At 71.6% G+C, this 57,671-nt stretch carries 49 protein-coding genes and 2 pseudogenes (1 of these 51 running past the window's edge); 10 read left to right on the forward strand and 41 right to left on the reverse strand.

Going from position 1 to position 57,671, the window contains the following annotated elements; all coding sequences use genetic code 11:
- Window positions 1-145: 145 nt before the first annotated feature.
- From mihF to pyrR, 8 genes are all read right to left on the reverse strand, one after another.
- Window positions 146-466: an integration host factor, actinobacterial type gene (gene mihF, locus AB0M46_RS25550; protein WP_190253177.1), complete on the reverse strand. Its 321-nt coding sequence runs from the start codon at window positions 464-466 to the stop codon at window positions 146-148.
- Between the two features lie 119 nt (window positions 467-585).
- Window positions 586-1,428, reverse strand: coding sequence for an orotidine-5'-phosphate decarboxylase (gene pyrF, locus AB0M46_RS25555; protein WP_363339694.1), 843 nt, complete (start codon window positions 1,426-1,428; stop codon window positions 586-588).
- Window positions 1,428-2,423, reverse strand: coding sequence for a quinone-dependent dihydroorotate dehydrogenase (locus tag AB0M46_RS25560; protein WP_363339696.1), 996 nt, complete (start codon window positions 2,421-2,423; stop codon window positions 1,428-1,430). The genes pyrF and AB0M46_RS25560 overlap by 1 nt, the downstream gene beginning before the upstream one ends.
- Window positions 2,420-5,713: a carbamoyl-phosphate synthase large subunit gene (gene carB, locus AB0M46_RS25565; protein WP_363339698.1), complete on the reverse strand. Its 3,294-nt coding sequence runs from the start codon at window positions 5,711-5,713 to the stop codon at window positions 2,420-2,422. Before carB ends, AB0M46_RS25560 begins: the two co-directional genes overlap by 4 nt.
- Complete coding sequence (carA, locus tag AB0M46_RS25570; protein ID WP_363339700.1) at window positions 5,706-6,818, reverse strand: glutamine-hydrolyzing carbamoyl-phosphate synthase small subunit; 1,113 nt, start codon at window positions 6,816-6,818, stop codon at window positions 5,706-5,708. Before carA ends, carB begins: the two co-directional genes overlap by 8 nt.
- Window positions 6,815-8,011: a dihydroorotase gene (locus AB0M46_RS25575; RefSeq protein ID WP_363339817.1), complete on the reverse strand. Its 1,197-nt coding sequence runs from the start codon at window positions 8,009-8,011 to the stop codon at window positions 6,815-6,817. Before AB0M46_RS25575 ends, carA begins: the two co-directional genes overlap by 4 nt.
- A gap of 26 nt (window positions 8,012-8,037) precedes the next feature.
- A complete protein-coding gene (locus AB0M46_RS25580) occupies window positions 8,038-8,952 on the reverse strand; it encodes an aspartate carbamoyltransferase catalytic subunit (protein WP_363339702.1) in 915 nt (304 codons plus the stop codon).
- On the reverse strand, window positions 8,949-9,518 hold the full coding sequence (pyrR, locus tag AB0M46_RS25585; protein ID WP_363339704.1) for a bifunctional pyr operon transcriptional regulator/uracil phosphoribosyltransferase PyrR: 570 nt from the start codon (window positions 9,516-9,518) through the stop codon (window positions 8,949-8,951). The genes AB0M46_RS25580 and pyrR overlap by 4 nt, the downstream gene beginning before the upstream one ends.
- A gap of 191 nt (window positions 9,519-9,709) precedes the next feature.
- On the opposite strand from pyrR, the gene AB0M46_RS25590 reads away from it, so the two are divergent.
- Window positions 9,710-10,198 carry a transcriptional regulator gene (locus tag AB0M46_RS25590; RefSeq protein ID WP_033356835.1) on the forward strand — a complete coding sequence of 163 codons (489 nt, stop codon included), beginning with the start codon at window positions 9,710-9,712 and terminating at the stop codon, window positions 10,196-10,198.
- Between the two features lie 66 nt (window positions 10,199-10,264).
- Here the strand turns inward: AB0M46_RS25590 and nusB are convergent, their stop codons facing one another.
- Window positions 10,265-10,672, reverse strand: a complete 408-nt coding sequence (nusB, locus tag AB0M46_RS25595) for a transcription antitermination factor NusB (protein WP_344617082.1) — start codon at window positions 10,670-10,672, stop codon at window positions 10,265-10,267.
- 122 nt (window positions 10,673-10,794) lie between these two features.
- On the reverse strand, window positions 10,795-11,352 hold the full coding sequence (efp, locus tag AB0M46_RS25600) for an elongation factor P (protein ID WP_363339707.1): 558 nt from the start codon (window positions 11,350-11,352) through the stop codon (window positions 10,795-10,797).
- A gap of 216 nt (window positions 11,353-11,568) precedes the next feature.
- Here efp and mptB point away from each other — a divergent pair, with 216 nt between their 5' ends.
- Complete coding sequence (gene mptB, locus AB0M46_RS25605) at window positions 11,569-12,945, forward strand: polyprenol phosphomannose-dependent alpha 1,6 mannosyltransferase MptB (RefSeq protein ID WP_363339709.1); 1,377 nt, start codon at window positions 11,569-11,571, stop codon at window positions 12,943-12,945.
- 53 nt (window positions 12,946-12,998) lie between these two features.
- On the opposite strand, the gene aroB is transcribed toward mptB, so the two are convergent.
- The 10 genes from aroB to AB0M46_RS25655 all read right to left on the reverse strand — a co-directional run bounded on the left by aroB (window position 12,999) and on the right by AB0M46_RS25655 (window position 23,072).
- Entirely contained in the window at window positions 12,999-14,060 is a 1,062-nt protein-coding gene (gene aroB / locus AB0M46_RS25610; protein WP_363339711.1) for a 3-dehydroquinate synthase, read from the reverse strand.
- On the reverse strand, window positions 14,057-14,554 hold the full coding sequence (locus AB0M46_RS25615) for a shikimate kinase (protein ID WP_363339713.1): 498 nt from the start codon (window positions 14,552-14,554) through the stop codon (window positions 14,057-14,059). Before AB0M46_RS25615 ends, aroB begins: the two co-directional genes overlap by 4 nt.
- A complete protein-coding gene (aroC, locus tag AB0M46_RS25620; protein WP_363339715.1) occupies window positions 14,551-15,729 on the reverse strand; it encodes a chorismate synthase in 1,179 nt (392 codons plus the stop codon). Before aroC ends, AB0M46_RS25615 begins: the two co-directional genes overlap by 4 nt.
- 76 nt (window positions 15,730-15,805) lie before the next feature.
- Complete coding sequence (locus tag AB0M46_RS25625; protein ID WP_363339717.1) at window positions 15,806-16,594, reverse strand: shikimate dehydrogenase; 789 nt, start codon at window positions 16,592-16,594, stop codon at window positions 15,806-15,808.
- Window positions 16,595-16,597: 3 nt separating this feature from the next.
- Window positions 16,598-17,785, reverse strand: coding sequence for an endolytic transglycosylase MltG (gene mltG, locus AB0M46_RS25630; protein WP_363339719.1), 1,188 nt, complete (start codon window positions 17,783-17,785; stop codon window positions 16,598-16,600).
- A 21-nt stretch (window positions 17,786-17,806) separates the two neighbouring features.
- A complete protein-coding gene (ruvX, locus tag AB0M46_RS25635) occupies window positions 17,807-18,280 on the reverse strand; it encodes a Holliday junction resolvase RuvX (protein WP_363339721.1) in 474 nt (157 codons plus the stop codon).
- Window positions 18,281-18,631: 351 nt separating this feature from the next.
- A complete protein-coding gene (gene alaS, locus AB0M46_RS25640) occupies window positions 18,632-21,292 on the reverse strand; it encodes an alanine--tRNA ligase (protein WP_363339722.1) in 2,661 nt (886 codons plus the stop codon).
- Window positions 21,289-21,555, reverse strand: a complete 267-nt coding sequence (locus tag AB0M46_RS25645; RefSeq protein WP_363339723.1) for a hypothetical protein — start codon at window positions 21,553-21,555, stop codon at window positions 21,289-21,291. Before AB0M46_RS25645 ends, alaS begins: the two co-directional genes overlap by 4 nt.
- Window positions 21,556-21,594: 39 nt before the next feature.
- Window positions 21,595-22,041, reverse strand: coding sequence for a DUF948 domain-containing protein (locus tag AB0M46_RS25650; RefSeq protein ID WP_344617083.1), 447 nt, complete (start codon window positions 22,039-22,041; stop codon window positions 21,595-21,597).
- A 260-nt stretch (window positions 22,042-22,301) separates the two neighbouring features.
- Window positions 22,302-23,072 carry a hypothetical protein gene (locus AB0M46_RS25655; protein WP_363339724.1) on the reverse strand — a complete coding sequence of 257 codons (771 nt, stop codon included), beginning with the start codon at window positions 23,070-23,072 and terminating at the stop codon, window positions 22,302-22,304.
- A 666-nt stretch (window positions 23,073-23,738) separates the two neighbouring features.
- On the opposite strand from AB0M46_RS25655, the gene AB0M46_RS25660 reads away from it, so the two are divergent.
- Entirely contained in the window at window positions 23,739-24,419 is a 681-nt protein-coding gene (locus AB0M46_RS25660; RefSeq protein WP_363339726.1) for a hypothetical protein, read from the forward strand.
- Between the two features lie 1,202 nt (window positions 24,420-25,621).
- Here the strand turns inward: AB0M46_RS25660 and AB0M46_RS25665 are convergent.
- The 4 genes and pseudogenes from AB0M46_RS25665 to AB0M46_RS25680 all read right to left on the reverse strand — a co-directional run.
- A pseudogene (locus tag AB0M46_RS25665) lies at window positions 25,622-26,989 on the reverse strand (replication-associated recombination protein A); the annotation flags it as partial.
- Window positions 26,990-27,032: 43 nt separating this feature from the next.
- Complete coding sequence (gene aspS / locus AB0M46_RS25670; RefSeq protein ID WP_363339728.1) at window positions 27,033-28,862, reverse strand: aspartate--tRNA ligase; 1,830 nt, start codon at window positions 28,860-28,862, stop codon at window positions 27,033-27,035.
- A gap of 40 nt (window positions 28,863-28,902) precedes the next feature.
- Entirely contained in the window at window positions 28,903-30,231 is a 1,329-nt protein-coding gene (hisS, locus tag AB0M46_RS25675; RefSeq protein WP_363339729.1) for a histidine--tRNA ligase, read from the reverse strand.
- A 6-nt stretch (window positions 30,232-30,237) separates the two neighbouring features.
- Window positions 30,238-30,921: an MBL fold metallo-hydrolase gene (locus AB0M46_RS25680; protein WP_363339731.1), complete on the reverse strand. Its 684-nt coding sequence runs from the start codon at window positions 30,919-30,921 to the stop codon at window positions 30,238-30,240.
- Between the two features lie 202 nt (window positions 30,922-31,123).
- Between AB0M46_RS25680 and AB0M46_RS25685 the strand changes: the two genes are divergently transcribed.
- Window positions 31,124-32,035, forward strand: coding sequence for a peptidylprolyl isomerase (locus AB0M46_RS25685; RefSeq protein ID WP_363339733.1), 912 nt, complete (start codon window positions 31,124-31,126; stop codon window positions 32,033-32,035).
- 45 nt (window positions 32,036-32,080) lie between these two features.
- On the forward strand, window positions 32,081-32,959 hold the full coding sequence (locus AB0M46_RS25690) for a peptidylprolyl isomerase (RefSeq protein WP_363339735.1): 879 nt from the start codon (window positions 32,081-32,083) through the stop codon (window positions 32,957-32,959).
- A 58-nt stretch (window positions 32,960-33,017) separates the two neighbouring features.
- Here AB0M46_RS25690 and AB0M46_RS25695 read toward each other — a convergent pair whose 3' ends face one another.
- The 8 genes from AB0M46_RS25695 to ruvC all read right to left on the reverse strand — a co-directional run bounded on the left by AB0M46_RS25695 (window position 33,018) and on the right by ruvC (window position 42,024).
- On the reverse strand, window positions 33,018-35,564 hold the full coding sequence (locus AB0M46_RS25695; RefSeq protein WP_363339738.1) for a bifunctional (p)ppGpp synthetase/guanosine-3',5'-bis(diphosphate) 3'-pyrophosphohydrolase: 2,547 nt from the start codon (window positions 35,562-35,564) through the stop codon (window positions 33,018-33,020).
- Between the two features lie 112 nt (window positions 35,565-35,676).
- On the reverse strand, window positions 35,677-36,201 hold the full coding sequence (locus AB0M46_RS25700) for an adenine phosphoribosyltransferase (RefSeq protein WP_363339740.1): 525 nt from the start codon (window positions 36,199-36,201) through the stop codon (window positions 35,677-35,679).
- Window positions 36,202-36,285: 84 nt separating this feature from the next.
- Window positions 36,286-37,446 carry a protein translocase subunit SecF gene (gene secF / locus AB0M46_RS25705; RefSeq protein ID WP_363339742.1) on the reverse strand — a complete coding sequence of 387 codons (1,161 nt, stop codon included), beginning with the start codon at window positions 37,444-37,446 and terminating at the stop codon, window positions 36,286-36,288.
- Window positions 37,447-37,448: 2 nt separating this feature from the next.
- Window positions 37,449-39,284, reverse strand: a complete 1,836-nt coding sequence (gene secD / locus AB0M46_RS25710; RefSeq protein WP_363339744.1) for a protein translocase subunit SecD — start codon at window positions 39,282-39,284, stop codon at window positions 37,449-37,451.
- Between the two features lie 81 nt (window positions 39,285-39,365).
- Window positions 39,366-39,722, reverse strand: coding sequence for a preprotein translocase subunit YajC (gene yajC / locus AB0M46_RS25715; RefSeq protein ID WP_363339747.1), 357 nt, complete (start codon window positions 39,720-39,722; stop codon window positions 39,366-39,368).
- Between the two features lie 123 nt (window positions 39,723-39,845).
- Window positions 39,846-40,910, reverse strand: coding sequence for a Holliday junction branch migration DNA helicase RuvB (ruvB, locus tag AB0M46_RS25720; protein WP_363339750.1), 1,065 nt, complete (start codon window positions 40,908-40,910; stop codon window positions 39,846-39,848).
- Complete coding sequence (gene ruvA, locus AB0M46_RS25725; RefSeq protein WP_363339752.1) at window positions 40,907-41,515, reverse strand: Holliday junction branch migration protein RuvA; 609 nt, start codon at window positions 41,513-41,515, stop codon at window positions 40,907-40,909. The genes ruvB and ruvA overlap by 4 nt, the downstream gene beginning before the upstream one ends.
- Window positions 41,512-42,024, reverse strand: coding sequence for a crossover junction endodeoxyribonuclease RuvC (ruvC, locus tag AB0M46_RS25730; RefSeq protein ID WP_363339754.1), 513 nt, complete (start codon window positions 42,022-42,024; stop codon window positions 41,512-41,514). Before ruvC ends, ruvA begins: the two co-directional genes overlap by 4 nt.
- Window positions 42,025-42,166: 142 nt before the next feature.
- Here ruvC and AB0M46_RS25735 point away from each other — a divergent pair, with 142 nt between their 5' ends.
- Together AB0M46_RS25735 and AB0M46_RS25740 are read left to right on the forward strand one after the other, a co-directional pair.
- Entirely contained in the window at window positions 42,167-42,961 is a 795-nt protein-coding gene (locus tag AB0M46_RS25735; RefSeq protein WP_363339757.1) for a 3-hydroxybutyrate dehydrogenase, read from the forward strand.
- A gap of 11 nt (window positions 42,962-42,972) precedes the next feature.
- Complete coding sequence (locus AB0M46_RS25740) at window positions 42,973-44,862, forward strand: helix-turn-helix domain-containing protein (protein WP_363339819.1); 1,890 nt, start codon at window positions 42,973-42,975, stop codon at window positions 44,860-44,862.
- 526 nt (window positions 44,863-45,388) lie between these two features.
- Here the strand turns inward: AB0M46_RS25740 and AB0M46_RS25745 are convergent.
- The 9 genes and pseudogenes from AB0M46_RS25745 to AB0M46_RS25785 all read right to left on the reverse strand — a co-directional run.
- Window positions 45,389-46,000: a TetR/AcrR family transcriptional regulator gene (locus AB0M46_RS25745; RefSeq protein ID WP_363339759.1), complete on the reverse strand. Its 612-nt coding sequence runs from the start codon at window positions 45,998-46,000 to the stop codon at window positions 45,389-45,391.
- A gap of 57 nt (window positions 46,001-46,057) precedes the next feature.
- A complete protein-coding gene (locus AB0M46_RS25750; protein WP_363339761.1) occupies window positions 46,058-47,659 on the reverse strand; it encodes an MFS transporter in 1,602 nt (533 codons plus the stop codon).
- A gap of 225 nt (window positions 47,660-47,884) precedes the next feature.
- A complete protein-coding gene (locus tag AB0M46_RS25755) occupies window positions 47,885-49,108 on the reverse strand; it encodes a glycoside hydrolase family 5 protein (protein WP_363339763.1) in 1,224 nt (407 codons plus the stop codon).
- Window positions 49,109-49,237: 129 nt separating this feature from the next.
- Window positions 49,238-49,909, reverse strand: a complete 672-nt coding sequence (locus AB0M46_RS25760; protein WP_363339766.1) for a response regulator transcription factor — start codon at window positions 49,907-49,909, stop codon at window positions 49,238-49,240.
- A complete protein-coding gene (locus AB0M46_RS25765) occupies window positions 49,906-50,925 on the reverse strand; it encodes an ATP-binding protein (protein WP_363339768.1) in 1,020 nt (339 codons plus the stop codon). Before AB0M46_RS25765 ends, AB0M46_RS25760 begins: the two co-directional genes overlap by 4 nt.
- A 5-nt stretch (window positions 50,926-50,930) precedes the next feature.
- Window positions 50,931-52,406: a hypothetical protein gene (locus AB0M46_RS25770; protein WP_363339770.1), complete on the reverse strand. Its 1,476-nt coding sequence runs from the start codon at window positions 52,404-52,406 to the stop codon at window positions 50,931-50,933.
- 8 nt (window positions 52,407-52,414) lie between these two features.
- Entirely contained in the window at window positions 52,415-54,022 is a 1,608-nt protein-coding gene (locus tag AB0M46_RS25775) for a glycosyltransferase family 39 protein (RefSeq protein WP_363339772.1), read from the reverse strand.
- Complete coding sequence (locus tag AB0M46_RS25780) at window positions 54,012-55,280, reverse strand: glycosyltransferase (RefSeq protein ID WP_363339775.1); 1,269 nt, start codon at window positions 55,278-55,280, stop codon at window positions 54,012-54,014. Before AB0M46_RS25780 ends, AB0M46_RS25775 begins: the two co-directional genes overlap by 11 nt.
- Before the next feature lie 94 nt (window positions 55,281-55,374).
- Window positions 55,375-55,683, reverse strand: a pseudogene (locus AB0M46_RS25785) (GtrA family protein); the annotation flags it as partial.
- A gap of 147 nt (window positions 55,684-55,830) precedes the next feature.
- On the opposite strand from AB0M46_RS25785, the gene AB0M46_RS25790 reads away from it, so the two are divergent.
- The 3 genes in view from AB0M46_RS25790 to AB0M46_RS25800 are tightly spaced (at most 35 nt apart) and all read left to right on the forward strand, a layout consistent with a single transcriptional unit that may run on beyond the window.
- Window positions 55,831-56,478: a response regulator transcription factor gene (locus tag AB0M46_RS25790; protein ID WP_363339778.1), complete on the forward strand. Its 648-nt coding sequence runs from the start codon at window positions 55,831-55,833 to the stop codon at window positions 56,476-56,478.
- On the forward strand, window positions 56,475-57,353 hold the full coding sequence (locus AB0M46_RS25795) for a sensor histidine kinase (protein ID WP_363339780.1): 879 nt from the start codon (window positions 56,475-56,477) through the stop codon (window positions 57,351-57,353). The genes AB0M46_RS25790 and AB0M46_RS25795 overlap by 4 nt, the downstream gene beginning before the upstream one ends.
- 35 nt (window positions 57,354-57,388) lie before the next feature.
- On the forward strand, window positions 57,389-57,671 hold the beginning of the coding sequence (locus tag AB0M46_RS25800; protein WP_363339782.1) for an FAD-dependent oxidoreductase. 1,295 nt of this gene lie beyond the right edge of the window; only the first 283 of its 1,578 coding nucleotides appear in the window; it begins with the start codon at window positions 57,389-57,391; its stop codon lies beyond the right edge, outside the window.

Here is a 57,671-nt window from a genome sequence, read left to right on the forward strand (position 1 = left end):
GTGCTCGCCTCGCCCAACGCCGACGTGGGCAAGGTGTCGTACGAGATGACGGAACTGGCCAACCGCATCGGCGACGCCCTGACTCCCGCTGTGCCGGGCGCGTCGAGGTCGTGTTGCAACCGGTCCGGGGGGACCGCAGGCGGAGTCACTTGCCGCCGGCGAACTCCCCGAGCAGGGCCTTGCGCTGCTGGTCACCCAGGCCGCGCAGGCGACGGCTCTCGGCGATCTTCAGCTTCTCCATGATCTGCGTTGCCCGGATCTTGCCGATGCCAGGCATCGCCTGGAGGACGGCAGAGACCTTCAGCTTGCCGACGACATCGTCGGACTCCGCGCGGTCGATCACGGCAGCAAGGGTCGTCTTGCCCTGCTTGAGTTGCTCCTTCAGCTCAGCGCGAGCCTTGCGGATCTCAGCCGCCTTTTCCAAAGCGGCCGCGCGCTGTTCCGGGCTCAGTGACGGGAGCGGCACCAGGTCTCCTCAGGTCCCTTGAAAAAAGTGTTGATGGTCTAGCGCCGGGAAAACTAGCGGTCAGAAGCCATTTCGGCAACGTCGGAAGACAAGATCGACGCCTTGTGAAGATTCGATGATCACGCAGTGACCACAATTGCCGACGCACAGGATTCACGCGCGCGCTGCGCCGCGGCCCGCAGCGCCGCCACTTCCGGGCCCGCGGAGAGCACCTCGCGGGACCACGAAGGAAGGACATTGGCGACCGCCGAGCCGAACACCGCGCGCAGATCCTCGGGCCGCCCGCCCTGCGCGCCGAGGCCCGGCGCGAGGATCGGTCCATTGAGATCGGTCAGCTCGTGCCCGGTCTCCCCGACGGTCGCGCCGATGACCACGCCGACGTCGCCCAGCGGCCGCACACCCGCGTTGACCTGCGAAATCTCGTCGATGACGGTCTGCGCAACGGTCCGTCCGTCGGCCGCGCGGGCCCGCTGGACGGACGCGCCCTCGGGATTGGACGTGAGCGCCAGAACGAATACGCCGAGGCCGTTCTGCTGGGCTTTGTCGATGATCGGACGCAGCGAGCCGAAGCCGAGGTAGGGACTGACGGTGATGGCGTCGGCGCACAGCGGGGAGGCCGGGTCGAGGTACGCATCGGCGTAGGCGGCGGCCGTCGAGCCGATGTCGCCCCGCTTGACGTCGAGGATCACGAGGCTCCCGGAGCCGCGCAACTGTCGGATAACCGACTCTAGAACCACTATGCCTTTGGAGCCGAAACGCTCGAAGAAGGCGGACTGCGGCTTGATGGCCGCGACCCGTCCAGCCAGGGCCTCCCCGACCGTCCGGGCGAACGCCTCCAGGCCCTTGACATCGTCGGAGAGGCCCCAGGAGGCCAGCAGGGAGGGGTGGGGGTCGATCCCCACGCACAGCGGCCCCAGGGCGTCCACGGCGGCCCGCAGCCGGGCGCCGAACCGTTCGGTCATCACATGCTCCTCGTCGCCGCGACGGCGCCCCGGACCAGCCCGGGGCCGTGGTAGATGAAACCGGTGTAGAGCTGCACGAGCGCGGCGCCGGCGTCGAGCATCCGCTGGGCGTCCACGGGACGCGTGATCCCGCCCACGCCGATGACCGGCAGTCCGCTCTCCTTGGCCACGAACCGCACGACCTCCAGCGCCCGCGGGGCGAGGGGCCGGCCGCTGAGCCCGCCGGCCTCGGCCGTGCTGACGCCGGGCCGCTCGATGGTGGTGTTGGTGGCGATGAGCCCGGCCACGCCCAGCCCGAGGCACACGTCGAGCAGATCGCCCAGGGCCGCGTCGGTGAGGTCGGGGGCGACCTTGACCAGGATCGGCACCGGGCCGCCGAGCGCCTGGGACTCGGAGCGCAGCGCGCCCAGCAGCGCCGAGAGGTGCGCCTTGTCCTGCAGCTCGCGCAGGCCGGGGGTGTTCGGGGAGCTGACGTTCACGGCGAAGTAGGAGCCCAGGCCGTACAGCTGCCGGAAACTGTGGACGTAATCCTCCACGGCGCCGGTGAGCGGGGTCACCTTCGACTTGCCGAGGCTGATGCCCAGCGGCACCGGCAACGGGCCCAGGGCGCGCAGCCGCGCGGCGAGGGCCTCGGCGCCGGCGTTGTTGAACCCCATCCGGTTGACGATCGCCTCCTGCGCGGGGAAGCGGAACAGCCGCGGCCGCTCGTTGCCCGGCTGGGCGTGCCGGGTCACGGTGCCGACCTCGATGAAGCCGAACCCGAGCCGGGGCCAGGCGCCCAGCGCCCGGCCGTCCTTGTCCATGCCGGCGGCCAGCCCGACCGGGTTGGGGAAGTCGATCCCGAACACGGTGCGCCGCGCCCCGGACGGGCTGTGGGCCCGCCGCGCCCGGGGCAGTCGGGCCAGCGCGCGCAGGGTCCGCTCGTGCGCCGTCTCGGCGTCGCCGCCGCCGAGCCGGAACAGCACCGGGCGGACCGCTCGCGTGTAGAGGGTCACCTGGCTTCCCGCAGGGCCGCGTGCAGCTCCTGCAGCGGCCGGACCGACATCTCGCCGCGGATGAGCGCCTCGACGCCCATCACGGCGGCCGCCGCGCCCGGCAGGGTGGTGATGCAGGGGATGTCGCTGACCACGGCCGCGCTGCGGATCTCGTAGCCGTCCTGCCGGCCGCTGGAGCCCTGCGGGGTGTTGATGACCAGGTCGACCTCGCCGCCGGCGATCATGGACACCGCGTTGCGCCCGCCGCCCTCCTCGAAGTGCTTCGGCACGATCTCGCAGGCCACCCCGTAGCGGCGCAGCACGTCGCCGGTGCCGGCCGTGGCCACGATCGCGAAGCCGAGGTCGGCCAGGCGCTTGACCGGGAAGACGATCCCGCGCTTGTCCCGGTTGGCCACGGTCACCAGCACGGTGCCGGAGGTCGGCAGGGAGCCGTAGGCGGCCGCCTGGGACTTGGCGAAGGCGTGGCCGAAGGACGGGTCGATGCCCATCACCTCACCGGTCGACTTCATCTCCGGGCCGAGCAGGTTGTCCACGCCCTTGCCCTCGGTGGTGCGGAACCGCTTGAAGGGCAGCACCGCCTCCTTGACCGCGATCGGGGCGCCCTCGGGCAGCGAGCCGCCGTCGCCCTCGGCCGGCAGCAGCCCCTCGGCCCGCAGCTGCGCCACCGTCGCGCCGAGCGCGATGCGGGCCGCGGCCTTGGCCAGCGGTACCGCCGTCGCCTTGGACACGAACGGCACCGTGCGCGACGCCCGCGGGTTGGCCTCCAGCACGTAGAGCACGTCGTCCTTGAGCGCGTACTGCACGTTGAGCAGCCCCCGCACCCCGATCCCCCGGGCGATGGCCACCGTGTAGCGGCGCACCTCGGCCAGGTGCACGGCGGCGAGGGTGATCGGCGGCAGCGCGCAGGAGGAGTCGCCGGAGTGGATGCCGGCCTCCTCGATGTGCTCCATGACCCCGCCGAGGTACACCTCGCCGGTGGCGTCGCACAGCGCGTCCACGTCGATCTCGATGGCGTCGTCGAGGAAGCGGTCGACGAGCACCGGGTGGGCCGGGGAGATCTCGGTGGCCCGGCCGATGTAGTCGCGCAGCGTCGGCTCGTCGTAGACGATCTCCATGCCGCGGCCGCCGAGCACGTACGACGGGCGCACGAGCACCGGGTAGCCGATCTCGTCGGCGATCCGCTTGGCCTCCGGGAAGGTGGTCGCGGTGCCGTGCGCGGGCGAGCGCAGGCCGGACTCGGTGAGCAGCTGGCCGAACTGGCCGCGGTCCTCGGCCAGGTCGATGGCGGCCGGCGAGGTGCCGACGATCGGCACGCCGGCCCGCTCCAGGCGCTCGGCCAGGCCGAGCGGGGTCTGCCCGCCCAGCTGCACGATCACGCCCACCACGCCGGGGCCGCCGGCCGCGCGCCCGGAGCTGTCCTCGGCGTGCACGACCTCGAGCACGTCCTCGAAGGTGAGCGGCTCGAAGTACAGCCGGTCGGCGGTGTCGTAGTCGGTGGAGACGGTCTCCGGGTTGCAGTTGACCATGACGGTCTCGTAGCCCTTGGCCCGCAGCGCCATGACCGCGTGCACGCACGAGTAGTCGAACTCGATGCCCTGGCCGATCCGGTTCGGCCCGGAGCCCAGGATGATCACCTTCGGCCGGTCGGACGGGGTGACCTCGGTCTCCTCCTCGTAGGTGCTGTAGTGGTACGGCGTGCCGGCGGCGAACTCGGCCGCGCACGTGTCCACGGTCTTGTACACGGGTCGCAGCCCGAGGCGGTGGCGCAGCGTGCGCACCCCGTCCTCGCCGGCGAACTCGGGGCGCAGCGCGGCGATCTGCCGGTCGGAGAGCCCGGCCCGCTTGGCCCGGCGCAGCAGCGGCAGGTCCAGCACGGCCGCCTCGATGATCTCGGCCCGCAGCTCGACCAGCGCGGCGAGCTGGTCCACGAACCACGGGTCGTAGCCGGACACCGCGGCGACCTCTTCGACGGTCTGGCCCTGACGCAGGGCCAGCTCCGCGGTGTAGAGACGGCCGTCGTGCGGCACGCGCAGGTCACCCAGCAGCGACTCGTCCGGAGTCGTCCAGAACCCCGCGGCCTTGGTCTCCAGCGAGCGCATCGCCTTGCCGAGGGCCTCGGCGAACGTGCGGCCCATCGACATCGCCTCGCCGACCGACTTCATCGTCGTGGTCAGCTCGGGGTCGGCGCCGGGGAACTTCTCGAAGGCGAACCGCGGGATCTTCACCACGACGTAGTCCAGCGACGGCTCGAAGGCGGCCGGCGTCTTGAGGGTGATGTCGTTGGGGATCTCGTCCAGGGTGTAGCCGATGGCCAGCTTCGCCGCGATCTTGGCGATCGGGAAGCCGGTCGCCTTGGACGCCAGGGCGCTGGAGCGCGACACCCGCGGGTTCATCTCGATGACGACCAGCCGGCCGGTGCCCGGGTGCACGGCGAACTGGATGTTGCAGCCGCCCGTGTCGACCCCGACCTCGCGCAGCACGGCGATGCCGAGGTCGCGCAGCCGCTGGTACTCCACGTCGGTGAGCGTCATCGCCGGCGCCACGGTCACCGAGTCGCCGGTGTGCACCCCCATCGCGTCGACGTTCTCGATCGAGCACACGACCACGACGTTGTCGTGCTTGTCGCGCATGAGCTCGAGCTCGTACTCCTTCCAGCCGAGCACGCTCTCCTCGATGAGCACCTCGTGCACCGGCGAGGCGGCGAGGCCTCCCCCGGCGAGGCGGTCGAGGTCCGCGGGGGTGTGCGCCATGCCCGAGCCGAGCCCGCCCATGGTGAAGGAGGGGCGGATGACGACCGGCAGGCCGAGCTCGGCGACGGTCGCGTGCACCTCCTCCATGGAGTGGCAGACCCGGGAGCGGGGCGTCTCGCCGCCGGCCCGGGCCACGATGTCCTTGAACAGCTGGCGGTCCTCGCCCCGGCGGATGGCGTCGATGTCGGCGCCGATGAGCTCGACGCCGTACTTCTCCAGCACCCCCGCCTCGTGCAGCGCCATGGCGGTGTTGAGCGCGGTCTGCCCGCCGAGCGTGGCCAGCAGCGCGTCGGGGCGCTCCTTGGCGATGACCTGCTCGACGAACTCGGGCGTGATCGGCTCGACGTAGGTCGCGTCGGCGAACTCGGGGTCGGTCATGATGGTCGCCGGGTTGCTGTTGACCAGGCTGACCCGCAGGCCCTCGGCCCGCAGCACGCGGCACGCCTGGGTGCCGGAGTAGTCGAACTCGCACGCCTGGCCGATGACGATCGGGCCGGAGCCGATGACGAGAACGTGCCGGAGATCGGTGCGCTTAGGCATTGGTCTGCATCAGCTCCGCGAATCGATCGAACAGGTAATCCGCGTCGTGCGGCCCCGCTGCCGCCTCCGGGTGGTACTGCACGGTGAAGGCCGGCACGTCGAGGCAGCGCAGGCCCTCCACGACGTTGTCGTTGAGGCAGACGTGGCTGACCTCCACGGCGCCGAACTCGGTCTGCACCCGCTCGTCGAGCGGGGCGTCGACCGCGAAGCCGTGGTTGTGACTGGTCACCTCGACCTTGCCGGTGGTCCGGTCGAGCACGGGCTGGTTGATGCCCCGGTGCCCGTACCCGAGCTTGTAGGTGCCGAACCCGAGGGCCCGGCCCAGGATCTGGCTGCCGAAGCAGATGCCGAACAGCGGGATGCGCTCGCGAAGGACGGCCTGGGCCAGCGCGACCGGCCCGTCCGCGGTGGCCGGGTCGCCCGGGCCGGGCGAGAAGAACACGGCGTCGGCGCCGAGCGCCTTGATGTCCGACAGCGTCGCCGAGGCCGGCAGGACGTGGGTGGTCACCCCGCGGGCGGCGAGCCGGCGCGGCACGTTGCGCTTGATGCCGAGGTCGATCGCCGCCACCGTGAGCCGGTGCTCGCCGAGGGCTTCCACGGTGTACCGCTGCGGCGTGCTCACCTCCGCGGACAGATCGGCGCCGAGCATCTGCGGCTGCTGGCGGACCCGCTCGAGCAGCGCCTCGGGGTCGTCCTCCACGCTGGACACCCCGACCCGCATGGCCCCGCGCTCGCGCAGGTGCCGGGTGAGGGCCCGGGTGTCGATGCCGCTGATGCCGACGACGTTCTCCGCGGCGAGGCGGTCCTGCAGGCTGCCGGTGGCGCGCCAGTTGGAGTAGGCGCGGGAGGGGTCCCGCAGGACGTATCCGGCCACCCAGATCCGCGAGGACTCGTCGTCCTCGTCGTTGACGCCGGTGTTGCCGATCTGCGGGGCGGTCTGCACGACGACCTGGCGGTGGTAGGACGGGTCGGTGAGCGTCTCCTGGTAGCCGGTCATGCCGGTGTTGAAGACCGCCTCGCCGAAGGTCTCGCCGATCCCGCCGAAGGCCTCACCTCGAAACGTGCGCCCGTCCTCCAGGACGAGCAGAGCCTCTCTGCGCCTCACCGTGTCGCCTTTCCGTTCAGTACCGTCGGCTCGCCGCGCAGGTAGGTCGCCTCGATGCGGCCGCGCAGTTCCATTCCGGCGTAGGGGGTGTTCCTCGATCGGCTGGCCAGCGCCGTGGGGTCGACGCTCCAGCGCACGTCAGGGTCGAACAGGGCGATGTTGGCCGGGGCGCCGACCTCCAGCGGGCGGCCCTGCCCGGCGAGCCCGGCGATGCGGGCCGGGGCGAAGGACATCCACTCGGCGATGCGGTCCCAGCGCGGCCCCATGGTCTGCACCACGATCGCCAGCGCCGTCTCCAGCCCGAGCATGCCGGGCCGGGCGTACGCCCACTCGCACTCCTTGTCCTCCACGCTGTGCGGGGCGTGGTCGGTGGCGACGCAGTCGATCGTGCCGTCGGCCAGCCCCTCGCGCAGGGCCAGCACGTCGGCCTCGGTGCGCAGCGGCGGGTTGACCTTGAAGACCGGGTCGTACTGCGTGGCGCGGTCCTCGGTGAGCAGCAGGTGGTGCGGGGTCACCTCGGCGGTCACCCGCCAGCCCTTGGACTTGGCCCAGCGGATCAGCTCGACGCTGCCCGCGGTGGAGACGTGGCAGATGTGCAGGCGGGCCCCGACGTGCCCGGCCAGCAGCGCGTCGCGGGCGATGATCGCCTCCTCGGCGACCGCCGGCCAGCCGGTGAGCCCGAGCCGGGCGGCGACCTCGCCCTCGTTCATCTGCGCGTCGACGGTCAGCCTCGGCTCCTCGGCGTGCTGGGCGATCACCCCGTCGAAGGCCTTCACGTACTCCAGGGCCCGCCGCATGAGCCGCGGGTCGGAGACGCAGTGCCCGTCGTCGGAGAAGACCCGGACCCGGGCCGCGGAGTCGGCCATCGCGCCGAGCTCGGCCAGCTGCTCGCCGGCCAGGCCGACGGTGACCGCGCCGATCGGCTGGACGTCGACCAGGCCGGACTCGCGTCCCAGGTGCCACACCTGCTCCACCACGCCGGCGGTGTCGGCGACCGGCGAGGTGTTGGCCATCGCGCACACCGCCGTGTAGCCGCCCAGCGCCGCGGCCCGGGAGCCGGACTCGACGGTCTCGGCGTCCTCCCGGCCCGGCTCGCGCAGGTGGGTGTGCAGGTCGACCAGGCCGGGCAGCGCGATCAGGCCGCCCTTCTTCTCGGGGTCGATGGCGACGATCGTGCCGTCCTCCACCACGATCTCGCCGAGCTGCGTGTTTGCGATGATCACGACTTGCCTCCGAGCAGCAGGTAGAGGACCGCCATGCGCACGGAGACGCCGTTGGCGACCTGTTCGACGATCGTGGAGCGGGCGGAGTCGGCCACCTCGGGCGCGATCTCCATGCCGCGGTTCATCGGGCCGGGGTGCATCACGATCGCGTGCTCCGGCAGGCGGCGCATCCGCGGCACGTCGAAGCCGTAGCGGCGGGAGTACTCGCGCTCCGACGGGAAGTACGCCTGGTTCATCCGCTCCCGCTGCACCCGCAGCATCATGACCACGTCGGCGTCCGGGACGACCGCGTCGAGGTCGTAGCAGGTCTCGGCCGGCCACGCCGCCACCCCGACGGGCAGCAGCGTCGGCGGGGCGACCAGGGTCACCTTGGCGCCGAGGGTGTGCAGCAGCTGGACGTTGGAGCGGGCCACCCGGGAGTGCAGCACGTCGCCGACGATGGCCACGTTGAGCCCGGCGAGGCGACCCAGGCGGCTGCGCATGGTGAACGCGTCGAGCAGGGCCTGGGTCGGGTGCTCGTGGGTGCCGTCACCCGCGTTGACCACGCTGCCCTCCACCCAGTTGGCCAGCCGGTGCGGGGCGCCGCTGGCCGGGTGGCGGATCACGACCGCGTCCGCCCCCATCGCCTGCAGGGTCAGCGCGGTGTCCTTGAGACTTTCACCCTTGGAGACGCTGGAGCCCTTCGCCGAGAAGTTGATCACATCGGCGGACAGGCGCTTGGCCGCGGCCTCGAAGGAGATCCGGGTGCGGGTGGAGTCCTCGTAGAAGAGGTTCACCACGGTGCGGCCGCGCAGCGTCGGCAGCTTCTTGACCTCCCGGGCGGCCAGGCTCGCCATCTCCTCGGCGGTGTCCAGCACCAGGGTGGCGGTCGGCGCGTCGAGGTCCGCCGCGCTCAGCAGGTGCTTGATCATGCCCGGTCCCCCTTGCTCTTGATCAGCACGGCGTCGGCGCCGTCGATCTCCGCGGTCAGCACCCGCACGCTCTCGTCCATGGAGGTCGGGATGTTCTTGCCCACGTAGTCCGCCCGGATCGGCAGCTCACGGTGGCCGCGGTCGACCAGGACGGCCAGCTGGACGGCGCGCGGCCGGCCGAGGTCCTTCAGCGCGTCCAGGGCGGCCCGCACGGTGCGGCCGGAGAAGAGGACGTCGTCGACCAGGATGATCCGGCGCCCGTCGAGGCCGCCGGGAGGGATCTCGGTGTGACCCACCGCACGGGTGGCGTGAAGGCGCAAATCGTCCCGATACAGCGTGATGTCCAACACACCGACCGGAATGTCAAAACCCTCGAAAGCGGCGATCCGGGCGGCCAGACGGCGAGCCAGCGGTACGCCACGAGTAGGTATGCCCAGCAGCACCGTTTCGGCCGCTCCGGACGTCTTTTCCAGGATCTGGTGGGCGATCCGGTCCACCACACGGGCGACATCCGTCGCTGTTAGGATGGTTTTTCCCAGCTCAGTGCCGGTTGTCGGGGATGACAAAACCGGACCTCCTTCCCCGCCTCTCCGGACGGGTCGTTAAAGGACGCCAAACGTCAACTACCCTAACAACCGTCCTGACCTGGGCTACGGAAGGGTCTCGACCACTTGACCCCGCGTCGCGCGCCAGTTACGGTCACGCTCCGTAGCGATCGCTGGGGAAACCCCTCAGGCCAGTGACTGGGAGTGTCCGTATGCCGTCTGAGTACGCCAAGTCTCTTGGTGCTCGCCTGCGCTCCATCCGGCAGCAGCAGGGGCTGTCTCTGCAGGGTGTCGAGGAGAAGTCGGCCGGGCGCTGGAAGGCCGTCGTCGTCGGGTCGTATGAGCGCGGCGACCGTGCCGTCACCGTGTCTCGCCTGGCCGAACTGGCCGAGTTCTACCGCGTGCCCGTCGCCGAGCTGCTGCCCGAGGGCAGTGGCGTGCGCCACGAGCCGACCAACAAGATCGTTCTCGACCTGGAGCGGCTCTACGACGCCGGCGCCGAGGACCTCGCCTACGTCGCCCGTTACGCCCGGGCCATTCAGCAGCAGCGGGGCGACTACAACGGCCGGGTGCTGTCCATCCGGGCCGATGACCTGCGCGCGCTCGCCATCGTCTACGACGCCTCGCCGTCGGGCCTGGTCGAGCGGCTCAACGAGCACGGCGTGCTGGTCACCGACCCGCGGAGCCTGTTCCAGAGCTAGGACGTGTGCAAAGAGGGGGCCCGCGCCGTTGCCGGCGCGGGCCCCTCCTTGATGTCTCGGTGTCGCTCAGGTGGCGTAGTCGGCGATGCGGCCCAGGATGCCGTTGAGGAAGCGCGGGGAGTCGTCCGTGGACAGCGTCTCGGCCAGTTCCACCGCCTCGGTGATGGCCACCGGGTTGTCGATCTCGTCGTTGTACAGCAGCTCGTACACGGCGATGCGGGCCAGGTTGCGGTCGACCACCGGCATCCGCTCCAGCGTCCAGCCCTCGGCGTAGCTCGACAGCAGCTCGTCGATGCGCGCGGCGTGACTCTCGACACCCTCGACCAGCCGGACCGTGTACGGCAGGTAGCCCGGCTTGGGCTCCTCCAGGTTGGCCACGTAGGCGGTCAGCACCGACCCGCGCGGCTCCCCGCGCAGATCGGCCTGGTACAGCACGTCGAGGGCCCGCTTGCGGGCCTTGCGCCGCGCGGTCATCTGAGCGGTGACGTCACCGCCCAGAAAGGACCCCTTCCCCTCGGTCACGGCGCCTCCGCTTCGCTCCGGCGCCGGACGACTGTGCCTCTGGTGCCCGGCCCCTCCGCTTCGCTCCGGACCGGTCACGCGCGGCCCAGGTAACGGCTGTCGCGGGTGTCCACCTTGATCTTCTCGCCGGTCGAGATGAACAGCGGCACGTTGACCGTGGCGCCGGTCTCCACCGTGGCCGGCTTGGTGCCGCCCGTGGAGCGGTCGCCCTGCAGGCCGGGCTCGGTGTAGGTGATCTCGAGGATCACCGAGGTGGGCAGCTCGATGTAGAGCGGGGCCCCCTCGTGCGTGGCCACGATCACCTCGGCCTCGGGGAGCAGGAACTTGCTCGCCTCGCCGACGGTGCCGCCGGGGACGGTGATCTGGTCGTACGTGTCCAGGTCCATGAACACGAAGTCCTCGCCGTCGGCGTAGAGGTACTGCATCGTGCGCTTGTCGACCGTGGCGGTGTCGACCTTGGTCCCGGCGTTGAACGTGCGGTCGACCACCTTGCCGGAGAGCACGTTCTTCAGGGTGGTCCGCACGAACGCGCCGCCCTTGCCCGGCTTGACATGCTGGAACTCAACGACGGTCCACAGGTCGCCGTCGAGGTTGAGCACCAGGCCGTTCTTCAGGTCGTTCGTGGATGCCATGTGGTTTGACGTCACTTTCGTCACTGCCGGCCCGCAGACCGGGAAGATTTGGTCCCGAGCGGCGCGAAGTTCCGCCGGTGCGGGAAAAGGCCCGGTGAAGTGTACCGGGCGGCCTCCTCGCCGCGTGAAATTGGCCCGAAACAGTATACCGGAGCCCTGGCACGCGATTCACCATCTGTTTACCTTCTGTACACCTAGCTCTGCCAGCGTGCCGGGGTGGGAAGACCGGACCTTCTGAACCGTACTCTGGGCTTCGCCGGCTCCGTGGCAATCGCATTGTCCGGACTGGCCGCCGGAGCACTGCCCGGCCGCGACCCCTTCGCACAATGGCCGTTGATCCGCGAGCTGCGCGACTTCCCCCTGGTCGCGATCGCCGCCGGCTACGTGGGCCTGACCCTGCTGTGCGGCGCCTGGCTGCGCCTGCGCGGCTCGCTGGAGCAGCACAGCCCGGGCGACCTGATCCGCACGTTCCTGTGCTGGGCCGCCCCGCTGGCCCTGGTCCCGCCGATGTTCAGCCAGGACGTGTACAGCTACCTCGCGCAGGGCGCCATGGTGCATGAGGGCATCGACGCGTACAAGTTCGGCCCCGCGGCCCTGGGTGGCCGCCTCACCGAGGACGTGCCCGCCATCTGGCAGAACACCCCGGCCCCCTACGGCCCGCTGTTCCTGCGCGCCGCCGCCGCGGTGGTCAACCTGACCGGCTCAAACGTGGTCATCGGCATCTGGGCCTTCCGCCTGATCGCCCTGGCCGGCGTCGCCCTGGTGGTGATCTGCCTGCCGGGCATCGCCACCCGCTTCGGCGTGCCACCGCAGCGCGCCCTGTGGTTCGGCGCCCTGAACCCGCTGCTGATGCTGCACCTCATCGCCGGCATGCACAACGACGCGCTGATGGTCGGCCTGATGACGGCGGGCATCTACGCCGCCGTGCGCCGTCATCCGGCCATCGGCGCCGTGCTCATCAGCGCCGCCGCCCTCATCAAGGCCCCCGCCGCCCTGGCCCTCATCACCGTGCTGATGCTCAGCCCGAGGGCCTGGGCCCGCATCGGCCTGGCCACTGGCGCGGCGCTGGGCGGCCTGCAGCTCGCCTCGGGCCTGGGTCTGGGCTGGATCGGCGCGCTGCGGACCCCGACGACGGTGCGCAACGGCCTGTCCGTCAGCACCGACCTGGGCATGCTGCTGACGGTCATGGGCTGGCCGGAGCCGATGCAGATCCTGCGCACCGTGGCCGCCGTGACCGGCCTCGGGCTGGCCGGCTGGGCCCTGCTGCGCGCACCGAACCCGATCGCGGGTCTCGGGCTGGCGCTGAGCTCGATCCTCCTGCTCGGCCCGGTGGTGCACCCGTGGTACCTGCTGTGGGCCTTCGTACCCATGGCCGCCGGCCTGCAGCGGGTGCCGCAGGCCGCGGTGTGGGGCTCGGCGGGGCTGGCGCTGTTCCTGCTGCCGACGGGTGCGCCGGGCACCCCGGGGGCGGTGGTGGCCGCCGTGATCGGGGCGGTGGCCGGCCTGCTCTACCTGCGCATGCGCCCGCCGGTGGCGGAGCTGCTCGACCGGACCGCGCTGATGCCCGCGACCCCCGCCACGGTGACCCCCTGACCCACCGCGCTGCCGTCGCCGTCGGCGCGACCGCGACGCCCCGGGCGCCGCGGTCAGCCGGCGGCGACCTCGCGGTAGGCCTCCAGCAGCAGCTCGTCGGACGGCCCGGCCAGCGTGCCGGGCTGGGCCAGCCCGTCCAGGACCACGAAGCGCAGCGTCGCGCCGCGGGCCTTCTTGTCTACGCGCATCGCGGCGTGCAGGTCGGGCCAGGCCTCGGCCGGATACGTCACCGGGAGCCCCAGCCGCTGCAGCACCTCGCGGTGGCGGGCCGCCACCGCAGGGTCCAGCCGGCCTGACAGGCGACCCAGCGCGGCGGCGAAGACCAGGCCGACGCTCACGGCGTGGCCGTGCTTCCACCGGTACTGCTCGCGCCGCTCGATCGCGTGGCCGAGCGTGTGCCCGTAGTTGAGGATCTCGCGCAGGCCGCCCTCGCGGAGGTCCTCCGAGACCACCCGCGCCTTGACCGCCACGGAGCGCTCGACCAGCTCGGGCAGGACGGCGCCGCGCGGGTCCAGGGCGGCCGCGGGGTCGGACTCGATCAGGGTCAGGATCGCGGGGTCGGCGATGAAGCCGCACTTCACGATCTCCGCCAGGCCGGCCAGGAGGTCGTCCGCCGGCAGGGTGTCCAGGGTGCCCAGGTCGCACAGGACGCCGGCCGGCGGGTAGAAGGCGCCCACCAGGTTCTTGCCGGCGGCCGTGTTGATGCCCGTCTTGCCGCCCACCGCGGCGTCGACCATGCCCAGCAGGCTCGTCGGGATCGTCACCAGGCGCACGCCGCGCAGCCAGCACGCGGCGACGAAGCCCGCCAGGTCGGTCACGGCGCCGCCGCCGACGCCCACCACGGCGTCGGAGCGCGTGAAGGCCGCCGCGCCCAGGGCGTCCCAGCAGCGCGCGGCCACGGAGAGGTCCTTGCCGGCCTCGGCGTCCGGCACCTCGATCGGCAGCACCCTCGCGCCGGCCTTCTCCAGCGTGGCGATGGCGGCGTCCGCGTGCGCGCGCACCGGTCCGGCGAAGATGACCGCCACCTGAGCGGCGCCCTTGACGAGATCGGGCAGGCCCTCGAGGACGCTTCGCCCGATGTGTACGGCGTATTCGTCGACCTCGATCACGGTCACAGCCGGGCCGCCAGGTCGTCCACGATCTCCTCCGGCGTGCGGCCGTCCGTCGGCACGGTCACCGTCGCAACCTCCTCGTAGAGCGGGCGGCGCTGATCGAGCAGGTGCTTCAGGGTGGCCCTCGGGTTCATGGCCAGCAGGGGGCGGCCGGCGCCCAGGCCGATCCGGCTCACGGCGTCGGCGAAGTCGACGGCGAGGTACACCACGGTGTGGCCGGCCAGGCGCTTGCGGGTCTCCTCGGCCAGGATCGCGCCGCCGCCCAGGGCCAGGATGCCGTCGAACTCCTCCAGCGCGGTGGCGATGGCGGCGCGCTCGAGGGCGCGGAAGTGCTCCTCGCCCTCGTCGAAGAAGATCTCCGGGATGGGCTTGCCGGCGCTCGCCTCGATGTCGGCGTCGACGTCGCGGAACTGCAGGCCCAGGCGCTCGGCCAGCAGTCCGCCGACGGTCGTCTTGCCGGCGCCGGGGGCGCCGACGACCACGGCGCGGGGGCTCATCGGATCACCAGGTTGTCGAGGTAGCCGGCGACGTTGCGGCGGATCTCCGGCACCGAGTCGCCGCCGAACTTCTCCAGCGCGGCCTCGGCCAGGACCAGGGCGACCATCGCCTCGGCGACCACGGCGGCGGCGGGGACGGCGCACACGTCGGAGCGCTGGTTGATCGCGGTGGCCGGCTCGCCGGTGGTCACGTCGACGGTCTGCAGGGCGCGGTTGAGCGAGGAGATCGGCTTCATCGCGGCCCGGACCCGCAGCGGCTCGCCCGTCGTGATGCCGCCCTCCAGGCCGCCGGCCCGGTCGGTGACGCGGCGCACGCCGTCGGGGGTGTTGATGATCTCGTCGTGGGCCACCGAGCCGCGGGAGCGCGCCTGGGTGAAGGCGTCGCCGATCTCCACGCCCTTGATCGCCTGGATCGACATCAGGGCGGTGGCGAGCCTGGCGTCGAGCTTGCGGTCCCACTGCACGTGGCTGCCGAGACCCGGGGGCACGTGATACGCCAGCACCTCCACGATCCCGCCCAGCGTGTCGGCGTCCTTCTTGGCCGCGTCGACCTCCTCGACCATCCGGGCGCTCGCGTCCGGGTCGAGGCAGCGCAGCGGGTCGGCGTCGACGCGCTCGAAGTCCTCGGGGCTCGGCACCAGGCCGGGCTTGGCGGCGACCGAGCCGAGCTCGATCACGTGCGAGACGATCTCGACGCCGAGGGCCTGGCGCAGCAGGGCCTTCGCGACCGAGCCGACGGCCACGCGCGCCGCGGTCTCCCGCGCGCTGGCCCGCTCCAGGATCGGGCGGGCGTCGGTGTGCCCGTACTTCTGCATGCCCGCCAGGTCGGCGTGGCCGGGCCGGGGCCGGGTGAGCGGGGCGTTGCGGGCCTGCGCGGCCAGCACCTCCGGGTCGACCGGGTCGGGCGCCATGACCGTCTCCCACTTGGGCCACTCGCTGTTGCCCACCCGGATCGCCACCGGGCTGCCCAGCGTGAGCCCGTGTCGCAGGCCGCCGATGAACTCGACGACGTCCTGCTCGAAGCTCATCCGGGCGCCGCGGCCGTAACCGAGGCGCCGACGGGCCAGCTCTGCCGCCACGGACGCGCTCGTCAGCTCGATCCCGGCGGGCACGCCTTCGAGGATCGCGACGAGCGCCGGGCCATGGGATTCTCCAGCGGTCAACCAACGCAGCACGTAGATCAGTCTGGCACGCGGCCGTCACCTCGTGAGGACAGGGCCGAGCGCATCTCACCAACTGGCGGCACCCGGGTTACGACAAGGCCGCTCGCATGGCCGCCACCGGCGCCTTCGCCCCGGTGAAGAGCTCGAACTGGTCCACCGCCTGCCACAGCAGCAGGTCCAGGCCGGACACGATCGGGCACCCGGCGGCCTTGGCGGCGGCGGCCAGCGGCGTCGGCCAGGGGTCGTAGATCGCGTCGAAGACCACCGGGCGGGACGAGAAGTCCGCGAGCGCGAGGTGGTCGGCGGCGCCCTTCGGCACCGTCGAAATCACGATCGGCGCCGAGGCCGCCTCCGCCGCCGACGCCCAGGGCGCCGCGGTCAGCTCGACGTCGAGGGCCTCGGCCACGGGCCGCAGCTCCTCGGCCGCCTCGGGCCGGCGGGTGTAGACGGTCACGTCGGCGGCCAGGCTCGCGGCCGCGGCGATCGCCGCCCGCGCGGTGCCGCCCGCGCCGAGCAGGGCCAGCCGCGGCGTGCGCGACACCCCCGCCTCCAGCAGGGCGCGGACCATGCCGGGGGCGTCGGTGTTGTAGGCGTGCCAGCCGTAGGGTCGCCGCACCAGCGTGTTGGCCGCGCCGATGGCCGCCGCGAACGGGTCCACGAGCGCGGCGACCGTCAGCGCCACCTCCTTGAGGGGCATGGTCAGCGACAGCCCGGCCCACTCGGGGCCGAGCCCGCCGACCAGGCCGGCGAGCTCGTCCTCGGCGCACTCGATCGCGGTGTACGCCCAGTCGGTCAGGCCGGCCGCCGCGTACCCCGCGTTGTGGATCGCCGGTGAGCGCGAGTGGCCCACCGGCTTGCCCAGCACCGCTGCGCGCATCGCCTACTTCACGCCGTTCGCCTTGGCCTGCTTCTGCAGGTCCTCGAACTCGGGCCACGTCTTGGCGAACGCGGTGTCGCCCGCCTGGTTGATGGCCATGAAGTACACGTAGTCGCTCTTCGGCGGGCCGGCGGCCGCGGTCAGCGCACTCGTGCCCGGGTTGCTGATCGGGCCGATCGGCATGCCGGCGACGTCGTGGGTGTTGTACGGGTCGTTCTTGTTGTGCAGCTCGGACTGCAGCAGCTCGGTCGAGGGCTTGGCGCCCTTGCCGGTGATGCGCAGGTAGTAGTTGACCGTGCTGTCGACCTGCAGGCAGTTGCACGGGAACTTTTTGCTGTACACGCGGTTGTACAGCACCCGCACGATGCCCGGCTGGTCCTTGTCCAGCCCCTCGACCTGCGCGATGGACGCCGCGACGAGCGCCTCGAACGGCGAGATGTGCAGGTTGTTGGTCACCGCGTCGACGAACCCGATCTTGTCCATCTCCTGGTTGAACCGGGCGACGATGAGCTTCAGGATGCCGGCCGCGTCGATGTTGGGCGGCAGGTCGTAGGTCGCCGGGAACAGGAAGCCCTCGATGCCCGGGGCGCGCTGCTTGCCGTCGGTGCGGGTGTACCAGACGTCGCCGACGCCGAGCGCCTTCGGGTCCTGGGCCGCCTTCTCGAAGTCCTCGTACGGGATCTTCGTGGTCTCGGAGAGCTTCTTGAAGGTGTCCTGGTAGGTCAGGCCCTCGGCCAGCGTGACCTTGTTGACCAGGCGGCTCTTCGGGTCGAGCATCAGCGACAGCGCCATGGAGGCCTTCATCTGCTTGCGCAGGTTGTAGAACCCGGGCTGCAGTTTCTTGCTGCGCTCGTCGCTCTTGGCCGCCTCGACGAACGCCTTGGCGCTCTTGACGACGCCCTTCTGCTCCAGCGTGTTGCCGATGTCAGCGGCCACCTGGCGGTTGAGCACCTCGACCGTCACCTCGCCGGTGCCGCCGCCGTCGTAGTCGGGGGCGTTGAAGAGGCCCTTGATCCGGTCGATGCCCGCGTAGGCACCGTAGGCGAGGCCGCCGACGACCACCAGGCAGAGGAAGAACGCGAGGAAGGTCTTCCCGCCGCGGCCCTTCTTGCGGTTCCTGGCCGAGCCGGCGGCGTGGCGCCGGCGCCGGGGCCGCTCCTCCTCGTCCCAGGACAGATCGAGCTCGTCCATCTGTACTCTGCCTCCTGGCGCTCAGCCGCGAACTGCTGCACGTCTGGCGTCGAGCCAACGCTGCAGGATCTCCACCGCGGCCACCTGATCGACGACCGCGCGCTGACGTCTGCCTCTGACGCCGCGCTCCGACAGCCTACGTGTTGCCGCCGCCGTGGACATCCTCTCGTCCGCCAGTACGACGGGCACGGGCGCGGCCAGCTCGGCCAGCCGATCCGCGTATTGCCTGATCAGGACCGCCGCCGGGCCTTCCTTGCCGGCGAGGTTGATCGGCAGGCCGACAATGATCTCCACTGCCTCGTATTCACGGAGGTACCCCATAATTTCCGACATGTCGGTCGGGGTTTTACCCTCCGTGTCGGCGCGCTGATCCCTCGCGACGGTCGCGACGGGACTCGCGAGGATGCCGTCCGGATCGCACACGGCCACGCCGACCCGCACCGAACCGACGTCAATACCCAGCCGCCGGCCGCGCGTCCACTGTTCCTGCCCCACACGCGCACCCTAACCGCTCGCCGCACGGTCGCGCCCCCCGGCCGTCACCCCCTGCGAGCCCCCTAAGGCCTATTTCATAACTGAGGCGGGGCTGCGGCGGGCCCAGATTCCGCCTGGCGGCGTCCCGCGGAAGCCCGGTTACAACACCGGTAGCCTGGCTCCCGCGGGCCACCACCAGACGAAATCTGGACTCCGCCTCGCTCCCACCCCAGTTATGAAATAGGCCTTAGCCGACGAAGTACGATATGTCGGGCACCTTCGGTGACCGGGTGCGAAGCGCCATGGAGCCGAAGATCGCGAACATGACAGCGGCCCACCCGGAGCACCGGGTGGGCCGCCTGGCAAAAGCTCCTACAGCGCCTTCTCGACCGCCAGCAGGAGGTTCGGCGCCTCGGCCGCCGGCACGCCACCACCCTGGGCCAGGTCCGCGTTGCCGCCGCCCCGCCCGGACAGCGCGCCCTTCACCAGGGCACCCGCGGAAAGCCCGCGCGACTTGCCGGCCGCGTTCACCGCGACGACCAGCGACGCCTTGCCGCCCGCCCGCGAGGTCACCGCGACCACCGCCGGACGCTCTGCCGGGATGCGCCCCCGGATCTCCTGGACCAGCGTGCGCACCTCGTTGGCCGAGGTGCCCTCGGGCGCCTCGGTGGCCACGAGGGCCACCCCGCGCACGTCCCGGGCCGAGTCGGCCAGGCCGGCCGCGCCGGAGAGGACCAGCTGCGTGCGCAGCTTCTCCAGCTCCCGCTCGGCGTCGCGCAGCTGCGCCACCGTCTGCTCCACCCGGTCGGCGACCTGGTCGCCGGGGACCCGGAAGAGCTCGGCCAGGCGCGAGACGAGGACGTGCTCGCGGGCGAGGTGGCCGAAGGCGTCCAGGCCGACGAGGGCCTCGACCCGCCGTACGCCGGAACCGACCGACGCCTCCGAGAGGATCTTCACCAGGCCGAGCTGCGAGGAGCGCTCGACGTGGGTGCCGCCGCACAGCTCGCGGGCGTAGTCGCCGACCTCGACGACGCGGACCTCGTCGCCGTACTTCTCGCCGAAGAGGGCCATCGCGCCGAGCTTGCGGGCCTCCTCCTGCGAGGTGATGAACGCGTGCACGAGGAGGTCGCGCAGGAGCACCTCGTTGACCTGCTGCTCCACGTCGTGCAGGACGCTCGCGGGGACCGCGGACGGCGTGTTGAAGTCGAAGCGCAGCCGGCCCGGCGCGTTCAGCGAGCCCGCCTGGGTCGCCGACTCGCCGAGGAAGTTGCGCATCGTCTGGTGGATCAGGTGGGTCGCGGTGTGCGCGCGGGAGACCGCCCGGCGCCGGTCGACGTCGATCTCGGCGAAGGCGGTGTCGCCCGCGCGAACCTCGCCGGCGAGCACCTTCGCCCGGTGCACGACGAGGCCGGGCAGCGGCGACTGCACGTCGAGCACCTCGACCTTGCCGCCGCCGAAGGTGATGACGCCCAGGTCGGCGAGCTGGCCACCGCTCTCGGCGTAGAACGGCGTGGCGTCGAGGACGATCGAGATCTCCTCGCCCTCGCCGGCGACCGGGGCGCCCAGCAGCGAGCGCACCCGGGTCTCGCGGGAGACCTCGCGGTACCCCGTGAACTCCACCGGACCGCCCTGCTCCAGCGCCGCCCGGTAGACGGACAGGTCGGCGTGGCCGGTCTTGCGCGCCTGCGCGTCGGCCTTGGCGTTGGCCTTCTGCTCGGCCATGAGCCGGCGGAAGCCGTCCTCGTCCACCCGCAGGCCCTGCTCGGCGGCGATCTCGAGGGTCAGGTCGATCGGGAAGCCGTAGGTGTCGTGCAGCTGGAACGCCTTGTCGCCGGCGAGCACCTTCCCGCCCTTGGCCTTGGTGTCGGTCACCGCCAGGTCGAGGATCGTGGTGCCGGCGCTGAGCGTGGCCAGGAAGCGCTCCTCCTCGCCGTACGCGTACTGCGAGATCCGGTCGTACTCGGCCGCGACCTCCGGGTAGGACGGCGCCATGCAGTCGCGGGCGATCGGCAGCAGCAGCGGCAGCGACGGCCCCTCCTGCCAGCCCAGCAGGCGCATCGAGCGGATGGCCCGGCGCAGGATCCGGCGCAGCACGTAGCCGCGGCCCTCGTTGGACGGGATGACCCCGTCGGAGATGACCATGAGGGCGGTGCGCACGTGGTCGGCGATGACCCGCAGGCGTACGTCGTCGGGGTGGCTCTCCGCCGCGATGTGCGAGACCGCCTGGCCGTACCGCTTGCCGGTCAGCTCCGCCGCCTTGGCCAGGATCGGCTTGACCTCGTCGATCTCGTACAGGTTGTCGACGCCCTGCAGCATGGAGGCGATGCGCTCCAGGCCCATCCCGGTGTCGATGTTCTTGTTGGGCAGGTCACCGACGATGTCGAAGATCTCCTTCGACTTCACGTTGGTGATCTCGTGCTGCATGAAGACGAGGTTCCAGTACTCCAGGTAACGATCCTCGTCGACCTCCGGCCCGCCCTCCTTGCCGTAGGCGCCGCCCCGGTCGTAGTAGAGCTCCGAGCAGGGGCCGGCCGGGCCCGGGATGCCCATCGACCAGAAGTTGTCCTTCTTGCCGCGGCGCACGATCCGCTCGGCCGGCAGCCCGGTGCGCCTCCAGATGTCGATGGCCTCGTCGTCGTCCAGGTAGACGGTGGCCCAGATGCGCTCCGGGTCGAGGCCGAACCCACCCTTGTCCACCGGGTTCGTCGACAGCTCCCAGGCCAGCTTGATGGCGCCTTCCTTGAAGTAGTCGCCGAAGCTGAAGTTGCCGTTCATCTGGAAGAAGGTGCCGTGCCGGCTGGTCTTGCCGACCTCGTCGATGTCAGGCGTGCGGATGCACTTCTGGACGCTGGTGGCGCGGCTGTACGGCGGGGTGCGCTGGCCGAGGAAGAACGGCACGAACTGGACCATGCCCGCGTTGATGAACAGCAGGTTGGGGTCGTCGACGGCGGGCAGTGGCGCGGAGGGCACCACCGTGTGCCCATTGGCCTCGAAGTGCGCCAGGTAGCGTCGTTTGATCTCGGCGGTTCTCATCGGTCGTGCCGGCCTTCCGGGTATAGGTCCTCGTCAAGGGTCAAGCCGTCGGCGAACGCGGCGTGGATCTCGGCCTCGCGCTCGGCCATGCCGTCGCGCACGTCGTCGACGAACCCGCGCACGCTGGCCGCCAGGCCCACGGCCGAGTCGCGCGCCGACGCCGCGATGCCCTGCGGGGTGAAGGCCTGGGCCTTCTTGGTGACGGCCCGCACCACCAGTGCCCCGACGGCGAGTCCGATTCCGAGCCACAGTAGACGCCGCATGGCTCTCGCCCTTTCTACGATATTGGATGTGGTACCGCGTCAGCCCCGCCGGCGACGCTGCTTGATCTGCTCGCGCACCTCGGCCTCGTCCGCCTCGCGGCGCCGGTTCGCCGCGGCCTTGCGCACCCCGTACCCGAACGCGGCGACCTTCACCAGCGGATTGGCGGCGGCCGCACTGACCACCGTGGACAGGTTCGCGACGTTCGCGCTCACGTGCGACACGTTCTCGGTGATCGTGTCGATCCGGGCGAGCTGCATGTTGACCCCGTCGAGGGTCGTGTGGACCTGCGTCAGCGCGGTGTTGACGTTGTCGATCGTGGTGTTGACCCGCTCCAGCATCGGCGTGGTCTGGTTGGCGGCGTCGCGCAGCGCATCGGTCGCCGCGTCGATGGTGTGCCGAGCCCGCAGGATCGGCACGGCGAGCACGAGCACAAGCACGAAGAACCCACCCGACGCCACCAGCGCCGCGATACCGCCCAGGGACACGGTCACGCCGTTTCCTCCTTCACCGCATTGACCTTTACCCGTGTGGAAGCGCATTTCCAACGGAGGAACCCTACCCTCCGTGACACGGGCCCGCGCTTCGACCGGCCGCTACGGCCGCTTTTCGGCCGCACCGACCCGGTTGCCTCGTCCCCGCCCGGCCGGCACACCGGTCGTTCCCGGGACTCCGGGCTCGCCGCGCGGTCAGGTCCCCGCCCGGCCGGCACACCGGTCGTTCCCCGGACCCCGGGCTCGCCGCGCGGTCAGGGGCCGTCCGGGCCGCCGCCCCCCGGGTCGTAGCTGATCCGGTTGAAGACCTTGATGGTCGTCACCGCGAGCGGGCAGATCGCCGCCGGCGCGCCCGTCCCGCCGTCGCCGTCACCGGGCGGAGCCACGGACGGCGAGGGCGCCGCCGCCGAGGAGGCCGCCTTCGTCGGCGGCTTGACGGTCGGCGACTTCGCACCGGACGGCACCGGCGCCGGGCTGACCGTGGGCCGCGTCCCCTTCACGTCGCAGACGGCCGCGCGCACCCAGAGATCGAGCACGTACTCGTCGCGCTGCCAGCACGTCTCGATCCCGTCGACCCCCTCGGTCTGGCAGTCGGGGATGTTCCACTCGACCCACCCGGCGTCGCGCAGCTTGCCGACGAACGCCCGGTTGGTCTCCTCGGGCCCGCGCGCCGACTCCCACGTCCGCTGCCGCGACCGGCACTCCCGGATGCACCACCGGCTCCCGAGCGCCCCGTCGCTCGGATTGCGCGCCGCCCACTCGGGCAGGTGCAGGTCATCGAGCTCCACGAACACCGGATCGCGGGACAGCTCCCGGATCACGAAGAACATCGCCGGCGCCAGCACCACGGCCAGCACGACGAAGATCACGGTCGCGAACCTGAGCTGCCGCACCCGCTTCGCCTGCGCCCGCTGCAACAGCCCGAACGGCGCGATCTGCGTCGTGGACTCCCAGTCGAACGCCATCGGCGAACTGGCCGTGCCGCGGTACGTCTCCGGGTTGGGATCGAACCGCGCCAGGTCCACGAACGGCTTCGGTGGCGGCCCGTCGCCCGGGAACCGCCCGCCGGGGGCTCGCCCGCCCCCGTACGGCCCTGGCCTTCCACCGGGACCGCCCGGCCCACTCGCTGCACCGGGCCCGCCGGACCCGCCGCGCGAACCGGGCCCGCCGCGCTGACCGGACCCACCGCGCGGACCTGGCCCGCCGCCGGCTCCGGGGTCGCCCGGTCCCCCTGGTCCGCCGCCCGCCCCGCGTCCGCCCGGCCCACCGGGGCCCGCGGCAACGCCCGTGTCGCGACCGCCCGGCCCACCGGGTCCACCCGTCCCGCCGGAACGCCCAGGCTCTCCGGGTCCGTCGGGACGCCCGATCTCACCGGAACCGCCCCCACGACCACCGGGCCCCTGAGCGCCGGGACCGTTGCCGCCCCGCTGCGTCCCGGGACCACGCTCTTCCCCTGCGGGCTCGCCACCACGGACATCACCCGTGCGCGCACCGCCGCCCCGCACGTCCCTGGCGCGCGCGTCACCCGCACGCGTGCCGCCGTCCCGCACGTCCCCGGTACGCGCGTCAGCACGGACATCACCCGCACGCGTACCGCCACCCCGGGCATCACCGCCACGCAGGTCGCCGGTGCGCGACTCGCGACCACGGACGTCACCCGAGCGCGGGTCGCCGGCGCGGATGTCGCCGCTGTGCACGTCGCCACTGCGCGGGTCGGGCACACGGGGTTCGGCGCCGCGGGGTCCGGCTCCCGGGCCGGCGCGGAAGGCGGCCGGCTCGCCGGGCTCGGCCGCGTGTCGGCGCCCGCCGCCGGAGGCCCGGCCCGACTCGGCGGCCCGTCCAGCGCTGGCCGGCCCCGGCTCGCCCGAGCGCGGCTCGGGAAGCGCATGGGCCGCCCGCCGGCCGCCGCTCGGCGACTCGTGCTGCTCATCGTCGCGCGCACGCCGCCGCCCGCCGGTGGGCGACTCCTGCGCCTCGTCCCCGGACCCACGCCGGCCGGTGGGCGACTCCGCCTCCTGGCCGCCGGCCGCACGCCGCCGGCCGCCAGTCGGAGACTCCTGCTCCTGGCCACCAAAGGCCCGCCGGCCACCAGCCGGGGACTCCTCCTCCTGGCCACCGAAGGCCCGCCGGCCACCAGCCGGCGACTCCTCCTCCTGGCCACCGAAAGCTCGCCGTCCTCCTGCCGGGGACTCCTGTTCCTGGCCACCAAAGGTCCGCCGGCCACCAGCCGGGGATTCTTGCTCCTGGCCACCGAAGGCTCGCCGTCCCCCTGCCGGGGACTCCTGTTCCTGGCCGCCAATGGGCCGCCGGTCCCCGGCCGGCGATTCCTGCTTGTCGGCACGGGACGCGCGGCGGCGGCCGCCGGTGGGTGACTCCGCCGCGGAACGCCAAGGCTCGGCGTCCTCGCCGGCGGCCCTGCGGCCCCGCGAGGGCGACTCGCGCCGCTGCTCGTCCGGCGTACCCGAAATATCCGGCGCGGTGGAGATATCCGGCACGCCCGATGCGCCGGAGACCTCAGGCCTCGAGCCGGAGGTCGACTCGCGCCCCGCACCCCGTGGGAGGCGCCACGCCTCCTTCGGCTCCGGCGCGGAAGCACCTGCGGAGGGTCCGGAGGGTGCGGAGGAACCCCCGGAGGGCCCCGCCAGGCCGCTGAAACGCGTCGCCCCGCCGGACGGGGCCGCGGCACCGCCATAGGACCCGCCGCCGGACCGGGCCGCGCGACCGGACGGAGCAGCCGCGCCGCCGGACGCCGCAGCACCACCAGCCGACCCGACCGGACCGCCGGGAGTCGACGCACGACCGGACGCCGCAGCACCATCTGCCGACCCGGCCACGCCGCCGGGAGCCGACGCGCGACCGGGCGCCGAGGCACCACCGGCTGGGGCAGCCGCGCCGCCAGAAGTCGACGCGCGGCCGGACGCCGCTGGCGAGGCTCCGCTCGAGTCTGGGCCGCCGGGGGCCGTGCGGCGGGACCCGGCCGGGGACTCCCGCACGGCATCGCGCAGCGTGCGCCAATCCTGGGGCGGCGCCTCGCCCTCGGGGTCGGGACGGGAACGCTCTGCCCCTCGGGGCGCCCGCCAGGCCTGCGTCGGCTCGGCGGCGTCCCGTGGGGGCACCACCGGCGCCGCCCCCGCACCGGACGGGCCGGGGGATGCGTCGCGGTCGGCCTTTCGCGGCAGCCGCCACGCCTGGGTCGGCTCGGCCGGGGGCGGCGGCGAGCCCTCCGGGGCCGCACCGCCCCCGGACGGAGCCGAAGCGGAGGGAGCCGAAGACGAGCGGCCGAACGACGGCGGGCCGGGCTGGGCCGGGATCGGGGCGTCACCGCGGGACTGCGGCGGCGTCGCGCGCCGCGGGTTCACCCGGTCGAGCACGTCGGCTGCGGGCGCGGCGAAGCCGCCCAGGTCGTCCTCGCCGGGTTCGCGGCCCGCGCTACGCAGCTCCGCCAGCCAGCCCAGGTCCTCGTCGCTCGGGCCCTCTTCGGCCTTGCCGCGGCCGCGCCGCTTCTTGGCCTCGTCCCGACCCGATGTCACCGGTGCCGCTCCTCCGTGCTGGTCGGTTCCGAAGCGTCATTCGCCTCGGCGGACGCTACGGCCCCCCGCACGATACGCCGCAGCTTGGGCAATCGTTCCGCCACGGCGCGCTCTGCGCCATGGCCCGTAGGGCGGTAGTACTCCCGGTCGCCAAGCCCTTCCGGGGTGTACTGCTGCTGCACAACACCCATGGGGTGATCGTGCGGATATTTGTAGCCCTTCCCGTGCCCGACCCGGCTGGCCCCGCTGTAGTGCGAATCGCGTAAATGCGCGGGAACTGCACCGCCGTGCCCGGCCCGCACGTCGGCCATCGCGGCGTTGATGGCGGTGACGACCGCGTTGGACTTCGGGGCGAGGGCGAGATGGATCACGGCCTGGGCGAGGACGATCTGGACCTCGGGGAGTCCGACGTACTCCACGGCGTGCGCGGCCGCGGTGGCGATCGGCAGCGCGGTCGGGTCGGCCATGCCGATGTCCTCGCTGGCCGAGATGACCAGCCGCCGGGCGATGAACCGGGCGTCCTCCCCCGCCGTGATCATGCGGGCGAGGTAGTGCAGGGCGGCGTCGGCGTCCGAGCCGCGGATGCTCTTGATGAACGCGCTGACCACGTCGTAGTGCTCGTCGCCGTCGCGGTCGTAGCGCAGCGCGGCCACGTCGACCGCCTTCTCCGCCGTGGCGAGGTCGACGGTCGGGGCGCCCTGCGCGATCGCGGCGCCCGCGGCGGCCTCGAGCGCGGTGAGGGCCTTTCGCACGTCGCCGCGGGCCAGCCGTACCAGATGCGCCTCGGCATCGTCGTCCAGCGTCACGGCGCCGTCCAGGCCCCGCTCGTCGGTCACCGCCCGGCGCAGCAGCGCCCGCACGTCGTCGTCGGTGAGCGGCTGCAACGTGAGCAGCACGCAGCGCGACAGCAGGGGCGAGATGACCGAGAAGTACGGGTTCTCGGTGGTCGCGGCCAGCAGGGTCACCGTGCGGTCCTCGACGGCGGCGAGCAGCGAGTCCTGCTGGGTCTTGCTGAACCGGTGGACCTCGTCGATGAACAGCACCGTCGGCGGGCCGCCCCGGCGGCGCTCGCGGCGGGCGGTGTCGATTACGGCGCGGACGTCCTTGACCCCGGCGGACAGGGCGGAGAGGGCCACGAAGCGCCGGTCGGTCGCGCCGGCCACCAGGTGCGCGATGGTCGTCTTGCCGGAGCCGGGCGGGCCCCAAAGAATCACCGACATGGGCGAGGCGCCGCCGACGAGCTGGCGCAGGGGTGCGCCCGGGGCCAGCAGGTGCTGCTGGCCGACGAGCTCGTCGAGGCTGACCGGGCGCATCCGCACCGCGAGCGGCGAGTCGGCCGCAACGTCGGTGAAGCCACCCGGTGCGACTGAGCTCCCTTGCGAAGAAACCCAGTCGGCACCGGATGGTTGCACTTCAAACAAGCCGTCCACGGGCCCAGACCCTACAGTCCGGAGCTCACTTCGAGCGCTCGACCGGGACCTTGACGTCGGCGGACGCGGGCGCGGGGGCCTTCGGCTTGGCGTCGACGCCCGCCTCGGCCCGCTGCTCGGCCGTGATCGCCGTGGGCGCGCCGGTCAGCGGGTCGTAGCCGCCGCCCGTCTTCGGGAAGGCGATGACCTCGCGGATCGAGTCGGCGCCGGACAGCAGCATGCAGATGCGGTCCCAGCCGAAGGCGATGCCGGCGTGCGGCGGCGGGCCGTACTTGAACGCCTCGAGCAGGAAGCCGAACTTGTCGGCGGCGTCCTCGGCCGAGATGCCGAGCATGTCGAAGACCCGGCGCTGCACGTCGCCGCGGTGGATACGGACCGAGCCGCCGCCGATCTCGTTGCCGTTGCACACGATGTCGTAGGCGTAGGCGAGGGCCTCGCCCGGCGCCTCCTCGAACCGGTCGATCCAGTCGCGGTTGGGCGAGGTGAACGGGTGGTGCACCGCGGTCCAGCCCTTCGCCCCGCCGCCGGTGCCGCCGGCGTCGGGGTCCGTCGGCTCGAACATCGGCGCGTCGACGATCCAGCAGAACGCCCAGGCGCTCTCGTCCACCAGGTTGGCCCGCTTGGCGATCTCGATGCGGGCCGCGCCCAGCAGCTCCTGGGCCCCGCGGCGGTCGGTCGAGGCGACGAAGAACACGGCGTCGCCGGGCTTGGCGCCGACGAAGTCCGCCAGACCCGCCAGGTGCTCCTCGGACAGGTTCTTCGCCACCGGGCCGCGCGGCTCGCCGGTGGAGGCGTCGAGGACCACGTAGGCCAGGCCCTTGGCGCCGCGCGCCTTGGCCCAGTCCTGCCAGCCGTCGAGCTCCTTGCGGGTCTGGGCGGCGCCGCCGGGCATCACGACCGCGCCGACGTAGCCGCCCGCGTCGATGGCGCCGGCGAACACGCGGAACTCGGTGCCGCGCAGGTACTCGGTCAGCTCGGTGAGCTCCACGGAGTAGCGCAGGTCGGGCTTGTCGGAGCCGTAGCGCGCCATGGCGTCGTGCCAGGTCAGGTGCGGGATGGCGCCGGCGATCTCGTGCCCGGCGAGGTCGGACCAGAGCGCGCGGACGATCGACTCGCCCAGCTCGAGGATGTCGTCCTGGGTCACGAACGACATCTCGATGTCCAGCTGGGTGAACTCCGGCTGGCGGTCGGCCCGGAAGCCCTCGTCGCGGTAGCAGCGGGCGATCTGGTAGTAGCGCTCCAGGCCGCCGACCATGAGCAGCTGCTTGAACAGCTGCGGCGACTGGGGCAGCGCATACCAGGTGCCCGGCTGCAGGCGCACCGGCACCAGGAAGTCGCGGGCCCCCTCCGGCGTGGAGCGGGTCAGCGTCGGCGTCTCGACCTCGACGAAGTCGCGCTCGGCGAGCAGGTTGCGGGCGATCTGGTTGGCCCGGCTGCGCAGCTTCATCGCCTTGTGCGGGCCCGAGCGGCGCAGGTCGAGGTAGCGGTAGCGGTAGCGCACGTCGTCGCTGGCCGCCTCGGCGTCGTCGATCGGCAGGGGCAGCGGTGCGGCCTCCGACAGCACCTCGAGCCCGGTGGCGACCACCTCGACCTCGCCGGTGGGCAGGTCGGGGTTCTCGTTGCCGGCCGGGCGGGGCCGCACGTCGCCGGTGACGAGCACGCAGTATTCGTTGCGCAGCGCGTGCGCGGCCGCCATCTCCTCGCGGAAGACCACCTGGACGACGCCCGAGGCGTCGCGGAGGTCGACGAAGATGACCCCGCCGTGGTCGCGGCGGCGGGCCACCCAGCCGGCCAGCGTCACGGTCGTTCCGGCGTCGGCGCCACGCAGGGTGCCGGACTCATGGGATCGGATCACGGGGTCTCCTTCGGCGAACTACGCAAGACGTCCCATTCTTTCACTGCAGGGTCGGCGCCATGTCCGCGGCCGGGGGGTTCCACGCGCCGCTGTCCGCGGCCACCTGCTCGCCCGAGCGGATGTCCTTGACCTGGTCGCCACCCTCGGCCGAGGCGCTGGCCGGGAACCACACGAACGGGATGCCCCGCCGCTCGGCGTAGCGGATCTGCTTGCCCAGCTTGGCCGGCACGGGCGCGACCTCGGTGGCGATCCCCCGGGCGCGCAGGGCAGCGGCGATGCGGTTGCTGCCCGCCCGCTCCTCCTCGCTCCACAGCGCGACGAGCACCGCGGTCGGCGTGGGCCGGCTCACGGCGAGGGCGTCGCTGTCGAAGAGCAGGCCGAGCAGGCGGGACACGCCGATGGAGATGCCGACGCCGGGGAAGACGTCCTTGCCGGCGCTCGCGAGGTTGTCGTACCGGCCGCCGGAGCAGATCGAGCCGTACTTTTCGTAGCCGACCAGCTCCGTCTCGTACACGGTGCCGGTGTAGTAGTCGAGCCCCCGGGCGATCTTCAGCGTCGCCTCGACCAGCCCCGGCGAGTGCTCGCGGGCGGTCTCCACGACGGCGGCCAGCTCCGCGATGCCCTCGTCCAGCAGCGGGTGCTCGACGCCGAGGGCGCGCACGGCGTCGGCGAAGGACGCGTCCTGCGAGCGGATCTCGGCCAGCGCCAGGCAGGCCTTGGCCTGCGCCTCGGTCCCGCCGGCCCCGATGATCAGCTCGGCCACGGCACTCGGACCGATTTTGTCGAGTTTGTCGACTATCCTGAGAATTTCCTCGGGGTCCCCCAGGCCGAGGCCGCGGTAGAAGCCCTCGCAGAGCTTCCGGTTGTTCACCATGATCCGGACGGCCGGAATCGGCAGCGAGCGCAGCGCGTCGCCGATGACCAGGGGGATCTCGGCCTCGTAGTGGGGCGGGAGGGTGTCCCGGTCGACGATGTCGATGTCGGCCTGGAGAAACTCCCGATAGCGGCCGGCCTGCGGTTTCTCGCCCCGCCACACCTTTTGGATCTGGTAGCGCCGGAAGGGGAACTGCAGCTTGCCAGCATTTTCGAGGACATAACGGGCGAACGGAACGGTCAGGTCGAAGTGCAACCCAAGGCTCACCTCGTCGTCAACGCCATCAACGGCCTGAAGCCGGCGCAGGGTGTACACCTCCTTGGAGGTCTCCCCCTTGCGCAGCAGCTGGTCGAGCGGCTCGACGGCGCGGGTCTCCAGCGGCGCGAAGCCGTAGAGCTCGAACGTGCGGCGCAGCCGGTCCAGCACCTGCTGCTCGGCGAGGCGCTGGGCGGGGAGCCACTCCGGGAAGCCGGACAGCGGCGTGGGTCGGGTCATCGTTCTCTACCAACCTTTACGCGGCGCCTGCAGCGCCTCACGGAGGTACGGATTGTGCGCGCGCTCCCGCCCGATGGTGGTCTCGGACCCGTGGCCGGGCAGCACGACCGTGTCGTCGGGCAGGGTCAGCACCTTGTCGCGCAGGCTCGCCATCATCTGCTCCAGGCTGCCGCCAGGCAGGTCGGTGCGACCGATCGAGTCGCGGAAGAGCACGTCGCCGGAGAAGACCAGCCGCTCGCCCTCGTCCTCGCCGCGGAACATCACGGAGCCGCGGGTGTGCCCGGGCGCGTGGTCGACGGCCAGCTGCAGCCCGGCCAGCTCCAGCACCAGGCCGTCGGCGAGCGGCTTGACGTCCTCCGGCTCGCTCCAGGTCAGCCGCCCGCCGAAGAGCGCGGTGAGGTCCGCGCTGAGGCCCTTGGCCGGGTCGGCGAGCATCTCGTCGTCGTCCGGGTGGATGTAGGCGGTGATCCCGCGGGCGTTGCAGACGGGGGTGACGGAGAACGTATGGTCGAGGTGACCATGCGTGAGCAGCACCGCAACCGGCTGGAGCCGATGCTCGGCGATGAGCTCATCGAGCCGATCGGCGACCCCGATGCCCGGGTCGACGATGACGCACTGCTCTCCCGGCGCGGGGGCCACGACAAAGCAGTTGGTCCCGAACGCCTCGGCGGGGAACCCGGCTACCAGCACGGGGGTGCTCCTCCCTGTCGATGTCCCGCTGACACCCGTCTGCGGCGGGCGCCAAACCAAAGCGGGCAGCAGGTAGACCCTATCCGGAGGTCAGACACAGCGAACCGTGACCGGGCGGCGACCCGCATTCCGGGTTCTACCCGTACACTCTGGCGGGCGTGTGACGTGGCACCCAAATGTATTTTCCTGGAGGGGAGCACCGGTGGCTTCCAGTAAGAGCCGGCAGCGCGCCTTGGCGCGGGCCAAGGCGGAACGACAGATCGCCCGGCGGGCAGCGGCCGCACGCCGCCGTCGCCAGTGGCAGGCAGGAATCGGCAGCGCCGTGGTGCTCGCGCTGCTCGTCCTGCTGGTGATCTGGAAGACCGGCGGCTTCTCGTCGACCCCCGCCAGGGTCGCGGACTGCGCATACACCTCCGTGGACGCGGGCAACGGTGTCACCGACGTCGGCAAGCCGCCGACGAACGACGTGGTCAAGAACGGCGTCAAGACCATGACGATCAGCCTCGGCCAGGGCACCGTGACCGCCAAGCTCGACCCGGCCAAGGCGCCGTGCACGGTCAACAGCTTCACCTACCTGGCCAGCAAGAACTTCTTCAACAACACCCCCTGCCACCGGGTGACCGACGCGATCCTGCAGTGCGGCGACCCGTCCGGCACCAGCACCGGCGGCCCGGCCTACCGCTTCCCGAACGAGAACGTGCCGTCGCCGCTGGCCCCGTCGGCGGAGCCGAGCACGGACGCGGCCCCCTCGGCCGCCGCGGGCGACAAGGCGCTGTACCCGAAGGGCACCATCGCGATGGCGCACTCGGCGCAGCCGGACAGCAACGGCAGCCAGTTCTTCCTGGTCTTCAAGGACGTGCAGTACCCGGCCGACTACACCATCTTCGGCACCATCACGGGCGGCCTGGACGTGCTGGAGAAGATCGGCCAGACCGGCACCGCCGACGGCTCGGCTGACGGCAAGCCCAAGGAGGACGTGAAGATCAGCTCGCTGACCGTCACCGACACCGCGCCGGACGACTCCCAGCCGACCCCGGCCCCCTCGACGGCGCCGTCCACGGCGCCCGGGACGTCGGCCGCCCCCTCGGCCGGCACGCCGAGCAGCAAGTCGTAGTCGTAGCCACCCCATCCCTTCCCTGTTGAGCAAGGAGTACCGACCGTGACCACCAACCGGGACCGCCAGCGCGCCGCAGCGCGTGCGCGGCTGGAGCGGGAGATGAGCCATCGGGCCGAGCAGTCCCGGGTCCGGCGGCGTCGGAATACGACGATCGCAGCCGGGGCGGGCGCCCTGATCGTGCTGCTCGCGGCGGCGTGGGTGGTCATCGCGGTGACCAGCGACGGCGACAAGAAGAACCAGGCCGCGGCCGACCCCTCGGCCACGCCGACGCCGACGAGCTGCTCGTTCCTGCCGATGGCCCACCCGAGCACCTCCGCCTCGCCGGACCCGGAGACGGCCAAGTACACCAAGGACGTCGGCCTGCCCCCCGCCACCGGCGAGGCCCGCACCGGCACCCAGACGATGACGCTGGACACCTCCGCCGGCACCATCAAGATCCAGGTGGACACCGCCCACGCGCCGTGCGCCGCGGAAAGCTTCACCTACCTGGCGAGCAAGAAGTTCTTCGACAACTCGATCTGCCACCGCCTGGTGCTGCAGCAGGTGTACGTGCTGCAGTGCGGCGACCCGTCCGGCACCGGCTACGGCGGCCCGAGCTACCGCTACGCGGAGGAGAACCTCCCGACGGACAAGCGCCCGGCCTACGCCGAGGGCGTGGTCGCGATGGCGAACAACGGCCAGCCGGCGTCCACGGGCAGCCAGTTCTTCATCGTGTACAAGGACATCGAGGACAGCGCCCAGCTCAAGCCGAACTACACGGTCATCGGCCGGGTGACCGAGGGCCTCGACCTGGTCAAGAAGATCGCCGCGGCGGGCGTGCAGCCCGAGCCGTCGGCCGAGCCGTCGGCCCCGGCCAGCGAGGGCAAGCCGAAGACCGAAGTGAAGATCAACTCGCTGACGATGAGCACCCCGCAGCCGTAACCGGCTCAGACGAAGTGAGGGCCGCCCCCGCGTGGGGGCGGCCCTCACTGTTGTTGCCTCAGGCGCCGGACGTGACCCGGTAGGCGTCGTAGACCCCGTCGATCCGCCGCACGGCCGCCAGCAGGTGGTTGAGGTGCTTCGGGTCGGCCATCTCGAACGAGAACCGGCTGATCGCCACCCGGTCGCGGGTCGTGGTCACGGTCGCGGACAGGATGTTGACCTTCTCGTCGGACAGCACCCGGGTCACGTCGGCCAGGAGCTTGTGCCGGTCGAGGGCCTCGACCTGGATCGCCACCAGGAAGGTCGACGCGCTCGTCGGCTTCCAGCTGACCTCCAGGACCCGCTCGGGCTGCTCCTTGAGGTCCGCCGCGTTGGCACAGTCGTCGCGGTGCACGCTGACCCCGCCGGAGCGCGTCACGAAGCCGAACACCGCGTCCCCGGGGACCGGCGTGCAGCAGCGGGCCAGCTTGATCCACACGTCGTCGACGCCGAGGACCTCCACGCCCGGGTCCGAGGCCGCGGTACGCGTCCGGGCCGGTCGCGTGGGAATCGCCGTCTCGGCGATGTCCTCGACCGCGCCCTCCTCGCCGCCGTAGCCGGCCACCAGCCGCTGCACGATGGACTGTGCCGAGGCCTGGCCGTCGCCGACCGCGGCGTAGAGGGCGGCCACGTCGGTGAGGTGCAGCTCGCGGGCGATGGTCATCAGCGACTCGGACGTGAGCAGGCGCTGCAGCGGCAGCCCCTGCTTGCGCATCGCCTTGACGATCGCCTCCTTGCCGGCCTCGATCGCCTCCTCGCGGCGCTCCTTGTTGAAGTACTGCCGGATCTTGGTGCGGGCCCGGGGGCTCTTGACGAAGCCCAGCCAGTCCTGCGTGGGGCCGGCGGTCTCCGACTTCGACGTGAAGATCTCGATCACGTCGCCGTTGGACAGGGTGCTCTCCAGCGGCACCAGCTTGCCGTTGACCCGCGCCCCGATGCACTTGTGCCCGACCTCGGTGTGCACCGCGTAGGCGAAGTCGACCGGGGTGGAGCCGGTGGGCAGCGCGATGACGTCGCCCTTGGGCGTGAAGACATACACCTCCTGGCTGGACAGGTCGAAGCGCAGCGCGTCGAGGAACTCGCTCGGGTCGCTCGCCTCGCGCTGCCAGTCCAGCAGCTGCCGCAGCCAGGTCATCTCGTCGATGTGCGCCGGCGGGCCGGCGATCGTGGCGTTCTTCGTCTCCTTGTAGCGCCAGTGCGCCGCGATACCGTACTCCGCCGTGCGGTGCATCGCATAGGTGCGGATCTGCAGCTCGACAGGCTTGCCGGTGGGTCCGATGACCGTCGTGTGCAGCGACTGGTACATGTTGAACTTCGGCATGGCGATGTAGTCCTTGAACCGGCCCGGCACGGGCTGCCAGTTCGCGTGGATCACACCGAGCGCCGCGTAGCAGTCGCGCACCGTGTCGACCAGGATGCGCACGCCCACCAGGTCGTAGATGTCGCCGAAGTCGCGGCCGCGCACGATCATCTTCTGGTACACGGAGTACAGGTGCTTCGGCCGGCCGGTGACCTCGGACTTGATCTTGGCCGTCTTGAGGTCGTTGGCCACCTTCTGGGTCACCGTGCGCAGCAGCGAGTCGCGCTGGGGCGTGTGCTCGGCGATGAGCCGGCTGATCTCGTCGAAGCGCTTGGGGAACAGCGTGCGGAACGCCAGGTCCTCCAGCTCCCACTTGATCGTGTTCATGCCCAGCCGGTGGGCCAGCGGGGCCAGGATCTCGAGCGTCTCCTTGGCCTTCTGCTCCTGCTTGGGGCGGGGCAGGAAGGTCAGGGTGCGCATGTTGTGCAGCCGGTCGGCGAGCTTGATCACCAGCACCCGCGGGTCCTTGGCCATGGCCACGACCATCTTGCGGATCGTCTCGGCCTTGGCCGCGTCGCCCAGCTTGACCTTGTCGAGCTTGGTCACGCCGTCGACGAGCAGCGCGACCTCGCCGCCGAAGTCGACCTGCATGCGCTCGATCGTGTATTCGGTGTCCTCGATCGTGTCGTGCAGCAGGGCGGCGACCAGCGTGGTGGTGTCCATGCCCAGGTCGGCGAGGATCGTGGCGACGGCGAGCGGGTGCGTGATGTAGGGGTCGCCGGACTTGCGGTACTGCCCCTTGTGGAAGTGCTCGGCCATGTCGTAGGCCCGCTGGAGCAGGCGCACGTCGGCCTTCGGGTGGCTGGCCTTGTGCTGGGCGATCAGCGGCTCCAGCACCTCGCTGACCGAGGGGCTCTGCCAGGGCGCGTTGAACCGGGCCAGCCGGGCCCGCACCCGGCGGCCGGTCGGCGCGGCGCCCACGATGCCGGCGACGGCGCCCGTGACGCCCCCGGCGGCGTCGGTCAGGTCCTCGGTGTCCTCGCCGAGGATCTCCTCGGGCGGGCGGCGCCCCGCCCCCGACCCGGTCGACCCGCCGGGCCGGTCCGTGGACCGGCGCTGGGGGGTGCCGTTGGGGGCGACGGGGAACTGCAGCACCACGCCGCCCGCCTCCGCCGTCTCCGGCGGGGCAGACTCATGGACGTCCTGCGGTTCATCCTGCACGTGGTCGACCGTACCCTCGATGGGGGGTGCGATGTCGCCGGTCACCGGCCGCTCCTCACGCCGACAACGTTTCGAACCGCAAGCTTACCCGGCCCCACCGGGATTTCCTGCCAGCGGAAAACCCCGGAACAGCACGAAAACACCCGGGCAACGCCTCTCAGACGGTCAACAGGGCATGAACCGGGCGCGGGGCCAGCCGGGACCGCCCATCGAGGAACGACAGCTCCAGCACGACGCTGAAGCCGCTGACCCGCCCGCCGGCCCGCTCGATGAGCCCCAGGGTGGCGGCGGCGGTGCCCCCGGTCGCCAGCACGTCGTCGACGACCAGCACCCGCTCCCCCGCCACGAAGGCGTCGGCGTGCACCTCGATGGTGGCCTCGCCGTACTCCAGCGCGTAGCTCGCCGACACGGTGTCCCGGGGCAGCTTGCCGGCCTTGCGGATCGGCACCACGCCCCGGCCGGTGGCGTAGGCGATGGCGGCGGCGATCACGAACCCGCGGGCCTCGATCCCGGCGACCACGTCGAAGCTGTCCACCCCCTGCTCGGCGATGATCGCGTCGATCGCGGCGGCGAAGGCCGGACCGTCGGCGAAGAGCGGCATGAGGTCCTTGAACACGATCCCGGGCTTCGGGAAGTCGGGGACGTCCAGCACCTTGCTCGCGACCAGCTCGGCGATCTCCACCGGTGCTCCTCCCAGCAACACGAATCCCAGCAACACGAACGGGCGCCGCATGCGCGGCGCCCGTCGATTCTCACAGCCGTTCGGCTACCGCCGAGCGCCGCCCCCACCGGGGCGGCCGCCCGCGCGGGGCCGCTTGCCCTGGCCGGGCCGGGCCGCCGGGCGCGCGCCCGGGCGGGGCGCCGCGCCGGCCAGCTCCGAGCGCTCGACCGCCTTCACGCCGACCGGCACCCCGTCGCTGTCCAGGGCCGGCTCCTTGGCCCGCTGCGCCTGCTCCTTGGCCTGCGCCACGCGCTTGTTCTGGACCCGGTTGGCGTGCTGCTGCAGCCGCGGCTCGCGGCTCTTGAGCTCGGCCAGCACGGGCGTGGCGAAGAAGATGGACGAGTAGACCGCAACGCCCATACCGATGAAGAGCACCAGGCCGAGGTCCTTCAGCGTGCCGGCGCCCAGCAGGCCCGCGCCGATGAAGAGCAGGCCGCCGACCGGCAGCAGCGCCACCAGGCCGGTGTTGATGGAGCGCATCAGCGTCTGGTTGACCGCCAGGTTGGCCGCCTCGGAGTAGGTCGTCGTGCTGGAGCCGGTGATGCCCCGGGTGTTCTCCTGCACCTTGTCGAACACCACGACGACGTCGTAGAGCGCGAAACCGAGAATTGTCAGGAAGCCGATGACGGTCGACGGGGTGACCTCGAAGCCGACCAGCGAATACACGCCGCCCGTCAGCACCAGGTCGAGCAGCAGCGAGGCGACCGCGGCCGCGGCCATCCGCCACTCGAACCGGGCGATGAGGTACACCAGCACCGCGGCGAGGAAGATCGCGAGGCTCAGCGCCGCCTTGGTGGTGACCTGGCCGCCCCACGAGGTGCTCACCGCGCTGTCGCTGATCTGCGCCGCGTCGATGTTGAAGTGCTTGGCGACGGTGTCCTTGATCTCCGTCTGCCGGGCGGCGTCGTTGATCAGCTCGGTCTTGATGATGTACTGGCTGTCGCCGATCGTCTGGCCGGTCTTGACCGAGACGCCGGCGTCGGTGAACGCCTGCTCGACCTGGTCCAGCGTGCCGACCTTGACCGGGACGTTGTACTGGTTGCCGCCCTCGAACTCGATGCCGAGGGTGAAGCCGCGGACCAGCATGCTCGCGATCGCGATCACGATCGCCACGCCGGCGACGATGAACCAGACCTTGCGGCGGCCCACGATGTCGACGCCGGCCTCACCACGGTAGAGCCGGGCTGCGATGCCACTGGCGCTCATCGTCAGGCCTCCTTCGGGCGGTTACGACGGGTCGCGGAGCCCTCGTCGGTCGTCGGGGCGTGCTCCAGCACGCGCCCGAGGCCACTGACCCTCGGTGACAAGAATGCCTTGCTACGAGCGAAGAGCGTCATGATCGGATGGCGGAAGAGGAACACGACCACCAGGTCGAGGATCGTCGCCACGCCCAGCGCGAAAGCGAAGCCCTTGACCGAGCCGATCGAGACGAAGTACAGGATCGCCGCGGCCATCAGGGTGATCGTGTTGGCCGAGATGATCGTGCGGCGGGCCCGGACCCAGGCGCGCGGCACCGCGCTGCGTGGACTTCGGCCCTCGCGGATCTCGTCCTTGAGCCGCTCGAAGTAGATGACGAACGAGTCTGCGGCCACACCGAGCGAGACGATGAATCCCGCGAAGCCGGCGAGGCTCAGCGTGAAGCCGATCCAGCGGCCCAGGATCACCAGCGCCATGAAGACCAGCACGCCGGAGAGCACAAGGCTGATCATGATGACGCCGCCGAGCAGCCGGTAGTAGAAGAACGAGTAGAGCACGACCAGCAGCAGGCCGATGCCGGCGGCGAGCAGGCCCGCCTCCAGGTGGGAGCTGCCCAGGGTGGCCGAGATGCTCTGCGCGTCCTGCGACTTGAACGACAGCGGCAGGGCGCCGTAGTTGAGCTGGCTGGCCAGCAGCTGGGCCTCGCTCTTGGTGAACGTGCCGCTGATCTCCGCGTCGCCCGGGATCACGTTCTGGATCGTCGGGGCCGAGACCACGCCGTTGTCGAGGACCACGGCGACCTGCTTGCTGTTGGAGCCGTTGTTGTAGGCCTCGCGGGTCAGGTCGGTCCAGCGGTTCTGCCCGTCGCTGTGGAAGGACAGGTTGACCGTCCACCTGCCGCTCTGCGAGCTGATGCTCGAGCTGGCCTTCGACACGTCGGTGCCGAGGACCTTGGCCTCGTCGAGCTGGTACTTGATGCCGGGGCCGCAGGCGACGACCTTCTCCTTGTCGTTGCGGATCGAGCCGACGGGCCGGTGGTTGAGCTTGTCGCAGTTGACGTACGGGATGTTGTACTGCATCGAGGCCGGCAGCACGGCGACCTCTTCCGGCGTCAGGTCCTTGAAGCCCTTGTACTGATCGGCCTTGTCCGGCGCCTGGCTGAAGTCGATCGGCGACTGCTCGGCGAGCGCGGCGGCCCAGACGCCGGCGCCGAGCTTCTTCTGCACCGCGGCGCGCTGGGTGGCGACGTCCGGGGCGACGGACTCCGACGGGGGGGCCGAGGCGTCCGCGGCGGCGGCGCTGCCGCTGGGCGTGGCGGTGGCCGACGGCGTGGCCGAGGCGGACCCGCTCGGGGAGGCCGGCGCCGACGCGGACCCGCTCGGGGCCGGCGCCGAGGCGCTGGTGGAGGCCGGCGTGCTGGGCGAGGCCGACGGGTTGGTCGCGCCGGTGTCGCCGGTCTGGTTGAGCACCGTGCGGAAGCGCAGCTCGGCGGTCTGGCCGATCTGCTTCAGCCGGTCGTCGCTCTTGCCGGGCAGGGAGACGACGATGTTGTTGTTGCCCTCGACGACGACCTCGGCCTCGGCCACGCCCAGGCCGTTGACCCGCTGGTCGATGATGCGGCGAGCGTTCTCCATCTGTTCCTTGGTGGGCGGCTTGTTGCCCTCCAGGTTCTGGGCCTGCAGCGTGACCGTGGTCCCGCCGATCAAGTCAAGGCCGAGCTTGGGCTCGAGCCGGTCGCGCCATCCGCCATTGCCGCCGAACCATACGATGGCGGCGAGCACGATGAAGATGGCGGCCAGCACGGCGAGCTGGCGGCTCGGGCGCATCGGTGCCTGAGGTTGTGCCACGGCTGTCGGGTCTCCCTACACGACGCCGGCGGGGTTCGCGCGGCGTGAATGTTTCAACAGAGCGGGCTTGCGAGCAGGACTTCAGTCGCCGTCGGTCTTGGAGGAGTCCGAGCCGTCGGACTCCTCATCGGCGGCGTCCTCTTCGACGGCCGCCTTCTTGTTGACCTTGGCGATGGCCGCACGGGCGTACTTGGCGGTGACGCCCGGCGCGATCTCCAGGAGCACAGTGTCGTCGGTGACCTCGACCACCGTGCCGTACAGCCCGCCGACCGTCACGACCTCGTCGCCCAGGCCCATCGCGGACTGCATGTTCTCGACCTCGCGGCGGCGCTTCTGCTGCGGGCGGATCATGAGGAAGTACACGAAGGCCGCGAAGGCGACGACGACGAGGAGCGGAAGTGCGCTGCTGCCGCCCGAGTTGGCGTCGGCGTAAGACACGAGTGGTGGCCTTCCCTGTTCGAGTGGACTGCATCCGCGCAGCGGATCGCGGCGAGTCTAGTCGGTGTGTCGGAGACCACGCAGACCGGCATCTGTCACGGTCGCATCACGACACGCTGGGAGCTAAGGCTCCAAGCTGAACAGATCCGGTGTTTGTGACAAGCCGCTTGCGGGATTTCCGCCCCCGACGGTACCAGCGGGAGCTGGGATTCCAAGGTGGCGCCATGCGTCCGACGTGGCGATACGGCCACGCGGAGTGCGCGCGATGAGGCCCGAACGCAGCAGGAACGGCTCACAGACCTCCTCCACCGTATCGGGCTGCTCACCGACGGCGACCGCGAGGGTGGACAGGCCGACCGGCCCGCCGCCGTGACGCAGCAGGGCCATGAGCACGGCGCGGTCCAGCCGGTCGAGGCCGAGCTCGTCGACGTCGTACACCCGCAGGGCCGACCGGGCCGCCTTCAGGTCGACCACGCCGTTGCCGCGCACCTCGGCGTAGTCGCGGACCCGGCGCAGGAGCCGGTTGGCGATGCGGGGAGTGCCGCGGGAGCGCCGCCCGATCTCCACCGCCCCCTCTTCCATGATCGGCACGTCGAGAATCCGCGCCGACCGCGTGATGATCTGCTCGAGCTCCTCGGGCTCGTAGAACTCGAGCTGCCCCACGAACCCGAAGCGGTCCCGCATCGGGCCGGTGAGCAGGCCGCTGCGGGTCGTGGCGCCGACCAGCGTGAACGGCTCGACGTCGAGCGGGATGGCGGTCGCGCCCGGGCCCTTGCCGACCACCACGTCGACCCGGAAGTCCTCCATGGCGGTGTACAGCAGCTCCTCGGCCGGCCGGGCGATGCGGTGGATCTCGTCGATGAACAGCACGTCGCCGTGCTGCAGGCTGGTGAGCACGGCGGCCAGGTCGCCGGCCCGCTCGATGGCCGGCCCGCTGGTCATCCGCAGCCCGGCGCTCAGCTCGGCGGCGACGATCATGGCCAGCGTGGTCTTGCCCAGCCCCGGCGGGCCGGACAGCAGGATGTGGTCGGGCGGGCTGCCGCGGCGCAGGGCGCTGTGCAGCAGCAGGTGCAGCTGCTCACGGACCCGGTGCTGGCCGATCAGCTCGGCCATGCGCTTCGGGCGCACGGACTGGTCGGCGACCGCGTCCTCGTCGGAGGCGAACGCGCTGATCAGGGGGTCGGTCATCGCAGGGTGCCCAGCATCCGGATGGCCTGCTTCAACAGGACCGGCACGGGCGGCGTGGTCCCCCCGTCGAGCTGCTCGGCGACCGCGGCCACCGCCTGGTCGGCCTGCCCGGCGGTCCAGCCGAGCCCGATGAGGGCCTGGCGGACCTGGTCGTGCCACAGCGCGCCGGCCCCGACGCCGATCAGCGCCGCGCCGTCGCCCGGCAGCGCACCGATCTTGTCGCGCAGCTCCAGCACCAGGCGCTCGGCCCCCTTCTTGCCGATGCCGGGGACCCTCGTCAGCGTGGAGGTGTCGCCGCCGGAGATTGCCCGCCGTACGACATCGGGGGTATGGACGGAGAGGACGGCCTGGGCGAGGCGGGGCCCGACCCCGGTGGCCGTCTGCAGGAGCTCGAACAGCTGCCGGGCCTCGTCGTCGGCGAAGCCGTAGAGGGTGAGCGAGTCCTCCCGGACCACCAGCGAGGTGGCCAGCCGGGCCTCGGTCCCCACCCGCAGGTCGGCCAGCGTGTGCGCGGAGCACTGCACGAGGAGCCCGACGCCGCCGACCTCGATGACCGCGCCCTCCGGCGACACCGCCATCACCTTGCCGCGAACGCTCGCGATCACCGGGCCCTCCTCAATGCGGTGCTCAGGCGCTCGCGCGCCCCGCCCCGCCAGACGTGACAGATGGCCAAGGCTAAGGCGTCGGCGGCGTCGGCCGGGCGCGGCGCCACCTCGAGTCGCAGCAACCTGGTCACCATCGCGGTGACCTGGGCCTTGTCGGCGCTGCCGTTGCCGCTGACGGCCGCCTTGACCTCGCTCGGGGTGTACATCTGCACGGGCAGGCCGGCCCGTGCGGCGGCGAGGATGGCCACCGCCCCGGCCTGGGCGGTCCCCATCACGGTCCGCACGTTGTGCTGGCTGAAGACCCGTTCCACGGCAGCGCTCTGCGGCTCGTGCTCGGCCACCACCTCGGCCAGGCGCCGGTCGAGGTTGAGCAGCCGCAGCGACAGGTCCATGTCGGGGTCGCTGCGGACCACCTCGACGTGCACGAGCTTGCAGGGGCGCCCCGGCAGGCCGTCGACCACCGCGACGCCGCACCGGGTCAGCCCCGGGTCGACCCCGAGCACGCGCACCCGACACCCCCTCATACGTGTGTTCGACACCCTAGCTGACGATCGTGCGGGACTTTCGCCGCGACACACACACCGAAGGCCCGGAAGGTATGTGGGTGGCCCCCATGGGACGGGCGCGCCGAGCCTCGTTACGTTTCCCGCCATGACGACGCCACGCCCCGATTCGCCATCGCACGTGGTCGCCCTGGACCTGCGGGGACGCACCGCGCTGGTCACCGGGGCCGGCAGCGGCATCGGCCGCAGCGTGGCGGCGCGCCTGGCCGCCGCCGGGGCGCGCGTGGTCGCCGTGGACCGCGACGCGGAGCCGCTGAGGACCCTCGCCGACGAGGCCGGCGTGGTCCCCGTCGTGGCCGACCTGGCCGACCTCGACGCGATCGAGCACCGCCTGGCCGGGCACCTCGACGCCGACGTGCTGGTGAACAACGCCGGCCTGCAGCACGTGGCGCCGCTGGGCGAGTTCCCGCCGGAGCGCTTCGGCCACATTCAGGCCGTGATGGTGGCCGCCCCCTTCCGGCTGGTGCGGGCCGTGCTGCCGCACATGTACGCCGGGAACTGGGGCCGCATCGTGAACATCTCGTCGGTGCACGGCCTGCGCGCCTCCCCCTTCAAGGCCGCGTACGTGACCGCCAAGCACGCCCTGGAGGGCCTGTCCAAGACGGTCGCCCTGGAGGGCGCGCCGCACGGGGTCACCGCCAACTGCATCAACCCCGCCTACGTGCGCACCCCGCTGGTCGAGGCGCAGATCGCCGACCAGGCCCGCATCCACGGCATCGCCGAGTCCGAGGTGGTCGAGAAGATCATGCTGACCAGCGCGGCGATCAAGCGGCTCATCGAGCCCGCCGAGGTCGCCGAGCTCGTCGCCTACCTCTGCACCGACGTCGCGGGCTTCATCACGGGCACGTCGCTGTCGATCGACGGCGGCTGGACCGCACACTAGGGCATGTGACGATGCTGGAGTACCTCGAACTGCTGGCCCGCGAGGCGGCCGCCGTCGAGTTCGAGGGCCCGCTCGTCGCCGCCCGCAGCGCCGGCCTGCCGCCCGAGCGCATCGCGGAACTGGAGCAGGCCAAGGTCGTGGCCCTGCGGGTGCGCGCCCTGCTGGAGCGGCGCCGGCGGCGCGAGGAGGAGCTCTCCGGCCTCTTCGACACCGCCAGCGACCTGGCCGGCCTGCGCGACGTCGACGCCGTGCTGGCCGCCATCGTGCACCGCGCGCGGACGCTGCTGGGCGCGGACGTGGCCTACCTGACCCTCACCGACGAGGCCCGCGGCGACACGTACATGCGGGTCACCGACGGCTCGATCTCCGCCCACTTCCAGGCGCTGCGCCTGCCCATGGGGGCCGGCCTCGGCGGGCTGGTCGCGCAGACCGGCAGCCCCTACGTGACCGCCGACTATCCGCGCGACGCCCGCTTCCGGCACACCGGCGACATCGACGCCGGCGTGGGCGAGGAAGGGCTGGTGGCGATCCTCGGGGTACCGCTGCGGCTCGGCTCCCGGATCATCGGCGTGCTCTACGCGGCCAACCGCTCCGCCCGCCCCTTCGCCCGCGAAGAGGTGTCGCTGCTCGTCTCCCTCGCCGCCAACGCCGCCGTCGCGATCGACACCGCCCGCCTCCTCGGCGAGACCCAGGCCGCCCTGGAGGAGCTGTCCGCCGCCAACGGCGTCATCCGCGCGCACAGCGACTCCGTCGAGCGCGCCGCCGCCGCTCATGATCGAATGACCGCACTCGTACTGCGGGGAGCCGGCGTCGAGGACGTCGCCGCCGTCGTCGTGGAGGTCCTCGGCGGCTCCCTCCTCGTCCTGGACGCCGAGAACCGCACGCTCGCCCTGGTCGGCGAGCTGGCCCAGCCGGACCCCGGCGCGATCGCCGAGGCCCTGGCCGCCTCCCGCACCGAGGGCCGCAGCGTCCGCCGCGGCCGGCTGTGGCTGGCGGCCGTCGTCGCGGGCGCGGAGAACCTCGGCGCCCTGGTCCTGCGCCCCGACAGCTCCCTGGTCGACGCCGACCAGCGCATCCTCGAGCGGGCCGCGGTCGTCACGGCGCTGCTGCAGCTGTTCCGCCGTACCGTCGCCGAGGCCGAAGGCCGGGTCCGCGGCGAACTCCTCGACGACGTCATCACCCGCCCGGTCCGCGACGCCGACGCCCTGCGCGCCCGGGCCAAGCGCCTGGGCGTGGACCTCGACGCCCCGAACGTCCTGGTCGCCATCGGCGCCGACGCCCTCGCCGCCGGCTCGATCCGCCAGCGGGCCGTCTCGTGGGCCCAGACCTACGCCCAGACCCGGTCCGGCCTGGCCGCCGCCCGCGACGGCCACGTGGTGCTGCTCATCCCCGGCGACAACCCCGGCACCGCCGCCCGGCTGGTCGCCCGCGACCTGGGCAAGCTCCTGGCCCGCCCGGTGACCGCCGGCGCGGGCGGCCCGGCCGGCGCCCCGGAGGCGATCGCCGCCGCCTACCGCGACGCCGAGCGCTGCGTCACGGCCCTGACCGCGCTGGGCCGCACCGGCACCGGCGCCGGCATGGCCGAGCTGGGCTTCGTGGGGCTGCTGCTGGGCTCGGCCCCGGACGGGCGCGACGGGGACGTGCGCGCCTTCCTCGCCGGCACCATCGGCCCGGTGGTCGACTACGACGCCCGGCGGGGCACGGCGCTGGTCAAGACCCTGGAGTCGTACTTCGGCGTGGGCGGCAGCCTGACCCGGGCGGCGGAGGTGCTGCACGTCCACGTCAACACGGTCACGCAGCGCCTCGAGCGGATCGCCCAGCTCCTCGGCCCGGACTGGCAGAAACCGGAACGCGCCCTGGAGGTACAGCTGGCGCTGCGCCTGAACCGGCTGCAGCAGTAGTGGGGCATGTTCGACATGTCGGGCGCTGGCGCGCCACGACATGTCGGATTTATACGGCGTCGGGCGGAAAATCGGACAGGCGCATTTAGTTATGGCCACAAGTCCGGGTCGGCGCCGGTGTGGCCCAGCGGCTGCACGTCCTCTGCGCCCAGCAAGGAGCGCCGATCCGCGCGTCGACGTGACGCGGGCGCCGAGCACGGGTCCATCCCGACCCGTGGCGAAACGCGGCCGGCCAACGCCACGAGCCGGAAGGGGGCACCTACGCCGCGCGACGAAGGCGCCCGGCCAACGCCACGAGCCGTAAGCGCGCCGATGTGCACCGCGGGCCAGCACCCGCCCTGCCGGCGCCGCGGGCCGTGGCCGACCGGCGCCACGAGCCGGAACCGCGCCGGTCCACGCCGCGGGCCGGAAAGCGCCGGTCGACGCCGCGGGCCGAAAAAGCGCCGGTCGACGCCGCGGGCCGGAAAGGCGCCGGCCCGGCGCCGCTTGCGACAGCGGGCCGGGCCGGGATGCGGAGAGGACGCGATCAGGCGTGGGCGCCGCGCAGGACGAAGTCCACCAGGCTCTCGGCGAAGTTGTCGTCCGGCACGTTCGGGTTCCAGCGCAGCATGTTCTGGGCCAGGCTCGGCCCCGACAGGACCAGCAGGCACATCTCGACGTCCAGGTCGGCGCGCAGCTCGCCCGAGGCGATGCCGCGGCGCAGCACCACCCGCATCAGCTCGCGGCGGGGCTCCACGACGCCCTGGTAGACGCGCTGCATCTCCTGGCTCTTGAACAGCTCGGGCATCAGGCAGGCGGTGGCCTTGCCGTACTGCGCCATGCGCTTGTTGCGCATCGAGGCGACCAGGGTTACCAGGTCGTCGCGGGCCGACTCGCCGCGCGGCTCGGGCAGGGGGCCCTTCATCGCCAGCACGGCGTCGATGAGCAGGGCTTCCTTGTTGGGCCACCGGCGGTAGATCGTCGCCTTGCCGACGCCGGCCTTCGCGGCGACCGCCTCGATCGAGATGGCGTCGGCGCTCTGGCCGCCGCTGAGCAACTCGAACACCGCCTCGACGATCGCCTCGTCGACCCTGGCGCTGCGGGGCCGGCCAGGACCCTTGCGATCCTGGTCAGGCACCACATCCACGCTGAGCGTCATAGTCTCCATTGTTACCGAGTTTTCACACCGAGGCTACTCACCGGTTTCCTCCCGCCCTCACTCACCGACCGTCACCAGCTCCACGCCCTGCTCCTCGGCCAGGCCCTCGGCGCTGGTCGGCGCCGGGGCGGCGGCGGGGCGCTTGCTGGGCAGCCAGACGGCGGCCACGACCGCGCCGAGGACGGCGAAGATCGCGGAGCCGACGGCGGCGTTGTGCATGGCCGCGATGAAGGCGTCGTTGGCGTGCTGGATCAGTGCCTGCCCGGCGGGCCCGGCGTGTGCCGCCACGCCGTACGCACCGGAGATCGACTCACCCGCAGCGTTCTTCGCGGCGGCCGGCAGGCCGGCCGTGGCGCCGGAGATGTGGTCGCGGTACACGGAGGAGACGACGGCCCCGAGGGCGGCCACGCCGAGGGCGCCGCCGACCTGCCGGATGGTGTTGCTGACGGCCGAGCCGACGCCGGCCTTCTCACGGGGAAGCGCCGACATGATCGACTCCGTCGCGGGCGGCATCACGTTGGCCATGCCGACGCCCATGACGAAGAACAGCGCGCCGACGATCCAGATCGGGGTGGTCGCGGTGACGAACACCCACGAGGCCAGGCCGACCGCCACGAGCAGGAGGCCGGTGGTGCTGACCGCCTTCGGACCGAAGCGCTTGACCATCGCGGCGCTGCGCGGGGCGAAGATCATCTGGGCGGCGGCGAAGGGGACGAACAGGGCGCCGGAGGCCAGCGGGCCGTAGCCGCGCACCAGCTGCAGGTAGAACGCGCTGGTGAACATGATGCCCATGGCCGCGAAGAAGACCAGGCCGATCATGCCGGTCGAGGCGCTGAACTTGCTGTTGGCGAAGAGCCGCACGTCCAGCGACGGGAACTCGATGCGCCGCTCGTAGAGGACGAACGCGGCCATCACGACCACCGAGGCGACCAGCGTGCCCCAGGCCTCGGGCTTGCCGAAGCCCTTGTCGCCGCCCTCGATCACGCCGTACGTGAGCAGGGTGAGGCCGATGATGGACAGCAGCACGCCGAAGAAGTCGATGCGGCCCGGGCGCGGGTCGCGCGACTCGGGGATGAGGGCGTTGACCAGGATCAGGCCCGCGATCACGATCGGGACGTTGATCAGGAAGACCGAGCCCCACCAGAAGTGCTCGAGCAGCAGGCCGCCGACGATCGGGCCGATCGCGACGCCCAGGCCGACGGCGCCGGCCCACACGCCGATGGCGCGGCCGCGCTCGCGCGGGTCGAAGACGTTGGCGATGATCGACAGGGTCGAGGGCATGACCGCCGCGGCGCCGAGGCCCATCAGAGCCCGGGCCCAGATCAGCTGGTCGGGCGAGCCGGCGTACGCCGAGACGAGCGAGGCGATGCCGAACAGCGCCAGGCCCACGGTGAGGGTGATGCGCCGGCCGAGGCGGTCGGCGAGGATACCGGCAGTGAAGAGCAGGCCGGCGAAGACCAGCGTGTAGGAGTTGATCGCCCACTCCAGCTGGCTCTGGGTCGCGCCCAGGCCCTTCTGCGGGTCGGCGATGGTGCGCATGGCCACGTTGAGGACGGTGTTGTCCAACACGACCACGAGCAGGCTGATGACGAGCACGCCGAGGATCGCCCAGCGACGCGGGTGTCCTGTGTTGGGTGCTGCCTGAGTTGCTGCGTCCACGGTGTTGCTCCCCCTGGATTGAACGCGCGAAAACGATACGGAACGGTTCCGTATCAACGTAGCCCCGGCGGGGTCGATACGGAACCGTCTCGTATTGAAAAGTGCGTCCCATCACACGCGACGCCACCTGTGGAATACACCGGCGACCGGTGCCCGCACATGGATCGGCCCTCCCCCCGCAGTACTCCAACCGCGGAGGGAGGGCCGTGCTCGGCGCCGCCGGAGTTACCGGGCGGCGGCCGCCAGGGGCGCCTGGTAGGTCTTGAGCAGCGCCGCCTTGTCGGCGTCGACCGTCTTCCAGTCGTCCTTCAGGACCCCGCCGGTGTCACCGGAGTTCGGGTTCCAGGACCAGTACGTGTAGCTGAGCCCGTTGTCCTTCAGGTAGGAGAAGAGGTTGCGCTGCCAGATGCCCTCCAGGTCCTTGTTGCCCTGGTCGTCCTTCTCGGCCACGGAGCGGCCGCCGAACTCGCCGACCAGCACCGGGGCGGTGTTGCTCTTGACCAGGTAGCCGAACTGCTTGTCCCACAGGGCCGGCATGTTCGCCGGGAACGACGGGTCGTTGAACCACTGCTGGGACCAGACCTTCGGGCTGTAGTCGTGCGCGGAGTACACCAGCTTCGTCTGATCCGACAGCTTGACCGGGTGCTCCTTGGCGCCCTGCAGGTTGCCGCCCCACCAGTAGCCGTCGCTCTGGCCGTCGGCCGTCTTGTGGTTCTCGATGCCCTCGACCAGGATCAGCCAGTTGGGGTTGGCCTTGAGGACCGCGTCGCCGGCCCGCTGCGCGGCGGCCTGCCAGTCGGTCTTGGCGTTGCCGTCGCCCCAGGTGGCCTCGCCGTGGGGCTCGTTGTGCAGGTCGGCGCCGACCACGAGCGGGTTGTCCTTGTAGTGCTTGGCGAGCATCACCCAGTCGGAGATCCAGCGGTCCTCGGAGACCTTCTCCGTGTACCAGAGGTTGCTCTGACCGGACGAGTCCGGGCGGTGCCGGTCGAGGATGACCATCATGCCCCGCTTGGTGGCGCCCTCGACGACCTTGTCCATGATCTGGGGACCGGTCAGGCCCTTCAGGTCCGGGTTGAGCGCGTAGTCGACGCCGTTGGGCTTGGCGGCCGCGTCGAAGAGCTCGTTGCTGAACGGCAGGCGCATCGAGTTGAAGCCCTGGCCGACCATCTGGTCGAGCATGTCGTCGAGGTTGCGCGACCACAGCCCGTGCGGCGCGAACGTGTTGGTCTCCAGACCGAACCAGTTGACGCCGGTGAACGTCACGGTCTCGCCGCGGGCGTCCACGATCCGGCTGCCCTCGGCATGCAACGGCATCTGCAACCGTTGCGTGGAGTCCGACATCGCCGGGTGGACCTTCTTCTCGTCATGCAGCAGCAGCGGCACCGTTGCCACTGCGGCGACGGCGAGCGCGACCAGTGCGGAAATCCAGTAAAGGCGCGTGCGACCCATAAAGCTGACCTGTCCTCACGTTTGACGGCGGGGCAGGTCAACACGCTACGGATTACTGGAATATCCAGTCAGCGTACAAATGCCGGATTTGCGCCTGTACCAATTGGAGGAGATTTGCCGGATCCGGGTTCAGTGATCGGTGGGGATGCTCTCCCACTCCGCCGCGCGCACGACGGCCTCGAGCTTTGAGCGGGCGCCCATCTTGCTCAGCAGGTGGCGCACGTGGCTGCGGACCGTCGTGTAGCTGATGCTCAGCTCGCGCGCGATGTCCCGGTTGTCCCGGCCCTCCGCCATCAGGCCGAGAATCTGCCGCTCGCGGGGCGTGAGGGTATCAAGCCGGTGGGCGTGCTCCCGCGACCGGCGGGCCTCCTCCCGCCGCCGGGACAACAGCTTGGCCAGCTGGCGGGCCGGCACCAGGATCTCGCCGTCCACGGCCCGGCGCACCGCCTCGGCGACGTCGGCCCCGCCGGCGCTCTTGACGAGGTACCCGGCCGCCCCGGCCTCGAGGGCGGTGAGGATGACCTGGTCGCTCTGGTCGGCGCTGAGGAAGACGACGGCGATCTCCGGCTGGTGCGCCCGCAGCGCCGCCACCGCCTCGGCCCCGGTGCCGTCGGGCAGCCAGAAGTCGCACAGCACCACGTCGAGCCGCTCGATGTCGGCGAGGTGCTCGACCTCGCCGACCGAGCCGGCCAGCGCCACCACGCGCAGCTCCGGGTGCTCGTTGAGCAGGGCGGCCAGCCCCTCCGCGACCACCTGGTGGTCCTCGACGATCAGCACGCGGTACGGCGGACGACCACTCACGGGGATGCTCCTTTGGACTCGAGGTCGGCGCCGCGCGGCACCCAGAACGTGACGGTGGTGCCGAGACCGGGCCCGCTGCTGATCCGGAACCACCCGCCGGCCAGTTCCGCCCGCTCCCGCATGAGCAGCAGCCCGAGGTGACCCGGGTCGGTGCGCAGGTTCTCCGCGCCGGCCCCGTCGTCGACCACCCGGACCAGGTAACCGCCGTCCTGCTCGCCGAGGGTCACCGTGCACCGGTCGGCGTCGGCGTGCTTGCCGACGTTGGCCACCGCCTCCTGCAGCATCCGGTACAGCAGCAGCCGGGTCGGCAGCGCGGGCTCGGCGGTGAGCCGGTCCTCGACCGTCACCTCCAGGCCGTGCTGCTCGGCGAGGTCGTCGAGCAGGTCGCCCGTGGCGGCGGCGAGCCCGTCGTCGGACAGCCGGGGCGGGCGGAAGTCGAAGATGAGCCGGCGCAGCCGGGCGGCCGCCTGGACCAGCGACCCCTCCAGCCGGTCCAGGATGGCGAGGTCGGCCGGGTCGCTCAGCCGCCGGCGCAGGTGCTGCAGGCGCAGGGTGGCGGCGGTGATCACCTGCAGGCTGTCGTCGTGCACGCCGGCCGCGATGCGGGCCCGCTCCCGCTCCTGGGTGACGATCAGGTCGCCGAGCAGGTCGCCCTGCTCCTGCCCGGTCACCGTGAGCCGGGCGATGCGCTGCTCCAGGCTGGCCCGGCTGTGCCCGGGCTGGCTCTGGTCGTCCACGGCCAGCACCAGCAGGCCGCTGGGGTCGCCCTCCAGGGTGCGGGCGCGCACGTCCACGGCCAACTCCCGCCCGCCGGGCAGGCGGACCGTCGCCGCCACGGGGCGCTCGGTCGAGAACGCCGGGTCACCGGCGAAGAGCTCGGCGACCCGGCGTCCCACGAGGTCGGCGGTCGTGCGCTGGAACAGCGCCTCGGCCGCGCTGCTGGCCAGGCGCACCACCCCGGCGGCGTCGAGCACGATCAACGCCTCCGGGGCGGCGCGGAAGGCCTGCCAGTACACCTGCGTCAGTTCTCCAGATCCTTGGGCACGACGTACGGCTTGGCCGGCGGGATGTCGACCGGGCCGCCGGACTTGTCGACCTTGAAGTTGACCGTCGCGGTGGCGTCGCTGCGCTGGCCGTGCAGCTCGAAGACCACGGTGTCCTCGGTGTTGCCCGGGATCGTGTACTGCCCAACGGCCCGGGCGGCACCCTTCGCGTCCACCCGGAACGCGGCCACCAGCTGCGGCGTGGCCCCCTTGGCGGTCCTGACGGTCACGTGCACGGCCTCGTTCGGGGCAAACTGGGTGGCGTAGAAGTTCACCATGGTGCCGGGCAGGCCGCCGTAGGCGTTGGTGCGCGCCTGCGGGGTGAACGGCAGGATGGTGAAGCCGGTGGAGACCGCGGCCCGGCTCTGCTCGCCGGTGAAGACGAGCGACTGGGCCCCCTTGAGCTGGAACGGCATGATCAGGCCGGCGCCCTTGAACGTGCCGGCGTCGCTGGTGGCGATGGCCATGACCGGCTGGCCGCCGGCCGCGTTGAGCCGCACCAGGACCCGCTCGCTCGGGGCGAAGCCGGAGCCCGAGAAGGTGATCTTCTGGGTCGCCTTCACCGCGTACGGCGCCAGCTTGATCGACGGGTACAGCCGCAGCACCTGGAACGGCGCGCTGGCCGCCGCCCCACTCGTCTTGCCCACGACCACCAGACTGGTCGTCCCGACGGCCGTGACCCCGACTCTGATCGGCGTCTTACCCACCGCGCCACCCTCGTCGGCCTTGAGGGTGAGGTTCGGGTCGCCGTTGATCCGCCCCCAGTAGACGTTGAGCTGCTCGCCCGGGGAGAAGCCCTTCACCGACAGGTTGACCGTGTCGCCGGGCTTGCCGACCACCGCGGACAGCGTCGCCTGCCCGGCCCCCTGGGCCACCGCGGCGTCGGCCTTGGCCACCTTGTCGCTGCTGCCGCGGGCCTGTGCGGTCACCTCCTGCACGGGCGCGGTCATCTTGCTCGGCATGGTGAAGTTCGCGGTGAACACGCCCCACTTCCCCGCCTTCGCCGTGGCCACCTGGTGCGGCTTGGCGTCGGGGCCCGCGCTCTTCGCGGGCTTCTGGCCCGGCTGCGACGACGGCCCGAGGTACACGTCGACCATGGAACCCTGGTCGAAGCCGGAGCCCTGGACGGTGACGCCGCCGCCAAGCCGCACGAGGCCCGGGTTCAGGGTGATCATCGCCGTACCGCCACCATGGACCATGACGCCGTTGAGATCGATCGTGGGCGGCGGCGGGGCCTTGGTCTCCACCTCACTCGGCGTCTCGTCCGCGCCGTGGCTCAACCCCGGCGCGCTGATGCCGAGCGCCGGCAGCAGCGACCGGCCCACCAGCACCATCAGCAGCGCCGCGGCGCCGGCCAGCAGTACTCGCTTTCCCGACAGCTTGACCTTGTTCTTGTTCCGCTTCCGGCGCCCCTTGCCGCGCGGGATCGCGGGTCGATGCTTAAGCGATTGCATCAGGACTCCTACGACGTATTGCCGATCTTCACGATTGACAGCGAGACATCGCCCCGGGTGGCCTGCCAGACGGTCTGGCCGTGCTGGTCGATCGCCTCGATGATCCAGGTCTCGCCGCCGCGCTGGAGGGCGTCGCGCATCTTGTTCGACATCACGACGTAGTCCACGTTCTCCCAGCTGGAATGGAAGACCTTGTCCCGCACGTCCGGGTCGGACGTGGCCTTGTAGTGCGGGTGCGCGTTCTTGTACGCCGGCTTGGCGTCGTGCAGCGACACCCAGATGTCGTCGTCGATGATGAGCCTGGCGTTCGGCGAGATGTTGTGCCGAATCCAGGCCACCTGCTGTTCCTGCAGCCGGGTGAGCGGCAGCCGGTACGCGTCGCTGAACTCCAGTTCGCCCTTCGCGTTGTACTTGACCAGGAACCCGCCCGGCATCACCAGCACCGGCACCAGCAGGCAGGCGACGAGTACCGCCGCCCCGGCCTGCTTGGTGCGGCGGGTGAGCCAGCCGAAGAACATGCCCAGGTTCAGCGCGAAGAGCGGCACCATCGGCGCGATGTAGAAGTCCAGCAGGGCGCTGCGGCTCAGGTAGAACGCGTAGCCCAGCGTCATCAGCCCGCAGGCCAGCATCGGCGTGCGCAGCCGCCGGTTGCGCCGGCCGGCGATGAGCACCAGCACGGTCGCCGCGGCGCCGGCGATCAGCAGGTAGCGGTCCTTGAACAGCCAGCTCTGCTGCAGCAGGTAGGTGAACGACAGGCCGTTGGAGCTGTTGGAGTTGCGGTGCATCTGCCACCAGATGGTGTTGAGCAACGACACGTGGCCCTTGAGCTGGTTGTTGTCCGGGCTGAAGTGGAAGTCCTCCGGGAACAGCTCGTTCTTGATCTGCGCGAACAACAGGTAGGTGGTCACCGGCACCAGCACCGTGAACCACCAGAAGCTGACCCCGAAGCGCCGGTTGTTCTGCTCCTTGATCGTCTTGTGCAGCAGGTACGCGCACCCCGGCAGCAGGAAGACCGCGTTCTCCTTGGTCACCAGGGCCAGGCCGAAGCAGAAGCCGGCGCCCATCGCCGTGACGATCCGCCCGTCGCGGCGGGCCAGCAGGAAGAGCCCGAGCAGGATCCAGAACATCATGAGGTTGTCCAGCAGGACCTGGCGCTGGTAGTACACCCCGAGCGGGCTCAGGTTGAACACGAAGGTGGCCAGGAACGCCGCAGGCTTGGAGCCCGTGAAGCGCCGGATGATCTCGAACATCAGGAAGACCGACGCCAGGTGGACGATGAGCATGAGCACCCGGCCGGTGTTGAGCGCGTTGCCGAACGCGGAGAACCCGCCCGGCAGCACACCGACCCAGCCGGCCAGGGCCAGCCAGCCCATCGGGGCGTGGTCGTAGAAGTACGTGTACGGGGAGAGCTTGCCCTGCCTGAGCACCGCCCAGGCCTGCTCCATGTAGATGCCTTCGTCGGTGAGGTACAGCGGGTACCGGAACATGTTCCAGCCGTGGCTGACCAGCCCGATGAGCAGGCACAGGGCGATGATCGCCTTCGGGGCCTTGTCCGGCTTGCCCGCGGTACCGGATGCGGGCCTCGGCCGTGGTTTGGTAAGCGTGTCAGCCGACATTGGTCAGCTCCGAAACCTCGGTGCGGTGGGCGCCGACGTGGGCCGTCTTCTCCCAGTTGGTAGCGCCCTTGAGCTGGCGGTACAGCGCCCGGGCGGCCGCGTAGGAGAGCACCATCTGATACGGGAACCAGGTGAGCGCCATCTTGAGCACCGTCCCCGGCCCCGCCTTGAGCCCGTGCGCGCTGGTGAACTCGTACAGCCCGACCACGGACATGACGAAGTGCGCGCCGAGCAGCAGGACCGGCAGCCAGGACAGCATCGCCACCGGCACCGGCACGCTGAGCACGAAGGCGCTCAGCACCGCGACCGGCAGGTAGAAGCCCAGCATCGCCTGGACGTGCGGGAACGCGAGCGTGTACCAGGCCAGGAAGCGCTGCCGCCGGTTGGGCATCAGCTTCCAGGTCCCTTTGCCCAGGGTCTGCATGAAGCCCTGGCACCACCGGGTGCGCTGCTTGATGAAGCTCTGCAGCGTCGGCGGGGTCTCCTCCTTGGTCACGTACCGGTCGTCGTAGACCACCCGGACCTTCTCCCCCATGCTGGACACTCGCAGGCCGATGTCGGCGTCCTCGGTGAGGTTGGTCTCGTCCCAGCCGCCGAGCCGCTCGATGAGCTCCCGCTTGAAGAAGACCGTGTTGCCGCCGAGGGTGATCGCGCCGTTCTTGGCGTGGTAGTGCAGCCGGCTGCGAAACCAGAAGAAGTACTCCAGCACGTTGAACGTCGAGTACCAGTTGGAGTCGAAGTTCATCAGCTGCACGCCGGCCTGCACGACGGCGACGTCGTCGGAGAGCATGATGGTGTTGACGATGTCGAACAGCTCGGGCTGGACCTCGTCCTCGGCGTCGAAGATGGCCACGACGTCGTTGGTGGCGTAGCGCAGTGCCGTGTTGAGGCCGTGTGGCTTGTTGATCGGCCCGTCGTCGAAGACGACCACGTCCACGTTGTTGCGCCCGGCCACGCGCAGCGCATCGACCTGCGCCCGGGCCCGCTCGATGGTGCCGACGTCGTCGGCCGAGCAGACCACCAGGATCTGCACCAGCTGGGGCGGGTAGTCAGCGGACGCGGCGCGGGCGATGGTGTGCTGGATGACTTCCTCTTCGTGCCGTGCCGGGAGGATTGCGGTGAAGGAAATTTCCGGCGTAGCACGTTGATCGGGGACGCGTGCCTTGGCGTCCGCCTCCGGCTGATCCCACGTGTAGATCATCAGATACAGGGCGTGGGCCGCCTGCACCGTCAGCACCAGCGAGATCAGGGTGAGCACGGCCAACACCATCTGCTCCATCGGTGTGTTCACTCCAAATCCACTTCGAGCTGACGGCGAAGTTGACCCCGAATCCGGCCGCGATGCCGACCAGGTTGGCGGGGAGGTAGTGCATGCCGAGGCCGACGAGCAGCTGCACCACGACGACGTTGACCGGCATCGCGGCCAGGCCGGCAAGGCTGAAGTACGCGAACCGCTGCAGCGACAGGCGTCGGCGCCGAAAGGTCCACACTTCATGCAGGACGTAGTTGGATACGAGGGCGATCTCAACCGCCGCCACGGTGGCCGGCAGCAGCGCGAGCCCGAGCAGCCCGTGCAGCACGAGCAGGGCGGCGTTGTTGACGACGACACCGCTGACTCCCACCAGGGAGAACCGGCTCAGCCGGTGCAAGTAGGGCGTCACGCTCCCAACCGTGCCGACGGGCGGCCCCCCGGCACATCACGCCGCGGTTCTGTCGGGCCGGCGACCTTCGGTCTCCCCCATTCGGTGTAGTTCGATTGGCTCCGCCGCCTGCGGTACTGGCGGCCGTTGCGGGGTATACGGGGCCCGATGAGTATCAGGATCTTGATCGCCGACGACCACGCAATGGTCCGCGAGGGGTTGCGCAGCTTCCTGTCGCTCAGCAGCGACCTGGAGACGGTGGGCGCGGCGGCCGACGGGCGGGAGGCCGTGGCGCTGACCCACGAGCTGCGCCCCGACATCGTGCTGATGGACCTCCTCATGCCGGTCCTCGACGGGATCAGCGCGATCGCGGTGATCCGCCGCGAGCTGCCCAGCGTCGAAGTGGTGGCGCTGAGCGGGTACCTGGAGCCGCAGCTGATCGCCGACGCCCTGCACGCCGGCGCGGTCGGCTACCTGCTCAAGGACACCGACGCCGAGGAGTTACACCGGGCCGTGCGGGCCGCGGCCGCGGGCCAGGTGCAGCTCTCCCCGGCGGTGGCCGCCCGGCTGGTCCGCGACGTGCACGTGCCGACCGCCCCGCCGCAGCTGACCCGCCGCGAGGAGGAGGTCCTCACGCTGCTGGCCCGCGGCCGGGCCAACGGCCAGATCGCCCGGGAGCTGCACATCGCGCCGCAGACGGTCAAGACGCACGTGAGCAACATCCTGCAGAAGCTCAACGCCGAGAGCCGCACCCAGGCCGCGCTCTACGCGATGCGGGTCGGCCTGGTCCCTGTGCACGCGGCGGCTCCTTCGTGACCGCCGTGTTCGTGCTCGACGCCCGCGGGTTCGTCCTGACCGGCTCCGGCCCGGAGGACCTCGTGGATCGCGAGGTCGCCCTCGATGCGATGGCGACCGGGCGGGCGGTGCGCACCGAACGCATGGCCTACCTGCCGGTGGCGGGCGGGCTGCTGGCCGTCGGCGGGCGGCGGGCGCCGCAGCCGGATGGCCTGGCCCCGTTCGTGCCGCTGGCCGAGCTCCTGCTGGCCTCGGCGGCCGAGCCGGCCCGGCTGGCCCGGGACCTGCACGACTCGGTGGTGCAGACGCTGTACGGCATCAGCCTCGGCGCCGGCACCGCGGCCGAGCTGCTGCACGGCAACCCGGCGCACGCCGAGGCGTCGCTGGCCTGGATCAAGGAGACCGCCGCGGCCGGCCTGACCGACCTGCGCGGGATCATCCTGCGGCTGCGCCCGGAGACCCTTGTCGGCGCGGGCCTCGCGACCGCGCTCAGGGGCCTGTTCGAGACGCTGCGCAATGCCCCCGGCAACAACCCTGCCCACGTGAACGGCACCGCACCGGGCAGCGACCGGGGGTGGGGCCTGCAGCTCGACGCCGATCCGCCGGTCAGCCCGCAGGTCGAGGAGGCGCTGTACCGCATCGCGCTGGAGGCCCTGGCCAACGCCGCCCGGCACGCCGAGGCCTCGCAGGTGACCGTGCGGCTGGCCGGCGACGACGCCCAGGTCGTGCTGGAGGTGATCGACGACGGCGTCGGGTTCGCCCCGGACGGGCCGCACCCGGGCCGCCTCGGGGTGCGCTCGATGCGCGAGCGGGCCATGCTGCTCGGCGGCACCCTCGACATCCGCAGCGCGCCCGGCAGGGGCACCGTGGTCCGCGCGGCCCTTCCCATCGGGTGAGGGGCGCCCCGCCCGGCAGCGGGCACCGTGGATGCATGCACGTGGTTGTCGACCTCACCAAATGCCAGGGGTACGCCCAGTGCGCCTTCCTGGCCCCGTCCGCCTTCCAGATCCAGGGCGACGAGGCCCTCGTCTACGACCCCGAGCCCGGCGAGGAACAGCAGGAACGGGTCCGCCGCGCGGCCGCCGCCTGCCCGGTGCAGGCCATCCAGATCGACCGGCTGGCCACCCAGGACATGCCGCCGGTGCGGATCAGGGACGGCGCCAGCCGGATCGTCGTCGTCGGCGCGTCGCTGGCCGGGCTGCGGGCCGCCGAGG

This window comes from Dactylosporangium sp. NPDC051485, assembly GCF_040682015.1.
In the GTDB taxonomy this organism is placed as follows: Bacteria; Actinomycetota; Actinomycetes; order Mycobacteriales; family Micromonosporaceae; genus Dactylosporangium.

Excerpts from the sequence above, each read along its gene's own strand:
- efp (WP_363339707.1), bottom strand. The coding sequence starts at position 11,352 with ATGGCATCCACGAACGACCTGAAGAACGGCCTGGTGCTCAACCTCGAC.
- AB0M46_RS25770 (WP_363339770.1), bottom strand. The coding sequence starts at position 52,406 with ATGCAATCGCTTAAGCATCGACCCGCGATCCCGCGCGGCAAGGGGCGC.
- AB0M46_RS25625 (WP_363339717.1), bottom strand. The coding sequence starts at position 16,594 with ATGCGCGCAGCGGTGCTGGGCAAGCCGGTGGGCCACTCGCGCTCACCG.
- hisS (WP_363339729.1), bottom strand. The coding sequence starts at position 30,231 with ATGACCCGACCCACGCCGCTGTCCGGCTTCCCGGAGTGGCTCCCCGCC.
- AB0M46_RS25755 (WP_363339763.1), bottom strand. The coding sequence starts at position 49,108 with ATGGGTCGCACGCGCCTTTACTGGATTTCCGCACTGGTCGCGCTCGCC.
- AB0M46_RS25790 (WP_363339778.1), top strand. The coding sequence starts at position 55,831 with ATGAGTATCAGGATCTTGATCGCCGACGACCACGCAATGGTCCGCGAG.
- AB0M46_RS25615 (WP_363339713.1), bottom strand. The coding sequence starts at position 14,554 with ATGAGCCCCCGCGCCGTGGTCGTCGGCGCCCCCGGCGCCGGCAAGACG.
- AB0M46_RS25645 (WP_363339723.1), bottom strand. The coding sequence starts at position 21,555 with ATGCGGCGTCTACTGTGGCTCGGAATCGGACTCGCCGTCGGGGCACTG.
- alaS (WP_363339722.1), bottom strand. The coding sequence starts at position 21,292 with ATGAGAACCGCCGAGATCAAACGACGCTACCTGGCGCACTTCGAGGCC.
- AB0M46_RS25590 (WP_033356835.1), top strand. The coding sequence starts at position 9,710 with ATGCCGTCTGAGTACGCCAAGTCTCTTGGTGCTCGCCTGCGCTCCATC.
- AB0M46_RS25745 (WP_363339759.1), bottom strand. The coding sequence starts at position 46,000 with ATGACGCTCAGCGTGGATGTGGTGCCTGACCAGGATCGCAAGGGTCCT.
- AB0M46_RS25735 (WP_363339757.1), top strand. The coding sequence starts at position 42,167 with ATGACGACGCCACGCCCCGATTCGCCATCGCACGTGGTCGCCCTGGAC.
- nusB (WP_344617082.1), bottom strand. The coding sequence starts at position 10,672 with ATGACCGCGCGGCGCAAGGCCCGCAAGCGGGCCCTCGACGTGCTGTAC.
- secF (WP_363339742.1), bottom strand. The coding sequence starts at position 37,446 with ATGAGCGCCAGTGGCATCGCAGCCCGGCTCTACCGTGGTGAGGCCGGC.
- AB0M46_RS25775 (WP_363339772.1), bottom strand. The coding sequence starts at position 54,022 with ATGTCGGCTGACACGCTTACCAAACCACGGCCGAGGCCCGCATCCGGT.
- AB0M46_RS25740 (WP_363339819.1), top strand. The coding sequence starts at position 42,973 with ATGCTGGAGTACCTCGAACTGCTGGCCCGCGAGGCGGCCGCCGTCGAG.
- mltG (WP_363339719.1), bottom strand. The coding sequence starts at position 17,785 with ATGGACGAGCTCGATCTGTCCTGGGACGAGGAGGAGCGGCCCCGGCGC.
- ruvB (WP_363339750.1), bottom strand. The coding sequence starts at position 40,910 with ATGACCGACCCCCTGATCAGCGCGTTCGCCTCCGACGAGGACGCGGTC.
- pyrF (WP_363339694.1), bottom strand. The coding sequence starts at position 1,428 with ATGACCGAACGGTTCGGCGCCCGGCTGCGGGCCGCCGTGGACGCCCTG.
- carB (WP_363339698.1), bottom strand. The coding sequence starts at position 5,713 with ATGCCTAAGCGCACCGATCTCCGGCACGTTCTCGTCATCGGCTCCGGC.
- AB0M46_RS25580 (WP_363339702.1), bottom strand. The coding sequence starts at position 8,952 with ATGATCAAGCACCTGCTGAGCGCGGCGGACCTCGACGCGCCGACCGCC.